The sequence below is a fragment of the Oharaeibacter diazotrophicus genome (assembly GCF_004362745.1).
GTDB lineage: Bacteria > Pseudomonadota > Alphaproteobacteria > Rhizobiales > Pleomorphomonadaceae > Oharaeibacter > Oharaeibacter diazotrophicus.
Genome location: NZ_SNXY01000008.1, coordinates 226,918 through 282,414, shown reverse-complemented (window position 1 = coordinate 282,414; position 55,497 = coordinate 226,918). Strand labels below are relative to the sequence as shown.

Sequence of the window (55,497 nt, the reverse complement as noted above, 5' to 3'; positions counted from 1 at the left end):
GCGGCGGAGAAGTTGGTGATGGCGTAGAGCGGTACGCCGGCGGCGGAAAGCTCCTCCAGGATCGCGACGCTGCCCTCGATCGGCCCCGGCACCATCTCGCTCCAGCGTTCGTCGAACGCCCGGATCAGGTCGGCGTCGCCGGGATGGCGGGCGACGAGCTCGGCCACCGCCTCGGCCCAGTCGCGGCCGCGGTCCTGCTCGAGGTTCCAGGCGGGGGTGCAGACCTCCGCGAGGAAGCGCTCCATCCGCGCCTCGTCGTCGATCAGCTCGCGGTAGAGGAAGCGGGGATCCCAGCGGATCAGCACGTTGCCGATGTCGAACACGACGGTCGAGATGGAGGGCAAGGGGTCACCTGCGGCGCGAGGGGCTCTCGCAACCTTCTGCCGGTGATCGATGGCGATCTCGCGACGGTCGCCGATCAGGCTTTCTTGCGGGTGGCGGTCAGGCGTTCGGCGGCGCCGCGCAGCACGATGCGGACGATCACCTCGTCCTCCTCGACCACGACCTCGGACATCTGGCCCCCGACGCGGCGCACCGCGGCGCGCAGCGCCCCGAGCGGCAGCTGCCAGTCGACGCCGAGCGTCTCCTCGCCGACCCCTTCCGCCCCGGTGGCGCGGACGGTGAGGCCGACGGTCTCGAAGTTGATGCCCTTGACCTCGACCAGCATCTGCACCGGCGGGCGAGCCGAGCGGGCGTAGGCGAGCAACAGCGCGAGTCGCATCGTGGCGCGCAGGTCCTCGCGCGGGCCGGCCACCGGCGGGGCGTCCTCGTTGACGGCGGAGCGGGCGACGACGAGCCCGGCGGCGGTGGCGGTGTCGAGCCATTCCCGTGCGAACGGGGCGATGTCGAGATGGGCCTCGCGGCCGCGCGCGTCGCCGGACAGCAGCGTCAGGCTGGTCTCGAGCGAAAACTTGAGTTCGGCCTCGCGGCGCGCCATCAGGCGCGCCAGCGCCGCGAGGCGGTCGCGCTCGCCCTCGGCGCCCAGCCGCGCACCGTGGGTGGCGGTCACGTCGGCGAACATGGCGATGGTCGTCGGCGACCGGGTGTCCGCACCGACGACGAGGCTCGCGGCTTGGGCGTAGTGATCGCCGGTCGAGCCGGCGATCTCGACCAGCCGGGGAGCGCCGCCGTGGCGCTCGAAATGTTCGCGCAGGACGGTGCGCTCGGCGGTCTCGAGGTCGCGCACGATCACCGGCACGCCGGGGTCGGCACCGTGGGCGACGTCATGGCCGAACAGCGCCGTCGCCGCCGGGTTGCCGAAGATCGGCGAGCCGTCCGGGGCGAGCTGAACCACCGCGAAGGGCGCACTCTCCAGAATGGCGTCGGCCACCAGCACCTTGGTGCGCCAGATCTCGGCGAGCGACGACCGCAGCCGCTCGACACCGGCCGCCAGCGTCGCCAGTTCGCCGGCGGCGCCACGGATCGGCGGACCGACGTCGGCCATCCCGGGATGGGCGATCGCCTTCTCGGCCACTGCGACGATGCGCCGGATCGGCACGGCGACGCCGAACCACACGAACAGCAGCGTCGTCGCCCCCGCGGCGGCCGCGGCGGCGGCGGCCAGCGCCGTGATGCGTCGGCCCGCCAGCCCCTCGAGGCCGGCCATCTCGCCGACGTCGGTGCGCACCAGGAGGTGGAACGGCGTGCCGGTGACGGCGGGAGCGAGGTAGAACTCGGCGCGGGTCGGGTCCGCGGTGCCGAACACGTTGGAGGGCACGCGCAGGATCGATTCGAAGCCGGTCTCGGTGCGCTCGCCGAAGCTGTCCTGCAGATGGCCGCTGCCGTCGAACAGGGCGGCGCCCTTGATGGCGTCGATCACGACGAGGCGCGTCAGGACGCGGGCGATCTCGTCGGCCTTGGTCTGGAAGCGCGGGTCGACGGCGGCCTTCAGCGTGGCCTCGGTGTGGGAGAACGCCCGCGCCAGGAAGTTGGTACGGTCGGTCTGGCGCATCACCCAGCCGGTCGCCTCGACGCAGGCGAAGGCCGCGATCGCGATCACCACCGCGCCGAGCGGGGCGAGCGAGCGCTTGGATCCGGTCGTCTGGGTGTCGCGGGCGGACAAGTGCGGGCCTCGGCGCAGGGCGGACGAGCGGGCGGTCGGCCCCTTGCACGGCCACCGGATCAGCAGGATGCGCGCCGCGGCGTTGACGCCCCGTTAATCCTGCCGCCGTTCAGGACGAGAAGGTGATCGACGTCCCGAGGCGCGGGCGCATCATGAAGACGTGCTCGAGGTCGTAGGTGTCGTGCCCGGTGACCGACTTCATCAGGTCGCCGAACGGCGACTGGTAGCTGTAGCGCACGCGGGCGATCACGACCTGGGTGCCGACGACGGCGATCGCCGACGGAACGGTGATCGGCGACGTCACGCCCTTGGCGTAGACCGAATCGTTCTTGGCCTTGGACCAGTTCACGGTCTGCTTGGTCGAGCCGATGTCGACGACGAGGATCTGCATCTTCAGCGACGTGCCGGTGGAGTAGGGCTCCAGGATCGCGGCGGAGGCGTTGAAGATGTCGGTCATGTCGCTGCTCGACACGTTCGAGACCTGGGAGACCAGGTCGCAGATCGTGCTCGACACCCGGTTGACCTTGCGGTCGACCGACAGCGCCTCGCTGAGCTCGACACCGCCGGCGTAGAGCAGCAGCATCACCGGCAGGATCAGCGCGAACTCGACCGCCGAAACGCCGCGGTTCGACCGGGCGAGGGCCAGGAGACGGCGGGCGAGGGTGGTCAGGGGGGCCATGGGCCGGTCACCAGGGGAAGGGCTCGTTGCGGAACGCCACCACGGCGCCGAGCAGGCGCCGGCCGTCGGCCAGCTTGGTGGCGTTGGCGCTGAGCGGAGTGAAGTAGGTCGGCCAGGCGTAGAAGGCGCGCACGACCACGATCGAGCCGCTACCACCCGGCGAGTAGGTCGTCGGCTTCATCTGCTTGGTGGTCGGATCGACCGGCGACGTCGGCGCGTAGCTGCCGAAGCTGGCGTAGGTCTTGACGTCGACGTAGAGGTTGGCGCGGCAGTCGACGAGACCGAGCATCGAGTTGCAGACCTGGGTCTTGAAGGCGCCGGCGTCCATACCCGCCTGCTGCGCCTGCCCGGTCCGGATCTGCCGCGACGCCTTGGTCACCGCGGTGTCGAGGATCTGCGAGACGAAGAACATAAGCGCCGTCTCGATGATCGCGAACATCAACGCGAAGAACGGGATCGAGACGATCGCGAATTCGAGCGCCACCGCGCCGTCGCGTCCGCGTCCGAAACGCGCGAACAGGCCGCGGCGGGGGCGGTCGCGATCGACGGTCGGGGCTCTCGTGTTCTCTGCCATTCCCGGTCGCCGGTGCTCTTGACGCTCCACGGGGAGCATTCGTCCAGCGATCTCGCCACGCCCGGGTTGAGGAAGGGTATAAGTCGCACCGATACCCGTCCGGCCGCCCAGACATGGTGAACGCCGGGTTGACGGCGTCCGCCGTTGCCGCGGCCGGTCAGCGGTTCTCGCTCGCCGGCGGGGTGTTGCCGGTCTGCCCGGTGGCGTTGCCGGCGCGGGCGGTCGCCTGCAGTTGCGTCGCGGTGAAGAAGTCGGGGGCGTCGCCCGGCACCAGCGTCGGCTGGCAGACCGGCGAGCAGGACAGCGACGCCCGGGCGGCGCCGCGGTAGACGGTCACGGTCTCGGTCGGCGCCTGGACGACGAGCTGGTCGTCGGCGATCGGCTCGCCGGACGCGTCGAGCACGAGCAGGTTGGTGGTGCCGTAGGCGCGGCCGGTGATCACCAGCGTCTGCGCGTCCTGCAGGGTCGCGTCGGCGATCGCGGGGTTGCCGATGATGACGGTGCCCGCCGGCGCGGCCATGCGCACGATCTTCGCCTGGTCGAGCGTGACCGAGACCTGATCCGCGGACGCGGTTCCGCTCACGGCCGTCGCGAGCGCGGCAGCGATCCAGAAACGACCGTCCATCGAAACCTCCAGGTCCTCGTGCGGTCCCGACACTGGGGCAAGATGGTAAACAAACCACGAATACGGCCGTCGAACCGCGACGGCGGTGCGCGTTTCCGCGCTGCTTCAGAGTTAACGAAGTCCTCCCGAATGTTCCGGTGAGTTTACTTTAACCAACAGAAGAACCGACGATGTTCCCGGGCCGAAAGCCGTCGATTTTAACTTCATGGCAAGGCCCACCCTCTAGTGTCGGCTTCGGTTCAGAGCGGTCAGGCAAAAACAATCGACCAGAGAACCCGTGCTGTCAGAGAGTGAGCAAGGAGATCGTCATGAAGAAGCTCGTCAAGCGTTTCGTTGCCAACGAGTCGGGTGCGACCGCCATCGAATACGGCCTCATCGCCTCGCTGATCGCCGTCGCGATCATCGGCGCCGCCACCACGCTCGGCACCAAGGTCTCGGACACCTTCACCAGCGTCAGCGACCACCTCAACACCGCCCAGTGATCCGGTCCGGACCGTTCGCACGGTCCGGCACCAGGATGGCGCAATGTGGCGACCCGTGCGAGCGGGTCGCCCGTTTTTTTCCGGCGGTTGCGCGGCGAGGGATCGCGTCGGAGCCGCCGACCCGACGGGAGGGCCGCCGCGCAGCGGCCGCGAGATCCGACAGGAGGCGTCGTTGTCCGAAGCCGTTTCGTTCGCCGCCGTGCTCGTCTTCCCGGTCGCGATGGCCTTCGCCGCCGCGTCCGACCTCCTGACGATGACGATTCCGAATCGGCTGAGCCTCGCCCTCGTCGCCGCCTTCTTCGTCGCGGCGGCCGCCACCGGCCTCGGCTTCGGCGCGACCGGCGTCCATGTCGCGGTCGGCCTCGGCGTGCTCTCGGCGACCTTCGCCATGTTCGCCTTCGGCTGGATCGGCGGCGGCGACGCCAAGCTCGCCGCGGCGATCGCGCTCTGGGTCGGACCCGACCAGGCCGTGCCCTTCCTGATCTACACTGCGATCCTCGGCGGCGTGCTCGCCTCCGCTTTCCTGGGCTTCCGCGCCCTGCCGATCCCGGCCTTCGCGCTCCGCGAGGAATGGATCCAGCGCCTGCACGCCCCCGGCAACGGCGTGCCCTACGGCATCGCGCTCGCCGGCGGCGCGCTGATGGTGTTCCCCGAGGGACGCTGGTTCCAGGCCGTCGCCGCCGTCCTGTCCTGACGGCGGCATCGGCGCGGCGGCGGCGAAGTCGTTGCTTCGAAAACGATTGTTAACCATAAATTCAGGGCTTCCGGCTTCACTCCCGATGAGGGTGCGAGTTCACGTGCTCGTGCCACCCGGGAACAGGCCATGCGTCCGATACAGTTCGTCATTCTCCTGGTCGCCCTCGGCGCGGCCGCCGCGGCCGGAATGCTCGCCCTGCGCCTCGCCGCGCCGCGGCCCTCGGTCCAGCAGGCATCGGCCCCCGCCGCCCCGGTGATGAAGACCGAGGACGTGCTCGTCGCCGCCAAGGACATCGGCCTCGGCTCGGCGATCGACGGCGGTGCGGTGACCTGGAAGACCTGGCCGGCCTCCGGCCTGTCCGACGGCTACATCACCCGCACCCAGCGCCCCGACGCGGTCACCGAGCTCGCCGGCTATCTGGTGCGCATCCCGATGTCGACCGGCGAACCGGTCAAGGAGAGCAAGCTGGTCCGCTCGGACCGCGGCTTCCTCTCCGCCGTGCTGCCGGCCGGCATGCGCGCCGTCGCCGTCCGCGTCAACGCCGCCTCGACCGCCGGCGGCTTCGTCCTGCCGGAGGACCGCGTCGACGTCATCCTGATCCGTCAGGCCGGGGCCGGCGAGGCCACCTCCGAGACCATCCTGCAGAACATCCGGGTGCTCGCCATCGACCAGACCGTCGAACAGGCGGGCGGCGAGAAGTCCGCCTCGGTGGTCGCCCAGGACACTGCCACGCTCGAGCTGACGCCGGAGCAGTCGGAACTGGTCGTTCAGGCCCAGCAGATCGGCACCATCGCCCTCGCGCTGCGCTCGATCCGCGACCAGGACGCCGACCCGGTCGAGCACCGCAAGCCGAGCGGCGTCAACATGGTCAAGTTCGGGGTCACCTCCCGCGTCACGACGAGGGCCGCGGAATGACGCGCGCCGCCGCCGAGAACCGCCACCCGTCGAGGACGGATACGATGAAGCGCTCCTTCGCCCACCTCCTGGCGGCCGTCGCGATCGCGGCCGGTTTCGCCGCGGCGCCGCCGCCGGCCAGCGCCGCCGACGAGGCCACCTACGCCTCCGCTGCCGAGATGTCCGGCCGCGTCGTCCGCCTCGCGCTCAACAAGTCGCTGGTGGTCAACCTGCCCGAGGACGTCAAGGACGTCATGGTGGCCAATCCCGCGGTCGCCGACGCGGTGGTTCGCACCAATCGCAAGATCTACCTGATCGGCGTCTCGGCCGGCGAGACCAACGTCTTCCTGTTCGGCGAAGGCGGCCGCCAGCTCGCCCAGTTCGAGCTGGTCGTCGCCCGCGACACCGTCGGCCTCGAGGCGACGATCCAGGGCGTCGTGCCCGGCGCGAAGATCCGCGCCCAGTCGCTCGGCGATTCGATCGTGCTGTCGGGCACCGCCCCCTCCGCCGAGGCGGCGCTCAAGGCGGCCGAGATCGCCGCCAAGTTCGTCGGCGACCCCGCCAAGGTGGTCAATTCCATCGCGATCGCCGGCTCCGATCAGGTCAACCTGCGCGTCGTCATCGCCGAGGTGCAGCGCAACGCGGCCCGCCAGCTCGGCGTCGACTTCTCCTTCAGCGCCACCGGTGGTGGCGTCTCGTTCAACCCGATCGTCAGCAACCCGTTCGGCGTCGCCGGTGCGGCGCTGTCCGACACGGCGCTGAAGATCACCGCGAGCGACTTCTCGGCCACCGTCCGCGCCCTCGAGCAGGACGGCATCCTGAAGACGCTGGCCGAGCCGAACCTGACCGCCGTCTCCGGCGAGAGCGCCAGCTTCCTCGTCGGCGGCGAGTTCCCGGCGATCTCCGGCATCACCGACAGCGGCCGGATCGAGTATCAGTTCAAGCCCTACGGCGTCGGCCTCAACTTCACGCCGATCGTGCTCTCGCCGGGCCGGATCAGCCTGAAGATCAAGACCGAGATCTCCGAGCTCGACAACTCCAACAAGCTGAAGATCACCACGAACGCCGACAGCGACATCTCGATCCTCGGCTTCAAGACCCGCCGCGCCGAGACCGTCGTCGAACTGCCCTCGGGCGGCTCGCTGGCGATCGGCGGCCTCGTCAAGGACGACGTCCGCCAGTCGCTGTCCGGCGTGCCCGGGCTGATGGATCTGCCGATCCTCGGATCGCTGTTCAAGAGCCGCGACTTCCAGCGCCAGCAGACCGAGCTCGTGATCTTCGTCACGCCCTACGTGGTCGACCCGGTGGCGACGTCGGCGATCTCCCGTCCCGACCAGAACCTCGGCTTCTCGTCGGACGCGCAGACCTATTTCCTCAACCAGGTCAACAAGGTCTACGCCAACCGCGGGACCTCTCCGACCGGCGCCTACACCGGCCGCTTCGGCTTCGCCTACGAGTGAGCCCATGCCCTCCAGGAGAGATGTGATGCCCACGGCTCCCTCCCGCCGCCTCCGCCGTCCCGTCGCCGGGCTCGGCCTCGTCCTCGCGGCGGCGACCCTCCTCGGCGCGTGCCAGAACGACGTCGTCACCGGTTCGCTGCCGGAGGACGGCTACCGCACCCGCTATCCGATCGTGCTGGCCGAGGCGCCCGAATATCTCGACATCCCCGTCGGCATGGGCGCCGGCCGGATGTCGCCGGAGACGCGCGCCAGCGTCCGCGCCTTCGCCGCCGACGCCGCGGCGCGCGGCACCGGCAGCCTCGTCGTGCTGACGCCGAGCGGCTCGGCCAACGAGGCCGCCGCCTCCTACGTCGCCCGCGACATCCGCGGCACCGTCGAGGGTGCCGGCCTGTCGTCGGCGCTCGTCGAGCTGCGCGCCTACCGCGTGCCCGACCCGCGTGCCGTCGCGCCGATCCGCCTCAGCTACAGCCGCGTCAAGGCGGTGTCGCCGCCCTGCGGCCGCTGGACCGGCGGCATCATGCCGGGCGGCAGCGGCGGCGAGGACGGCGCCGAGTTCGGCTGCGCCAACCAGGCCAATCTGGCGGCGATGGTGTCGAACCCGAACGACCTGATCACGCCGCGCGCGGGCACGCCGGTGCCGGCGTGGCGCCGCTGGGTGGTGTTCGACAAGTACGGCAAGGGCGAGATCCCGTCCGGTCAGTACGACACCGGCGATACGGACACCCAGACCGGCGGCGGTTCGGGGGGTTGATCATGACCGACGGCGGCGACAGGAGAACGGGCACACCGATGAGCGACAACGGCATCGACCTGCGTCCGATCCCGCGGATCGCGATCCAGGCCTTCTGCGAGAGCCCCGACGTGGCGGCGGTGCTCGAGCAGGCCTCCGGCGACCGCCGGATGGCCAAGACCCACGTCAAGATCCACATGGGCGGCATCGCGGCGGCGACCGACTTCTATTCGAGTGCGCCGACGCCCAATCTCCTCCTGGTCGAGTCCCGGGAGAAGCGCGAGCAGGTGCTCGAACAGATCAACCGGCTCGCCGGCGTCTGCGACCCCGGCACCAAGGTGATCCTGATCGGCCACACCAACGACGTCGTGCTCTACCGCGAGCTGCTCCGGCGCGGCGTCAGCGACTACATGGTCGTGCCCTTCGATCTCTACGACGTCATCCGCGAGATCGGCGAGCTCTACCTCGGCAACGAGTCGACCCCGGTCGGCCGCACCATCGCCTTCATCGGCGCCAAGGGCGGCGCCGGTTCGTCGACGGTCGCCCACAACGTCGCCTTCGCGCTGTCGCGGTCCTACGAGGCCGACGTGGTCGTCGCCGATCTCGACCTCGCCTGGGGCACCGCCGGCCTCGACTTCAACCAGGACCCGCCGCAGACGGTGGCCGACGCCATCCAGGCGCCGGACCGGATCGACGACGTCTTCCTCGACCGCATTCTCGCCAAGTGCGCGGACAACCTCAGCCTGCTCGCCGCGCCGGCGGCGCTGGAGCGCGCCTACGACCACGACGAGCACACCTTCGACCTCCTGGTCGACGTGATCCGCGGCAGCGTGCCGTCGGTGGTGATCGACCTGCCGCACCAGTGGACCGCGTGGGTGCGCCGGGTGCTGTCGCTGGTCGACGACGTGGTGATCACCGCGACGCCCGACCTCGCCTCGCTGCGCAACACCAAGAATCTGGTCGACCAGCTCAAGATCATGCGCCCGAACGACCGCGAGGCGAAGATCGTCGTCAACCAGATCGGCGTGCCGAAGCGGCCCGAGATCAAGCCGGACGACTTCCGCAAGGCGCTCGGCATCGACCTGCTCGCCACGGTGCCGTTCGATCCCGCCCTGTTCGGCGCGGCCGCCAACAACGGCCAGATGATCGCCGAGATCAACGCCAAGAGCCCCGTCGCCGAAACCTTCGCCGACATCGCGCGGCGGGTGATGGGCCGGGCCGAGGTGCGCAAGGCCAAGAAGAGCGCGCTCGCGCCGCTCCTGGCCAAGCTCACCAAGGGACGTTCCAAGGCCGGCTGACACGTTCGGGCGCCGGACGACCGGCGCTGTTCAACCCGAGGCCCGAGAGGGTGATCCATGTTCGGTAAACGCGGCAGTTTCGGAACGGGTGACGGCAAGGCGGCGGCGGCGCCGGCCCCGGCTCCGCGTCCCGCGTCCGCTCCGGCCGCGCCCGCGGCACCGGCCGCTCCGCGCGCCGAGGCGCGCGCGCCGGCGGCGCCGGCGGCCCCGGTGGAGCGGCGCCGGTCCGACGGCTACTACGACACCAAGTCGTCGATCTTCTCCGCGCTGATCGAGACCATCGACCTCTCCCAGCTCGCCAAGCTCGACACCGAGACGGCGCGCGAGGAGATCCGCGACATCGTCAACGACATCATCGCGCTGAAGGCGGTGGTGATGTCGATCGCCGAGCAGGAGGAACTGCTCGACGACATCTGCAACGACGTCCTCGGCTACGGTCCGCTGGAGCCGCTGCTCGCCCGCGACGACATCGCCGACATCATGGTCAACGGCGCCGGCAGCACCTTCATCGAAGTCGGCGGCAAGGTCCAGAAGACCGGCATCCGCTTCCGCGACAACACCCAGCTGATGAACATCTGCCAGCGGATCGTCAGCCAGGTCGGCCGCCGCGTCGACGAGGCCAGCCCGATCTGCGACGCCCGCCTGCCCGACGGTTCGCGCGTCAACGTCATCGCCCCGCCGCTGTCGATCGACGGTCCCGCGCTCACGATCCGCAAGTTCAAGAAGGACAAGCTGACGCTGCCGCAGCTGGTCAACTTCGGCTCGATCTCGCCCGAGGGCGCGACGCTGCTGGAGATCATCGGCCGCGTCCGCTGCAACGTCCTGGTGTCCGGCGGCACCGGTTCGGGCAAGACCACGCTGCTGAACTGCCTGACCGGCTACATCGAGCAGACCGAGCGCATCATCACCTGCGAGGACGCCGCCGAGCTGCAACTGCAGCAGCCGCACGTGGTGCGTCTGGAAACGCGCCCGCCCAATCTCGAGGGCGAGGGCCAGATCACCATGCGCGACCTCGTGAAGAACTGCCTGCGCATGCGTCCCGAGCGGATCATCGTCGGCGAGGTGCGCGGACCGGAGGCCTTCGACCTCCTGCAGGCGATGAACACCGGCCACGACGGCTCGATGGGCACGCTGCACGCCAACTCCCCGCGCGAGGCGCTGTCGCGTCTGGAATCGATGATCACCATGGGCGGCTTCACGCTGCCGTCCCGCACCATCCGCGAGATGATCGTCACCTCGGTCGACGTGGTGGTCCAGGCCGCGCGCCTGCGCGACGGTTCGCGCCGCATCACCCACATCACCGAGGTGATGGGCATGGAAGGCGACGTGATCGTGACGCAGGACCTCCTGCTCTACGACATCACCGGCGAGGACGAGCACGGCCGCCTTATCGGCCGCCACAAGTCGACCGGCATCGGCCGGCCGCGCCTGTGGGAGCGCGCGCGCTACTACGGCGAGGAGAGCCGTCTCGCCGAGGCGCTGGACACCGCCGAGGCGGCCTCGCGCGGCTTCTGACCGCGGCATCGTTCGGCCGGGATGCCACGGCCGGGACCTCGGGCGCGCCGATCGGCGGGTGCGCCCCGCAAGACTTGGGCGAAGGGAAGGCGAGGGCGGATCCATGGTGCTCTACGGACTGGACATTACGGTCCTCGCCATCGCGGCGCTGGTGTTCTTCGCCTGCGCCGGCATCGCCTACGCGATGCTGATGCCGCGCTTCACCGCCGTGCGCAACGCCGAGAAGCGCCGCGAGCGGGTCGCCGGTGCGGGCGCCGCCGCGCGCACCCAGGGCAAGAAGGTCGACCCGGCCGAGAAGCGCCGGCGCTCGATCCAGGACTCGCTGAAGGACATCGAGACCAAGCAGAAGTTCATGGCTTCCCGCTCGACCTCGCCGCCGCTGCGGCTGCGTCTGATGCAGGCGGGCCTGAAGATCTCGCCGGCCCGCTTCTTCGTGGTCAGCGGCATCGCCGGCTTCGTCTTCGCGCTGCTCGGCATCGCCGGCGGAATGCCGCCGTTCCTGGTCGGCGGCCTCGCGCTGGTCGGCGGCCTCGGCGCGCCGCGCTTCGTCGTCGACCGCATGCGCCGGCGCCGTCAGGCCGCCTTCATCGAGGAACTGCCCAACGCCGTCGAGGTGGTGGTGCGCGGCGTCAAGGCCGGTCTGCCGCTGCTCGACTGCCTGCGCATGATCGCCACCGAGGCCAAGGAGCCGCTGCGCAGCGAGTTCCGCAACGTCATGGACGCGCTCGCCCTCGGCGTGCCGCTCGACGAGGCGATCGGCCGGCTCTACGAGCGCATGCCGCTGCCCGAGGCCAATTTCCTCGCCATCGTCATCTCGATCCAGTCGAAGGCCGGCGGCAATCTCTCGGAAGCTCTGGGCAACCTCGCGAAGGTGCTGCGCGAGCGCAAGAAGATGCGTGCCAAGATCAAGGCGATGAGCACCGAGGCCAAGGCGTCGGCCAGCATCATCGGCTCGCTTCCGATCGTCGTCATGGGGCTCGTCTACGTTACGAGCCCGGATTACATCTCCATTCTCTGGACGGACAAGGTCGGTCAGATCGTCCTCGGCGTCTCCGCACTCGTGATGCTGTCCGGCGTCATGGTGATGCGCCAGATGATCAACTTCGACTTCTAGGAGGCGCGCCGTGGATCTCATCGACACCGTCCGCGATCCCGTCGTCCTGCTGTCGGTCGCGGTCGCCATCGCCGCCTTCGCCACCGTGATCACGCTGACCATGCCGCTGCTCGCCGGCGACAAGCTGGGGCAGCGGATGAAGGCCGTCGGCAGCGAGCGCGAGAAACTGCGCGCCCGCGAGCGCGCCCGCCTCCAGGACGGTCAGCGCGGCTCGCTGCGCAGCCGCGAATCCAAGCGTTACATGAAGGACGTCGTCGAGCGCTTCAGCCTGCGCAAGGCGCTCGTCGACGACAAGGCCGAAGCCAAGTTGCGTCAGGCCGGCTTCCGCGGCGAGGCCGCGATGACGACCTTCCTGTTCGCACGCTTCGTGCTGCCCTTCGTGATGTTCGCGCTGTCGGCCTTCTACATCTTCGTGGTGCTCCATCTCGAGCGCCCGTTCATGTTCAAGTTCGCGCTGTCGCTGATCGGTGCCTACGTCGGCTTCTACCTGCCGCTGCTCTACGTCAACAACGCCGCGCAGAAGCGCCAGCAGTCGATCAAGCGCGCCTTCCCGGACTCGCTCGACCTGATGCTGATCTGCGTGGAGTCCGGCATGTCGGTCGAACTCGCCTTCCGCAAGGTCGCCGAGGAGATCGGCGCGCAGTCGGTGCCGCTCGCCGAGGAACTCAGCCTCACGGTCGCCGAACTGTCCTTCCTGCAGGACCGTCGCTCGGCCTACGAGAATCTCGCGGCCCGCACCGGCCTCGACGGCGTCAAGGCGGTCTGTCTGGCGCTGATTCAGGCCGAGCGCTACGGCACCCCGCTCGGCACCACCCTGCGCGTGCTCGCCCAGGAAAACCGCGACATGCGCATGAACGAGGCCGAGAAGAAGGCCGCGGCGCTGCCGCCGAAGCTGACGGTGCCGATGATCGTGTTCTTCCTGCCGGTGCTGTTCGCCATCATCATGGCCCCGGCGATCATCAAGATCATGGCCGCGACCTGATCGGCGCCGCGCCGCGTCTGGGCACGGGCCGGGACGCGACGGGCACCTCTCATACCGAGCCCGCAAAGTTCCGACCTGTGGTCGGAGCATTGCGGGCGAGAAGCGCCCGACCGGGCGCCGGCCGATAGGCCGAAACCTCGTAAAGTCTCGACGAGTCGGGACTTTACGAGACAGGTGTCAGCCCCCCCGCGCCAGCGCCGCCTCGGCCAGCGTCACCCACCAGCTGGTGCCGTAGGCGATCGCCGTGTCGTCGAAGTCGTAGGCGGGATGGTGCAGGCCCGCCGACGGGCCGTTGCCCATGAAGATGAACGCGCCGGGCTTGCGCTCCAGGTAGTAGGAGAAGTCCTCGGCCCCCATCATCGGGTCGGCGTCCTCGGCGACCGCGCCGTCGCCGACGATCCGGCGGGCGACGTCGGCGGCGAAGGCGGCGGCGGCGGGGTCGTTGACCGTCACCGGATAGCCGCGCCGGTAGGTCACGGTCGCCTCGGCGCCGAACACCTCCGCGGTCGTGCGCACCACGTGGTGCAGCTTCGCCTCCACCGTCTGGCGCACGGTCGGGTCGAGCGCGCGCACAGTGCCGGAGAGGTTCGCCGTGTGCGGGATGACGTTGTCGGTGGTGCCGGCGTTGAAGCAGGTCACCGAGACGACCGCGGCGCGCAGGGGATCCACCGTGCGCGAGACGATCGACTGCAGCGCCGTCACCACGTGCGCGCCGACCAGCACCGGGTCGATCGTCTCCTGCGGCTTGGCGGCGTGGCCGCCGCGGCCGGAGATGGCGATGCCGAACCGGTCGGCCGCGGCCATGATCGGACCGGGCCGGATCGCGAAGCGGCCGACGTCGAGGCCGGGCATGTTGTGCAGGCCGTAGATCTCGTCGATGCGGAAACGGTCGAACAGGCCGTCGTCGATCATCGCCTTGGCGCCGCCGCCGCCTTCCTCGGCCGGCTGGAACACGAAGATCACCGTGCCCTCGAAGGCGCGGGTCTCGGCGAGGTGACGGGCAGCGCCGAGCAGCATGGCGGTGTGGCCGTCGTGGCCGCAGGCGTGCATCTTGCCGGCCGTGGTCGAGGCCCAGGGCGCGCCGGTGATCTCCTGGATCGGCAGGGCGTCCATGTCGGCCCTGAGCGCGACGGCGCGCCCGCCCGGTCCGGAGCGGCCGTGCAGGACGCCGACGACGCCGGTCCGGCCGAGCCCGGTCACCACCGCGTCGAAGCCGAAGCCGCGCAGCCGGTCGGCCACCACGGCCGACGTGCGGTCGAGGTCGAACAGCAATTCGGGGTGGCGGTGCAGGTCGCGGCGCCATTCGGCGATCTCGGGGGCGACTTCGGCGATGCGGTTCAGGACGGGCAAGGCGACCTCGGCTGGCGTCTGGGACGGGCGGCGGCCGGCGCCGCGTCTGGGCTCGTCGTCGACGCTAGCACGCCCGGTACGGCCGCGGGGAGGGGAATGTCGCACCGCGGCACGGCGCCCGCCGCCGCAGATTCGCCGGCTCCGCCGTGCTATCTCGCCCGACGTCCGACCGTCCGGAGACCGATTCGTGGCCCTTTCCCGCCGTGCCGCCGTGCTCGCCCTCGCCGCCCTCGTCGCCGCCTGCCAGTCGGCCCCGCCTGCCCGCACCGTCCGGCCGACGCTCTACGACGACCTCGCCGCCCCCGGGGCGCAGGTCGACGCCGGCCGCGCGCTGTCGATGATCAACCAGTACCGGGTCGCCAACGGCGTTGCGCCGCTGCGCCTCGACCCGGAACTGACCCGGATCGCCCGCGACTACGCGGCCGTGATGGCCCGCACCGACAAGATGTCCCACTACACCATCCCGATCGGCCAGCGCCTCGTCTCCGCCGGCTATCCGGCCGCGACCGCGGGCGAGAACATCGCCGCCGGCTACCACACCCTCGCCGAGGCCTTCTCCGGCTGGCGCGAATCGCCCGCCCACGACCGCGGCATGAAGGACCCGGACATGACGGTGATGGGCATCGGCACCGCCTACGCCCCGAACTCCAAGTACAAGGTGTTCTGGAGCCTGGTGTTCGCCCGCCCGAAGACCGACACCCCCGGCGTCGGCGCCAGCCCCACCCTGGTCTCGATCGCCGGCGCGCCCGCGCCGCGGTGACCTCCGCCGACCGGGCCGCCCCGCCGGCACCGAGGTCGAATTGCATTGTGCGGCGCACCCGTCCAAACTCCGGCTCCCCGCAACGCCTGGGTCCGGGAATGACGCAGCGCAGCACCGCGTTCGACACCCTTGTCCGTGACTTCCGCTGGTCCGTCCCGTCCCGGCTCAACATCGCCGTCGACGTGGTCGACCGTTGGGCCGGCATCGATCCGCGCCGACCGGCGGTGCTGACCCGCCGCGACGGCGGCGGCCGCGACGTCGCCACCTACGGCGATCTCGCGGAAGCCTCCGCCCGCCTCGCCAACGCGCTCGCCGGCCTCGGAGTCGCCCGCGGCGACCGGGTCGCGATCCTCCTGCCGCAGTCGGTCGAGGCGGTCGTCGCCCATCTCGCGGTCTACCGCATGGCCGCGGTGGCGCTGCCGCTCGCGATCCTGTTCGGCGCCGACGCGCTCGAATACCGGCTGCGCCGCGCCGGCGCGCGGGCGGTGGTCACCACCGTCGCCGGCGCCGAGCGGATCGCGGCGCTGCGCGACCGCCTGCCGGAGCTCTCGGTGGTCGTCGCCACCGACGGCCCCGCGCCCGGCGCTGCCGACTGGACCCGCCTGCTCGAGGCCGCGGCGCCGCGCTTTTCCGGCGTCGACACCGGCCCGCGCGATCCGGCGCTGATGATCTTCACCTCCGGCACCACCGGCCTGCCCAAGCCGGCTCTGCACGGCCACTCGGTGCTCGCCGGCCACATGCCGGGCATCGACCTGTCGCAGGACGGCCTCGGCCGGCCCGGCGACGTGATGTGGACACCGGCCGACTGGGCCTGGGCCGGCGGCCTCCTCAACGCGCTCCTGCCGGCGCTGCGCCGCGGCGTGCCCGTGGTCGCGCACCGTTTCGAGAAGTTCGATCCCGAGCGCGCGCTCGCCCTGATGGCCGAGTTCGCGGTCACCAACGCCTTCCTGCCGCCGACCGCGCTGAAGATCATGCGCGGCGTCGGGCCGGTGCGCGGGCGTTTCGCGCTCGCGCTGCGCGCCGTCGGCTCGGCCGGCGAGGCGCTCGGCCGGGAGGCCTACCACTGGGCCGAGGAGGCCTTCGGCTTCCCCGTCAACGAGTTCTACGGCCAGACCGAGTGCAACGCCGTCATCGGCTCGGCCCACGCCCTCGGCGTCGGCAAGCCGGGCGCGATCGGCCGGCCGATCCCCGGCCACCGCGTCGCGGTGATCGGCCCCGACGGCCGGGTGCTGCCGCCGGGCGAGCCCGGCCAGATCGCGATCCGCCGGCCCGATCCGGTGATGTTCCTCGGCTACGCCGGCGACCCCGAGGCGACCGCGGCCAAGTTCCTCGGCGACTGGATGACCACCGGCGACGCCGGCGTCGTCGACGAGGACGGCTACGTCGCCTTCGTCGGTCGCGACGACGACGTCATCACCTCCGCCGGCTACCGCATCGGTCCGGGCGAGATCGAGGACTGCCTGCTGTCGCATCCGGCGGTCGACCTCGCCGTCGCCGTCGGCAAGCCCGACCCGGTGCGCACCGAGATCGTCAAGGCCTTCGTCCGGCTGAAGGCCGGTGTCCCGCGCGACGAGGCCACGGCGGCCTCGATCCGCGCCCACGTCCGCGAGCGGCTGTCGGCGCACGAGTATCCGCGCGAGGTCGCCTTCGTCGACGACATCCCGATGACCACCAGCGGCAAGCTGATCCGCCGCGGCTTCAGGGACCTGGCGCGAGCCGAAGCCGCTGGCGAACCAGTCCCCTGATCGTTCGTGCGCGGGTGCGCAGCGCGATCACCGCCGTCTCCGCCGCCGCCGCCCGCCGCGCCGCCGTCAGCGCCGCGGGACCGAGGGCGAGGAACAGGGTGCCGATCCGCATCCGCCCCGCCCACGAGCGGTCCATCAGCGAATGGTCGGCGACCGCGAGGCTGTCGACGCCGGCAAGGCCCGGCCGGGCGACGAGCGCCTCGCTCGCCCGCCGCACCAGCTGCACGCCGGGCGAGCCGTGCGCGAAGCGCTCGTCGTAGGCGATCTTCCAGAGAAAGCCGGTGTCGCCGGAGAACAGCGTGATCAGCACCGCGATCGGTTCGCCGGCGCGGTCGAGCCGATCGACGCGGACCCGGTCCGCCGCCGCGAGCGGCTCCAGGAAAGCCCGCGCGAAGTCGACGCGGCGCGGGTCGGAGGCGAGGCTCGTGCGCACCCGGCCCTTCCAGCCCTTGTGCTCGAGCGCGACGAAGGCGTCGAGCCCGGCGAGGGCGGCATGGCCGGTCGACGTCCAGGTCGAGAGCGGACCGCCCTCGGCGAGCTTGCGCCACTGCCGGTCGAGCTCTCGCCGGCGCCGGCCGACGAGGCCGGGGCCGAGGGCGGCGGCTCCGGCGGCGACGTCGAGCCGGGCGCGCTCGTGCTCGTCGACGACGATCGCCGCGCCGCCGCGCCGCTCGGCCGCGCCGACCAGGGCGTGGACCGCGCCGGTGCAGAGCGCCGCATAGGGCAGGCGGAGCACGGGCCCCCGCGCGGCGAGCGCGTCGAGCAGACGGTCGGCGGCGTCGGGAACGCCGGCCCGAATCAGCGGGCAGCCGCGCGGGCCGTAGTGGCTCCAGTAGAGGTCGACCACCCGCGGGCCGACCAGCGGCGCCGTCCGGGTCCGCCGCACCGCGGCGATGGCGTCGAGCCGGCCGCCGGGCCCCTCCACCGGCACCGGCACCCAGTCTTCCGGCGCGATGCGGCCGCGCGCGGCCAGGAACATCTCCGGGCCGGCGAACACGTTGGCGGTCTCGGCGGCCTCGGCGAGGTCGCGCCAGCCGGCGAGCAGGCGTCCGTCGGGTTCCCCGTCCATCGCCGTCACGACGCCGCCGGGGTCTCGCCGCCGCGGGCGAGCGTGAAGACGAAGGGATTGAAGCCGAAGCGGGCGCGCACGGTCGCGATCACCAGCACGGCCTCGAGCACGAGGGCGAGGGCGGTGCCGGCGGCGGCGCCGTAGAGGCCCCAGAGCGGCACCAGGGCGAGGTTCAGCGCGAGATTGGCGGCGAAGGCGGTGCCGAAGATGGCGGCGACGACGCGCTGGTGGCCGGCCATGGTCAGCAGGGTCTCCATCGGTCCGACCGACGCGCGGGCGAGCAGGCCGAACACCAGCACGGTGAGCACGCCGCTGCCGCCGCGGAAATCGCTGCCGAACATCGAGAGCAGGAACTCGCCGAGCGCCAGCACCACGATCGACACCGCCACCGACGGCCAGAACGCCCAGCGCACCGAGGTGCGCACCAGAGCCGCCAGCGCGGCGTGGTCGCCGGCGTGGAAGTGATGCGAGAAGCGCGGGCCGGTGGCCGCGCGCACCGCGTAGTAGACGAAGTGGACCAGCGCCAGCGTCTTGGTGGCGGCGTAGTAGACGGCGACCTCTTCCGGCGGCGCGAACCGGGCGACCACGATCACGTCGATCGAGGTCAGCATCATGTAGAAGCCGTCCGACAGCAGGATCGGCAGCGAGACGCGGAACCAGTTGCCGAGATCGAACGCCGGCCGGTGCGCCGCCACCATCGGCGCCGTGCGCCGGTGCAGCGCCGCGAACTGGATCGCGGCGGTCGCCCAGGTCGCCACGATGGTGGCGGCGCAGGCGGTCGGCGCCGTCATCGGGAAGGCGAGGGCGTGCGCGCACCCCATCGCCAGCATCACCCCGAGCGGGCGCCAGATGTAGGTCGGCCCGAACGCGAGGCTGCTCCAGGCGAAGGCGCGCGCGATGCCGTCCTGCACCTCGGTCAGGCAGAACAGCGGCAGGCAGGCCGCGCCGAGCACGACCGGGATCACGTAGGGCTCGGCGACGAGGTCCGGCACCGCCAGCACCGCGGCGGCCCCGGCCGCGGCGATCACGGTGGCGCCGCCGAAGGCGACCAGCCGGCCCGCCAGCATCACGCCGCGCATCCGTGCGAGGTCGCCGCGGGCGCGGAACTCCGGCACGAAGCGGATCATCGAGGAGGAGAAGCCGAAGTTGCCGATCTGGCCGAGCACCGTCAGCCAGACGTAGATCACCACGAACACGCCGTAGTCGAACGCGCCCATCCAGCGCGCCAGCAGGATCTGCTGGAGATAGGCGATGCCGGCGCCGGCGACCCGGAGCGCGAAGGCCGACAGGGCGGTGCCGCCGGTCGACAATTCGTCCGCCGACCGCGAGGCCAGGGCGGCGTCGACCCGCTCGGCCAGCGGCCGCGGCAGGAACGGCCGCACCATCCTCGACAGCCTCGCCAGCACCGGTCCGCTCCGTCCCGTGGATCCGCGTTCACCATAGGGCGGCCGAGTTAACGTTCGGTGCGGCGCCGTGCCTCGGAGGGCGGGTCGGCTTCCGCCGGCGATGCAGGCGACTTCTGCGTGTGCACATGACAGTTTTCTGGAGTAGTTCGTCAGAATTTGCGCGTTGTTGTTTTCGACTGGCCCGCGCTTCGGGTCGATTGCTGCTCGGATGTGCAACCAATGGTCTCGGGGTGCAGTGCAGCATTCAGTATTCGTAAGGAGATTGTCCGGCCTAATGCGGCCACCGAGTCATTACGGGACCGTAGCCGCCGATGCGCCTGTCCGTCCGTCGTCTTCTCCGCCCGCGCCTGCCGAGCCTCACGATCGGCGCGAAAATCTTCGTCCTGTCGGCCGGCTGGCTGTTCGCCCTCGCCGTGGTCTCGGGGGCGGCCTGGTACGGCGTCGATGCGATCTCGCGTGCGCAGGCCGTCGCCGACCGCGCCAATACGCTCGGCGCGCTGGTCGAACGCACCCGCCGGGTCGCGGCGACGCTGTCGGCGGCCGAGCGCAACTATCTCCGCCTGCCTTCGCCGCAGGCCGCCGACGGCATCCGCGCCCTGGTCGCCGAGACCACGGACGTGGTCGGCGCATTGAACGAGGCCGCCCGCGACCTCGGTCTCGACAGCGGCGCGCCGGTGCAGCTGCGTGCCGCGATCCAGACCCTACGCGCCGACGTCGGACGCCTCGAGACCGTGCAGAAGCGGATCGGCTACGGCGCCGACCAGGGCGTCGTCGGGGCCCTGACCGCGGCCGCCGATGCATTGCGCAGCGACCTCAACCGCATTTCCAAGAGCGGCCAGAATCCCGAGACGGTTCGCGTCGTGCAGGCCTTCGCCCAGATGGGCCAGGCCAAGGCGGAGTACATGCTCGCCGCCGACGACGTCAGCAAGGGTGCCTTCGACGCCGCCGTCGGCCGCTACCAGCGTCAGGTCGGCACCGCCAAGATCGACGACGCCGCCAAGGCGAAGCTCGGCGAACTGGTCGCGACCTACGCCGACGCCTTCAACGGCTATGTCGACGCCCGCGCCGCGCGCGAGCGCGCCGCCGACAAGGTCTCGCTCGGCCTCGACAACCTCGGCCCGATGGCCGCCTCGATCGAACAGGCGGCGGCGCAGCGCCACGACGACGCGGCCCGGGACCTCGAAACCGCGAAGACCACCGTCGTCGCGGCCGTCGCCGCCACGCTGGCGGTCATGCTGGCGATCGGCGTCGTCTGCAGCCTCGTGATCGGACGCGGCGTCACCCGGCCGCTCGGCCGCCTGCGGGCCGGGATGACCGCGCTGTCGCGCGGCGAGGACGTCGAGATCGAGGGCACCCTGCGCGGCGACGAGATCGGCGCCATGGCCCGGGCCGTCCAGGTGTTCCGCGAGAACGCCCTCGAGCGCGGCCGCCTCGAGGCCGAGGCCGAGGTTGCCCGCGGCGCCCGGGCCGAGCGCCAGGAGCGCGTCGAGGCCGCCGTCCGCGCCTTCCGCACCGAGGTCGAGACGCTGATGCGCTCGGTCGCAGACACCGCGGCGACCATGCGCTCGACCGCCGGCACGCTGACCGCGTCCGCCGAGACCAGCGCCGCCCAGGCCGACGAGGCCTCCCGCGCCTCGACGGCGGCCTCCTCCAAGGTGGCTGTCGTCGCCGCCGCCGCCGAGGAGCTCTCCGCCTCGATCCACGAGATCGCCGCCCGCGTCGCCGGCACCACCGCCGTGGTCGCCACCGCCGACGCCGACACGCGCCGCACCAACCAGCGCGTCGCCAGCCTCGCCGAGGCGGCGAGCCGTGTCGGCGAGATCGTCACGCTGATCGAGACCATCGCGTCGCAGACCAACCTCCTGGCGCTCAACGCCACCATCGAGGCGGCCCGCGCCGGCGAGGCCGGCCGCGGCTTCGCGGTGGTCGCCCACGAGGTCAAGAATCTCGCCGGCCAGACCGCGCGCGCCACCGAGCAGATCGCCGCCCAGGTCGCCGCCATCCAGGCCTCGACCCGCGAGGCGGTCGGCGCCATCGGCGGCATCGCCGAGGTGATGGCCGACGTCAACCGCACCACCGTCGCGATCGCCGCCGCGGTGGAGGAGCAGGGCGCCGCCACCGCCGAGATTTCGCGCACCGTCGTCGACGCCTCGGCCGACACCCGGGTCGTCTCCGACGGCGTTGCCGTGGTCACCGCGGCGATCGACGGCACCCGCGCCGCCGCCGCCCACGTCGAGGGCGCCGCCGCGGTGGTGGTCGACCGCGCCGCCGCTCTCGAGCGCGCCATCGACGGCTTCCTGGAAGCCGTCGCCGCCTGACCGCCGGTCGCCGGAAGAAACGACGACCCGCGCGCCGGCCGGCGCGCGGGTCGTTTCGTCCGCGGAACGGTGTGCGACCCCGTCGTCCGGGCCCCCTGCCGTTCAGCCCGCCATGTCCTCGGCGACCGCGCCGGTCAGCGCCGCCTCGAGACAGCGGTGCAGTTCGCGCGGGGTGAAGGGCTTGACCACGTGGCCGGCGGTTCGGCCGGCCGTGACCGCCGCGCCGGCGGCGCTGACGGTGACGACCGGCGGGACCGGGTCCGTCAGCGCGGCCTCGAGCCGGTCGATCACGTCGGCGCCGGTCTCCTGGCGCAGCGCCCAGTCGAGCAGCACCACGTCGGGCCGACGCTTGCGCGCCGCGGCGACCGCCTCCTCGCCGTTGGCGGCGAGGTCGACCGTCATGTCGAACGAGCGGAGGATCGTTTCCAGCAGCATGCGCGACACCGCGCTGTCGTCGACCACCAGGGCGATCCGGTCGGCGAGCGGCGAGCGGATCCGGCGCGGGCCGCCGGCCTCGTCTTCGGGCGTGGTCATGGCGGCTCCGGTCGCGTCGGTGGGAGGGAGGGTATCGGCGCCCGCGCGCGGCCGGCGTGCCGCCGGGCGGCGCCGGGCCGTCGGCGCGCCGCGCGGGCGCGTGGCGGCGATCGCCGTCGGCAGCGTCAGCGTCGCCACCGTGCCGCCGCCGTCGCGGTCGGAGAGGTCGAGGCGGCCGTCGAGCGCGCCGGCGATCCGCGAGGAGATCCAGAGGCCGAGGCCGGCACCGGACGCCGGCGCCCGGTCGGGGCCGCCGTCGGCGAAGGGGGTCGGCGCGAAGCCGGCCGGCAGGCCCGGGCCGCGGTCGGCCACCGTGAAGACGACGCCGTCGGCGCCGGCGGCGAGCGACAGCGTCACCGTGCCGGTCTCGCTGGCCTTGGTGGCGTTGGAGACGAGGTTGATCAGGATCTGGCGCAGCCGGCCCTCGTCGGTGATCACGAGGTCGGCGACGTCGGGCGCCACCACGATTCCGAGCCGGTGCCGGCCGCCCGCCGTCATCGGCGCCCACAGGTCCGCGACCTGGCGCAGCACCGCCGCCGGGTCGACCGGGCGCGGCACCACGCGGAAGCGCCCGGCGCCGAGGCTCGCCTCGGCGACGAGGTCCTCGGCGACGCCGAGCGCCTGGGCGTTGGCGAGGCGGACGAGTTCGACGAGCCGGCGCGCCTCGGCGTCGAGGCCGCCGCCGAGCAGCAGGTCGCACACCGCGGCGACGACGCCGAGCGGCCCGCGGATCTCGTGGCTGACCACGGCGGTCCGGTCGGGATCGTCCGCCCGTCCGCGCCCGCCGCCACCCGTCGCCGTCCGCCCCGCCGCCATGCCGTGTCCTTCGCGCCGATCCATCGGTCGCGGATGGTCGCATCCGCGAGCTTACCGACCGCTTAAGAGATCCTTGCGACGACGGCGCGGACGGTCGTCGCGCCGGTTGACGGGACTTCGGCGCGGTCTATAGTCCGCGACGACCCGGCGGCGACGCCGGCCACGGGCGGGCGTGGCGAAATGGTAGACGCAGCGGACTCAAAATCCGCCGTCGCAAGACGTGTCGGTTCGAGTCCGACCGCCCGCACCACCCTCCTCCGATTCGCCGACCCTTCCCCTGCCGGGCGTCGCGTCCGCGCGGTGTACCGGTACGCAATGCGCCCTGGGCGACGCCTCCCCCGCCGGTCCAATACACGCCCACAGGGGCGAGGCGCCCGGTGGCGCCGTCCGGCCCCCTGTCGGGAGGCAGCACCATGACCACGGCCACGACACCGCGCCACGCGAACGGGGAGCCGACGCCGCGTCCAGGACGGCCGTTGCGGCGCCGAAGCGTCGCGGCGCTCGCCGCCGCCGTGCTCCTCCTCGCCGGCTGCGCCTCGGTGGACGGCGTCGTCACCGCCCCGCTCGCGGGCCGGGCGGTCGAGCACGTCGTCGCCGGACGGGGGGCGCCGACGGTGGTGTTCGAGAACGGCCTTGGCGGCCGGCTGGAGTGGTGGGCCAAGGTGCTGCCGGCGGTCGCCGCGGAGACCACCGTGTTCGCCTACGACCGCCCGGGCATCGGCGCCAGCGCGCCGGCGGGCACGCCGCGCGACGGCTCGACCATCGTCGAGGAACTGCGCGCGACGCTGCGCGCCCGCGGGCTGGCGCCGCCCTACGTGCTGGTCGGCCATTCCCTCGGCGGGCTCTACGTCCAGCTCTACGCCCGCCGCCATCCGGACGAGGTGGCCGGCATGGTGCTGGTCGATTCGACCCATCCGGAGCAGCTGACCGGCGCCGGGGCCCGCGAGAACTGGCCGACCTGGGTGAAGCTCTTCGTCGACCTCAGCATTTCCGGCGACGCCGAGAAGGAGCTCGACGCCCTGCCGGCGACAGGGGCGGCCCTGCTCACCCTGCCGCCCTACACCGGCGGGCCGGTGGTGGTGCTGAGCGCGGCGGCGCCGATGCGCGAAACCTCCGCGCTCGGCCGCGACGGCGCCGCCAAGCGGGTCGACATCCTCCGCCTCAATCCGGGCGCGCGCCAGGTCTGGGTCGACGGCGGCCACGTCATCCCGCTGGAGCACCCGGAGGCGGTGGTCGCGGCGATCCGCGACGTGCTCGCCAGGATCCGCGCCGGCGCCCGTCCGGCCCCCTGAAACGCGGAGGGGGCGGCGTCCTCGCGGATGCCGCCCCCGGTCTCGTTCGATCAGAGTGCCCCGCCGGTCAGCCGTTGGCGATGTACTGGCCGCCGTTGATCGTCAGCACCGCGCCGGTCATGAAGCCGGCGGCGTCCGAGGCGAGATAGGCGACCAGCGCCGCGATCTCCTCGGCCTTGCCGAGACGACCGACCGGGATGGTCTTGATGATGCCCTCGAGAACGTCGACCGGCACCGCCGACACCATGTCGGTGTCGATGTAGCCCGGGCAGATGCAGTTCACGGTGATGCCCTTGAACGCGTTCTCCTGGGCGAGCGCCTTGGTGAAGCCGATCACGCCGGCCTTGGCGGCCGAGTAGTTGGTCTGGCCCATCTGGCCCTTCTGGCCGTTGATGGACGAGATGTTGACGATCCGCCCGAAGCCGCGGGCGCGCATGCGCTCGATCACCGGCTTGGTCATCGTGAACATCGAATCGAGGTTGGTGGCGAGCACCGCGCGCCACTGCTCGAAGCTCATGCGGTGGAACATGCCGTCGCGCGTGATGCCGGCGTTGTTGACCAGCACGTCGACCGGGCCGAGCTCGTCGGCGACCTTGGCGAGGCCGGCGGCGCAGGCCGCCTCGTCGGCGACGTCCCACTGGTAGACGTGGATGCCGGTCTCGGCCTTGAAGGCCTCGGCCTTCTCCACGTTGCCGGCGAAGGTGGCGGCGACCGTGAAGCCGGCGTCCTTCAGACCCTTCGAGATGGCGGCACCGATGCCGCGCGTACCGCCCGTGACGACTGCGACCTTGGACATGCGTTCCTCTCCCCGATTGTCCTTGCGGCGGGCCCCGGTCCCTGCCGGAACCCGCCGATCATACCCCTTTGACGTCGTGCCGGCTCAGCGCTCGACGGTGAGCGCCACGCCCATGCCGCCGCCGATGCACAGCGTGGCGAGGCCCTTCTTGGCGTCGCGGCGCTTCATCTCGTGCAGCAGCGTCACCAGCACGCGATTGCCCGAGGCGCCGATCGGATGGCCGATGGCGATGGCGCCGCCGTTGACGTTGACGATCTCCGGGTTCCAGCCGAGGCCCTTGTTGACCGCGCAGGCCTGGGCCGCGAAGGCCTCGTTGGCCTCGACGAGGTCGAGGTCGCCGACCGACCAGCCGGCCTTGGCGAGCGCCTTCTTCGAGGCCGGGATCGGACCGGTGCCCATCACCGACGGGTCGACGCCGGCGGTCGCCCACGAGGCGATGCGGGCGAGCGGGGTCAGGCCGCGCTTCTCGGCGTCGGCGGCGCTCATCAGCAGCACCACCGAGGCGCCGTCGTTGAGGCCCGACGCGTTGCCGGCGGTGACGGTGCCGTCCTTGGAGAAGGCCGGCTTCAGCTTGGCGACGGCGTCGAGCGTGGTGCCGGCGCGGATGTACTCGTCGGCGTCGACGACCACGTCGCCCTTGCGGCTCTTCAGCACGACCGGGGCGATCTCGTCCTTGAACTTGCCGGCCTTCTGGGCGGCCTCGGCCTTGTTCTGCGAGGCGACGGCGAAGGCGTCCTGCTCGTCGCGGGAGATCTGGAACTCGCGGGCGACGTTCTCGGCGGTGGTGCCCATGTGGTAGCCGTTGAAGGCGTCCCACAGGCCGTCCTTGATCATCGAATCGACCATGGCCCAGTCGCCCATCTTCACGCCCGAGCGCAGGTGCGCCACGTGCGGCGACAGCGACATGCTCTCCTGGCCGCCGGCGACGACGATCTTCGCGTCGCCGTTGGCGATCTGCTGCAGGCCGAGCGCGACGGCGCGCAGGCCCGAGCCGCAGACCTGGTTGAGGCCCCAGGCGGTGGTCTCGATCGGCAGACCGGCCTTGATCGAGGCCTGACGGGCCGGGTTCTGCCCCTGGCCGGCGGTCAGCACCTGGCCGAGGATCACCTCGTCGACCTCGCCGGCCTCGACGCCGGCACGCGCCAGCGCCTCCTTGATCACCACGGCGCCGAGCTCGTGGGCGGGCGTGGACGCGAAGCTGCCGTTGAAGGAACCGACCGCGGTGCGCGCGGCCGAGACGATCACGATGTCGGTCATGGCGTGTTCAGAGCCTCCCTCGAGCGCGGCGTTCGGACCCCGCGGCGACGGCCGCGGTCCGCAACTCGTTTGCGTTGCACTACAGTCGGCGGGTCCGATGGTGTCAACTCAGACCGTTGGATACATGGATTTATCGTCGCGGTCGCGGCCCACGGCGCGCCCGCGACGGCGATTTCCCGGCGCCGGAGCGGCCATTGGCCGCCGTGCCGACGGCAAGCCATTGACGGAGCGGGCGGATCGCGCCGATCCGGCGGGCGCCGGCGTGGCGGGCCGGGCCGCGGTCGGCCGCGGCCCGGCTCCGGGGAGCACGGTCGTCCCGTCCGCGCGCCGGTCGTGGCGCCCTGCGAAAGTCTATGGCCGCGCCGCACAAAAGCCCCTAACATCCAGGTCGGGAGCGACCCTATCGTGCCGCGGCAGCGTCGGGAGGGACGCGGGAGGAACGGAGCAGGGGCGACGACAGCGATGGCGAAGACCGACGAGCCCACGATCATCAAGAAATACGCGAACCGGCGCCTCTACAACACCGGAACCAGCACCTACGTGACGCTGGAAGACCTCGCCGGCATGGTCAAGTCCAGCGAGGACTTCGTCGTCTACGACGCCAAGAGCGGCGAGGACATCACCCACTCGGTGCTGACGCAGATCATCTTCGAGCAGGAGAACAAGGGCCAGAACCTCTTGCCGATCACCTTCCTCAGGCAGGTGATCCGCTTCTACGGCGACAGCATGCAGGCCCTGCTGCCGAGCTACCTCGAGCATTCGATGGGCCAGTTCTCGCGCGAGCAGGAGAAGCTGCGTCAGCAGATCGGTCAGGCCTTCGGCACGCCCGTCGCCTTCGACGCGATGGACGAGACGATCCGGCGCAACACCGAGATCTTCGAGAAGGCGTTCCGGATGTTCATGCCCTTCGGTGCCGGCGGGGACGGCGGCGAGGTGGCGCGCACCGAGCCGGGCAAGACCGAGAAGGCCCGCAGTGACGACCTCGACGCCCTGAAGAAGCAGCTCGAGGCCATGCAGCGCCGTCTGGACCAGCTCGCCCCGGAGAAGTGATACCGAGCCCGCGAAGCCCCGACTTTGTCGGGGCTTCGCCGCACCATGTTCAGATCGCCGGCGCGCCGACCGCGAGCGCGCCGGCGAGCACGTCCCGGAAGGCGGGATAGCCGTCGCCGGCGACGTCGGCGCGGTAGCGCTCCGCGATCGCCGCCGCGGCGCCGTTCCCGGGAATGCGCAGGCGAGGCTCGCCGACGTGGCGGCCCTGCAGCGCCTCGACGCCGAGATCGGCCAGCAGTACCGCCGCCTTCTCGTCCTGCACCCATTCCGCCACGGTGCGGATGCCGAAGTGGCCGGCGAGGGTGGCGAGCGTGCGCACGAACACCACAGAATCCTCGTTCTCGGTGATGTCGGCGACGTAGGACCCGTCGATCTTGACCCAGTCGACCTCCATCCGGCGCAGCGCCTTGAACGAGGTGTGGCCGGAGCCGAAGTCGTCGATGGCGATGCGGCAGCCGATGTCGCGCAGCACGGCGGCGATCCGGGTCATCTCCTCGACGTTGCGCATCGCCGCCGTCTCGGTGATCTCGATCGTCAGCCGCCCGGCGATCGAGCGCGTCGCGCTGATCGCCTCGACGAGCCGGGCCAGCCACTGCGGGTCGGTGACGGTCTCCACCGAGGCGTTGACCGAGAGCCGGAGCCCCGGGTTGGCGGCGAGGTCGGCGAGCGCGAGCTCGAGGATCCGGAGGTCGAGGCGGCGGATCAGGCCGAGCCGCTCGGCGGTCGCGATCAGCGGCCCGGCCGAGAGCACGAAGCCGTCCGGGCGCACCAGCCGGGCGAGCGCCTCGTAGGACAGGATCTCCCGTCCGTTCGCGGCCACCACCGGCTGGTAGGCCAGCACGAAGCGGTTCTCGGCGAGGCCGTGGACGATGTCCTCGGCCGCCTGGATGTTGCGCCGGCGGGCACGGTCGCGCTCGGGCGAGGGGTGGTAGACCGCGAAGCCGCGCTCGACGTCGTCGCGCGCCTCGGCGAGCGCCTCCTCGGCCCGGATCGCCGCGGTGTCGGCGTCGGCGGCGTGGCGCGGCGCGACGACGGCGCCGATCGAGATCCGCGCGGCGATCTCGGCGCCCTCGGTCACCACCAGCTCGCCGCCGACGGCCTCGCGGAAGCGTTCGGCGGCGATCGTCACCGCGCTCTCGCTGCAATCGTGCAGCAGGGCGCCGAACTTGTGGCCGGACATGTGGCCGAGCACGTCGCCCTGGCGCATCCGCCGGCCGATGCGCTGGGCCACCGCGGTGATGATGCGGTCGCCGACGTCGTAGCCGAAGCTGGCGTTGATGGTGGCGAGGCCGTCGATCGCGATCACCAGGAAGGCGCAGCTGCCGCGGCCGTCGCCGGCGGCGGCGCGGATCGCCTCGTCGAGCCGGTGCAGCAGGCTGTCGCGCAACAGGAGCCCGGTCCCGGCGTCGACGGCGGTCGTTCCGCCCGGCGCAGGGGTCTGTGTCGCCGTCGACGGCACCAGGATGCCCTCGGAGCCGACGGCGTGACCCTCGGCGTCGCACAGCCAGCGCCCGATCTCGTCGACCCGGCGGCCGGGTCGCACGCCGGGTTCGGCGCCGATCTCGTAGGTGACGCGGTAGCCGGTCGCGGCGCCGGCGGGACCCGGCACGCCTACCGACGGCACGGCGGCGGCGCGCGCGGTGGCGCCGTCGCGGGCGAGCAGGCGCTGCAGCGCCCGCCCGGTCGGCGGCGTCTGGACGAGACCGAGCACCGCGGCGGCGTTGTCGGACCAGCTCATGCGGTCGGTGCGGGCGTCCCAGCGGAAGCTGGCGACCTGGAGGCCGCCGAGCACGGCGGCGACGTCGTCGGCGGCCATGGCCGGGCAGGGTCGCGGCACCGGCCACGCCGTCTCCCCGTCACCGACGTGTTCGATCGCGCCCATAGCTCTCCCGGGTCCCGTAAACCCCCGTCGGATCCTGACGGGCGCCGGTTAAGGACCACTTATCGGGATCGGAGCGGCTGGCCCGGCGTTTGCCGGGGAGAAGCCGTCTCGAGCGCGGTGGTGCCGCTTCGGCACGCAGGAGATCAAGGTGGGCGTCACGATCGGCGTCGGAGCGGTGGTCGCGGGTGCGGTCGGGTCCCGGAACGGGACGCCGGTCGCCGCGGCGCGCCGGTCCGCCGACGCCCGCGACGATCGCCGCGATCCGCCGGCCGCCCCGGCGCTGCCGGTGCCGCTCGAGCCCGAGGTCCGCCGCGAGCGCGGCTACGGCCGGCCCGTCATTTCCGCGCCCTTCGTCGCCCAGCTCGCCGGGAGCCATCCCGCCGTCGAGGCCGAGCGGCGCTATCGTCGCGACCCCACGGCCGTCGCGCCGCGGGCGAGCCGCGCCTACCGCGGCGCCGAGCGCCTCGCCACCGACCTCGAGCCGGGCTTCTTCGTGTCGCGGCTGGTGTGACCCCGGCTCCGCGCCGGCCCGCCGTCAGCCCTTGCGGCGGCCGAAGTCCGGCGCCGGCGTCTCCTGGCCGAGGCCGATGATGCCGCGGCGGATCGCCCGGGTGCGGGTGAACAGGTCGAACAGCTTGTCGCCCTCGCCCCAGCGGATCTGGCGCTGCAGCGCGAACAGGTCCTCGGTGAAGCGGCCGAGCACTTCGAGCACCGCCTCGCGGTTGTGCAGGAAGACGTCGCGCCACATCGTCGGATCGGAGGCGGCGATGCGGGTGAAGTCGCGGAAGCCGCCGGCGGAGAACTTCATCACCTCCGACTGGGTCACCTGCTCGACGTCGGCGGCGGTGCCGACGATGTTGTAGGCGATCAGGTGCGGCAGGTGGCTGGTGATGGCGAGCACGATGTCGTGGTGCTCGGCCGTCATGGTCTCGACGTTGGCGCCGAGCCCGCGCCAGAACGCCACCAGACGGGCGAGCGCCGCGGGATCGACGTCGTCCGGCGGCGTCAGGATCGACCAGCGGTTCTCGAACAGCTCGGCGAAGCCGGCGTCGGGGCCGGAGAACTCGGTGCCGGCGACCGGGTGGCCCGGGATCAGGTGGACGCCGGCCGGCAGGTGCGGCTTCATCTGCCGGACCACCGAGGCCTTGACCGAGCCGACGTCGGTGACGATCGCCCCCGGCTTCAGCCGCGGCGCGATTGCCTTCGCGACCGCCTCGCAGGCGCCGACCGGCACCGCGACCATGACGAGGTCGGCCCCCGCCGCGGCGTCGCCGGCGTCGGCGTGCCAGTCGTCGCCGAGCCCGAGCTCGCGGGCGCGGGCGAGATGCGGGCCGGCGTGGTCGGCGACGGCGATCGTGCCGGCGAGGCCCTTGGCGCGGGCGCCGCGGACGATCGACGATCCGATCAGGCCGATGCCGACGACCGCGATCCGCTCGAACACGAGGGTGGTCATCGACCCCGTCCCAGGAAGGCGGCGAGGGCGGCGACGGTGGCGCGGTTGGCCTCCTCGTCGCCGACGGTCATGCGCAGCGCGTTCGGCAGGCCGTAGCCGGCGACCCGGCGCAGCACGATGCCCTCGCCGGTCAGGAACTCGTCGGCCTCGGCGGCGGTGCGGCCGGCTTTGTCGGGGAAGTGGATCAGCAGGAAGTTGGCGACCGACGGCGTCACCGTCAGCCCGAGCGCCTCGATCTCCGCGGTCAGCCACGGCAGCCAGCGTGCGTTGTGGGCGACGGCGGTCTCGAGGAAGCCGCGGTCGCGGATCGCCGCGGCGCCGGCCGCGATCGCCGGGGCCGACAGGTTGAACGGCCCGCGGGTCCGGTTCAGCGCGTCGACCACGCCCTCCGGCCCGTAGAGCCAGCCGATGCGCAGGGCGGCGAGGCCGTGCACCTTCGAGAAGGTCCGGGTCATCACCACGTTCTCGGACGACGACACCAGCTCGATGCCGCTCTCGTAGTCGTTGCGGCGGACGTACTCGGCGTAGGCGGCGTCGAGCACCAGCACGACATTGCCGGGCAGGCCGGCGTGCAGGCGCCGGATCTCCGAGAACGGCAGGTAGGTGCCGGTCGGGTTGGCGGGATTGGCGAGGTAGACGATCCGCGTGCGCGGCGTCACCGCGGCGAGCAGGGCGTCGACGTCGACGGTAAGGTCGCGCTCGGGCGCCACCACCGGCGTGCCGCCGGCGGCGAGGATGGCGATCTTGTAGACCAGGAAGCCGTGCTCGCCGTAGAGCCCCTCGTCGCCGGGGGCGAGATAGGCGTGGGCGAGCAGCGTCAGGAGTTCGTCCGAGCCGTTGCCGCAGACGATGCGCGTCGGGTTGAGACCGTGGACGTCGGCGATCGCCTCGCGCAGCGCCGTCGCGGCGCCGTCGGGGTAGCGCTCGAGGTCGCCGGCGGCGCCACGGAAGGCCGCGACCGCCTCGGGCGAGGGGCCGAGCGGCGTCTCGTTGGACGACAGCTTGATCAGCCTGCGTCCCGGCGCCGCCTTGGAGCGGCCGGGCACGTAGGCGTCGATGGCGAGCACGCCGGCGCGGGGCACGGGGCGGAGGGTCGTGGAGCTGGTCATGGGTCTCGGCGAACTTCGGGGGAGGGGATCAGGGCCGCTGCGGACGGGCTTCGATCGGGGCGGCGTAGCCGCCGACGGGACGCAGGTCGGCGAGGATGATGCCGGCGTCGCGCGCCCGCTCCGCGGTCGCCTCCGCGGCGGTGGATTCGTCCTGGTCGTCGAGCGGCACCGCGATCACCAGTTCGGCGCCGACCGCGCCGGTGTGGTGGCCCCAGGGCGCGTGCCAGGCGATCACCTCGACGCCGCGCTTGCGCAGCCAGGCGTGGGCGGAGGCGTCGGCCGGGCCGCGGCAGGCGAACACCGCCACCTCGGGCTTCACCGGGTCCTTCAGCGGCGGCGACACCACCACCGCCGGGATCGCGACCGGGCGGTCGGCGACGGCGATGAAGGGCAGGCGGCCGATCACGCGCGGCGCCGCGCCATCGGCCGAGAGCGCCGCCCACCACGCCGTGTCGGCCTCGCCGAGCCTGACCACCGCGAGGTCGGAGGTCGAGCGCGCCACGGCGGCGACGGCGTCGGCCGGCTCGGCCACGGTCTCGAACGGCACGGTGAAGCCGAAGTAGAAGCGCGCCATGTCGCGCGTTTCGGCGGCGTCGCCGGTGGCGACGTGGACCGTGTAGGGCGCCTGCAGCCACGTGAAGGTCGAGATCACCTCGCGCCAGACGTGCTCGACGGTGACGAGCGGCAGGTGGCCGCGGTGGCGCTCCACGAGCGCGTGCATCATCGAGGCCTCGCGCGCCGGCCGGAACGCCGCGCCGGGCTCGCCGGTGCGCTTCACCGAGATCAGCTGGTCGATGATCTCGGAGCGCGCGATCAGCAGGCGGTGCACCTCGGCGTCGATGTCGTCGATGCGCTGGCGGAGGGCGGAAAGGCCGGTCGGGGCGGGCTGGTCGGGGGCGGACATGGGGCTGGCGCGCGGGGTGTTCCGGGGCGTCGGCCGGGGCGGCCGGGCGGTGCCATTCATAGGAGCCGTGTCCGCCGAAGGCAAAGGAAAACCGGGTGCCGCGCTTGACAGGGCGCCGCGGCGGTACCTACCTAGCGGCCTTCCTTCCGGGTTCTCCGAAAGCTCAGACACCCATGTCCGCGACCGACGCCGCAGAGACCGACGCGCAGGAGCGCCTGCGCCGGGGACAGGCCGACCACCCCGCCTCGCCGGTCATGCGCTTCGGACCCGATCGCCCGCTCCCGCTCGACAGCGGCGCCGCGATCGCCCCCTGGCAGATCGCCTACCAGACCTACGGCCGCCTGAACGCCGACCGCTCCAACGCCATCCTGGTCTGTCACGCACTGACCGGCGACCAGCACGTCGCCAGCGACAACCCGGTCACCGGCAAGCCCGGCTGGTGGACGATGATGATCGGCCCCGGCCGGCCGATCGACACCGACCGCTGGTTCGTGATCTGCGCCAACGTGCTCGGCGGCTGCATGGGCACCACCGGCCCGGCCTCGACCGGCCCGGACGGGCGGATCTACGGCCTCGACCTGCCGGTGCTCACCATCGGCGACATGGTCCGCGCCCAGGCGATGCTGGTCGACGCCCTCGGCATCGGTCGGCTGTTCGCGGTCGTCGGCGGTTCGATGGGCGGCATGCAGGTGCTGCAATGGGCCGCCGCCTATCCGGACCGGGTGTTCGCCGCGGTCTGCATGGCGTCCGGCGCCCGTCACTCGTCGCAGAACATCGCCTTCCACGAGGTCGGCCGGCAGGCGGTGATGGCCGATCCCGACTGGTGCGGCGGCCGCTACCTCGACGCCGGCACCAGCCCGAAGAAGGGCCTCGCGGTGGCCCGCATGGCCGCGCACATCACCTACATGTCCGGTCAGTCGTTGCACGCCAAGTTCGGTCGCAACCTGCAGGACCGCGAGCGGTTGACGTTCGGCTTCGACGCCGACTTCCAGATCGAGAGCTACCTGCGCCACCAGGGCATGACCTTCGTCGACCGCTTCGACGCCAATTCCTATCTCTACGTCACGCGGGCCATGGACTATTTCGACCTCGCCGCCGCCCGGGACGGCGCGCTCTCGAAGGTGTTCCAGGGCTCGCGGACGCGCTTCTGCATCGTCTCCTTCACCTCCGACTGGCTGTTCCCGACCTCGGAGAGCCGGGCGGTGGTGCACGCGCTGAACGCGGCCGGCGCGTCGGTCTCCTTCGTCGAGATCGAGAGCGACCGCGGCCACGACAGCTTCCTGCTCGACATTCCCGAGCAGTTCCGCATCGTCCGCGGCTTCCTGACCGGCGCCGCCCGCGCCGCCGGCCTCGCCTTCGCCGGGAGGGACTGACCATGGCCGATCTCACCGGCGGACATGCCGACGTCCGCGTCGATCTGCGCGTCGTCGCCGATCTCGTCGAGCCCGGCTCGCGCGTGCTCGACGTCGGTTGTGGCGACGGCGAACTGTTGGCGCTGCTCGAGCGCACCCGCGGCGTCGACGCCCGCGGCCTCGAACTCGGCCAGGACGGCGTGCGCGACGCCGTCGCCCGCGGCCTGTCGGTGATCCAGGGCGACGCCGACAGCGACCTCGCCTTCTACCCCGACGGCGCCTTCGACTACGCCATCCTCAGCCAGACCATCCAGGCGACGCGCAACCCGAAGCGCGTGCTCGAGGACCTGCTCCGGATCGGCCGCCGCGCCATCGTCTCGTTCCCGAACTTCGGCCACGTCGACGTCAGGCTGCGCCTGCTGTTCACCGGCCGGATGCCGGTGTCCTCGCGCCTGCCCTACAGCTGGTACGACACCCCCAACATCCACTTCTGCACCATGCGCGACTTCGTCGCCCTCTGCGAGGAGGTCGGCGCCACCGTCGAACGCGCGATCGCCCTCGACGGCAACGGCAAGAAGCTGCCCTTCAACGCGCCCTGGTGGGTCTGGAACCTGATCGGCGCCCAGGGCGTGTTCCTGCTCAGCAAGCGCTGAAGAAGACTAGGAGGGGCGGACGCCTCGGCTTCCGAGGCGTCTCCGCGGACATCGGTCCCCGCCCGCCGCGACCGCCCCTCAGAGCCGCCGCGCGGCGTAGGCCGCTTCCACCATCGCGCGGGCGACGGCTTCCGACGACATCGGGTTCTGGCCCGTCACCAGCCGGTCGTCGCGGACCACGTGCTCCGTGAAGGGGGCGCCGTGGGTCACCTCGGCGCCGGCGGCGGCGAGGGCGTCGGCGAGCAGGAAGGGCACCGCGTCCGTCAGCCCGGCCTTCTCCTCTTCGGCGTTGGAGAAGCCGGTCACCCTCATGTCCGCGATCATCGCCCGGCCGTCGCGGCCCTTGACGTTCACGAGCCCGGCCGGGCCGTGGCAGACGGCACCGACCACGCCGCCGGTGTACCAGACCGTCTGGATCACCCGCGACAGCGGCTCGCACACGGGAAAGTCCCACATGGTGCCGTGGCCGCCGGGCAGGAAGACGAGGTCGTAGGCGTGCTCGTCGACGTCGGCGATCGGGATGGTCGCCTCGATCTTGGCGCGCGCCTCGGGGTCGGCCAGGAAGCGCGCGACGAAGCCGTGGCCCTCGCCGTCCTCGAGCAGGCTCGACGGGTCGATCGGCGCGGCGCCGCCGGCGATCGAGGCGATGTCGACGGTGAAGCCGGCATCGGTCAGGATCACGTAGGGCGTCGCCGCCTCCTCGAGGAACCAGCCGGTCGGCCGGCCGGTGGCGCCGAGCGTGGCATGGGACGTCAGGACGAACAGGGCCTTGGCCATCAAGTCTCTCCATGGGGGACGTGTCGCGCCATGTCGGCGCGCTCAGGGTCTGGAACCCTGTCCGCCGGCCACGGTTCCGCTCGGGCCGCGCGTGGTGACGCCGGCCGGCGCCGGCAGCAGCACCGGACGCAGCCGCGTCGTCGCCTTCGCGCGCCGCGCCACCGGGATGCCCTGGTAGAGCTGCTTGGTCGCCTCGACGACGATCACGCCGGCGAAGGCCGGCCACAGCCGCGCGCCGAGCCGCTCCCAGGCCGCCCACGACCGCCGACGCCGTCGGCGCGTCAGCGGCATCATGTGCAGTGCCTCGCTCCAACCGACCGGCGAGAACAGGCTGTCGCGCAGGAGCTGCGTGAGCTGCCCGCGCGAGAACGGCCGGCCGTAGCCGAAGGGCGAACTGTCGACCCGCGCCCACAGGCCGCGCCGGTTCGGCACCACCGCCAGCATCCGCCCGCCGGGCGCCAGCACGCGCCAGACCTCGCGCAGCACCTCGCGCGGGTCGCTGGCCATCTCGAGCGCGTGGACGAGCAGTACCCGGTCGACCGCGGCGTCGGCGAGCGGCAGCATGTCCTCGACCACCAGCGCCGACGACGACGGCCCGGCGCCGGGCCAGTTCACGGCGCCCTGCGCCGCCGGGTTGAAGGCGAGCGTGCGCTCGGCCTCGCCGGCGAAGAGGGCGAGATAGGGCGTGGTGAAGCCGAGCCCGAGGATGCGGTCGCCGGCGACCGACGGCCAGCGCGCGCGCACCACGCCGCCGATCACGCTGCGCACCATGGCGCCGTGGTCGCCGGCGTAGAAGTCGCGGAGGTCGACGACGTCGAGGTACATCGGCGGGCGGATCCGAGGTTGGCGGGCCGGTCGTCGCGGCCTAGATTCGCCGCGAGCGCCCGCCCACTGTGGTCGGGTCCGTCCGCGACCACAACGGAAGAAACGCCGATGCCCGCCGTCGAGATCGAACTGGTGCCCTGCCGCGCCGACAACTACGCGGTCCTCTTGCGCCGGCCCGGCGGGGACGCGCTGCTGGTCGACGCCCCGGCGGCGGCCCCGATCGAGGCCGCGCTGGCGCGCCTCGGCTGGCGGCTCGGCGCCGTCCTGGTCACCCACCACCACGGCGACCACGTCGAGGGCATCCCCGCGCTCGCGCCCGCCGGCGTGCCGGTGATCGGCCCGGCCGCCGAGGCGGCGAAGATCGGCCTGCTCACGGCCACGCTGGCCGACGGCGAGGAGACCGAGGTCTGCGGATTCCGTGTCGTCGCCATCGCGACGCCCGGCCACACCCTCGGCCACCTCGCCTACCACCTGCCCGACGACGGCCTGCTGTTCTCCGGCGACACCCTGTTCGCCATGGGCTGCGGCCGCCTGTTCGAGGGCACGGCCGCGGACATGTGGGGCTCGCTCGGCCGCCTCGCGGCGCTGCCCGCGGAGACCGCCGTCTACTGCGGCCACGAGTACACGCTCTCGAACGCCCGCTTCGCCGCCGCGCTGCTGCCGGACGACGCCGCCGTCGCCGACCGGCTCGCCGACGTCGAAGCCGCCCGCGCCGCCGGCCGTCCGACGGTGCCGACCACGATCGGGCTGGAACGGGCCACCAACCCGTTCCTGCGCGCGGGCGAGCCGGCGGTCGCCGCCGCGGTCGGGCTCGCCGGCGCCGATTCCGCCGCGGTCTTCGCCGAGATCCGCCGCCGCAAGGACCGCGCCTGAACCTTCAGGCCGCGGTCGCTGCGCGCCGGAACAGGTCCTTGGCGGCGATCAGCGCACCGCCGGTGACGAGCAGGCAGGCGAGCGCCGACGCGAGGCCGAGCGTGCCCCAGCCGGTCGCCACCAGCATCAGCGTCGACAGCACCGGCGCGGCATAGGCCGCCGCGCCGAGCACCTGGATGTCGCCGCGCTTGACGCCGTGGTCCCAGACGAAGAAGGCGAGGCCGACCGGGAACACCGCGAGCAGGGCCACCATGGTCCACTGCCCGGCGCCCGACGGCAGCACCGTCTCCTCGAAGGCGGCGTGGGCGGCGAGGCTGAGCAGGCCGGTGGCGAGGCAGAAGCCGGCCACCGCCTCGGTCGGCACCGCCGCCATCCGGCGCGACAGCACGGAATAGCCGGCCCAGGTCAGGGCCGAGGCCATCGCCGCGGCGTAGCCGAGGGCGTGACCGCCGGAGAGCGACAGGTTGCCGCCGCCGCCGATCAGCAGCGCCGCGCCGACGAAGCCGAGCCCGACGCCGACGACGTGGTGCGCCTTCAGCCGCTCGCCCGGCAAGAGGCCGGAGAACAGCACGATCAGCAGCGGCCAGAGATAATTGACGAGGTTCGCCTCGACCGGCGGCGCGTGGCGCAGCGCGGTGAAGTAGAGTGCGTGGAAGCCGAACAGGCCGCCGACGCCGGTCGCCCAGACCCGGACCGGCTGGCGGAAGGCGTCGAGGCCGTGGCCGGAGGCGACGAGCCAAGCCGTCGCCGCCGCGCCGGAGGCGGTGAAGCACAGCCCGTTCAGCAGGAACGGCGGCACGGCACCGGAACCGGCGGTGAAGACGCCGAGCATCGCCCACATCGCCACCGCAGTGAGTCCGACCAGGGTCGCGCGGGTCCTGCCGGTCATCGTCCATCTCCTGTCCGCGCCGCCCGGGGTCGCCGCCCCGTCCTAGCAGCGCACCGGATCCTTGTCATCGGCCCACCGTACATGCCAAAAATACCTAGGATTATGATATTCATGTGTTTTGGCGCGCCCGGAACGGCAAGTTCACGCCGCTGTTTTGCGAGTGGTTAAGAACCGGCCACTAGCATCGGGGCGCGTTCACGGGTGACGGGTGCGGTCAATTGGCTTCCTGGCGACGGGTCTGGCTCGAGTTCGGATTGGGGATCGCCCTCCCGGCGTTCCTGACCGTGCTCGCGACCGTGGCGGTCGTCTTCCTGGCGATGACCCGCATGGCCGGCGAGGTCGACGACATCGACGCCGGCACCCTGCGCCGTACCGTCGCCGGCGCCTACAACGAACTGGCGCGTACCCTTGTCGAGGAGCACGCCCACGTCGCCGCCTCGCCGGGAGACCTCGCCGCCTTCGGCGTGGCCGACGGCCGGTTCGACGCCGCCGTGGCCGCCGCGGCCACCGCGGGGCCGCACGCGATCTTCGACACCCTGTTCCTGCTGTCGGCCGACGGGACGACGCTCGGCGGCGTCCACGACGGCACCCGCCTCGACCGGCCGGCGACGGACTGGCTCCAGGGCGGCTTCTCCCTGGTGCTCGACGGCGTCCGTGCCGACCCCGGGGGCGTGCCGAAGTCCGGGTTGTTCTCGACGGCCGACGGCATCGTGCTCGCGGCCGTCTCTCCGCTTCCAGGCGGCGAGCGATTGCTCGTCACCGGCCGACGGCTCACGGCCGATTCGGTCGAGGCGCTCGGCCGCAGCTTTTCGGTCGACGGCCTCACCCTGTCGGGCGATCCCGGTGGCGGCGTCGACGTCGACCTGCTCGCGCCCGACGGCGGCCGGATCGCCAGCCTCGTCGCCGATCCGCGCGCCCCCGGCGATCTCGCCTACGCGCGCGTGCGCATGCCCATGCTGATCGTGCTCGGGCTGCTGCTGCTGGTCATGGTCATGCTGGTGGCGACGATCTGGAAGTCGCTGTCGGCGATGCACCGGGGCGAGGAACTCGCCCGCCGCGAGGCCGGCCTCGACGGCCTCAGCGGCCTGCCGAACCGTGCCTCGTTCCACCAGGCCGTCGAGGCCGCGGTGGCTCGGTCGGGCGGCCGGCCGGTCACGATCGTCTTCCTCGACCTCGACGGCTTCAAGGACGTTAACGACACCTACGGCCACGAGACCGGCGACCGCCTGATCCGCGCCGTCGCGGCCGGCTTCTCGACGCTGGTCGACCGCCGCGGTTTCCTAGCCCGTCTCGGCGGCGACGAGTTCGCCGTCGTCGCCACCGGCGAGACCTCCTTCGAGGTCGCCACCGAGATCGGCGCCTCGATGATCGAGTTCCTGTCCGAGGCCTTCGACCTCGACGGCCGCATCGTCCAGGTCGGCACGTCGGTCGGCATCGCCGGCACGGCGGGCGAGCCCATGACCGCTTCCGAACTGGTGCGCCGCGCCGACGTCGCGATGTACCAGGCCAAGGGCCGCGGCAAGAACCGGATCGAGATCTACGAGCACGACATGGACGCCGAGCGCGCCGAGCGCGCCGCGCTCGCCGTCGCCCTGCGCAAGGCCTTCTCCAACGAGGAGCTCCAGCTCCACTACCAGCCGGTGATCGAGGCGCGCACCGGTCGAATCGTCTCGGTCGAGGCGCTCTTGCGCTGGATCCGCCCGGTCGAGGGGCCGGTGTCGCCGGCCCGGTTCATCCCGATCGCCGAGGAGATCGGCCTGATCGAGGACCTCGGCGCCTGGGTGCTGAGGCGGGCCTGCCGCGACGCCGCCGCCTTCGGCGACCTCAGGGTCGCCGTCAACGTCTCGGCGGCCCAGTTCAAGAACCCGGGCTTCCACACCGTCGTCGCCGGCGTGCTCGCCGAGGAGGGCTTCCCGGCCGCCCGGCTCGAGCTCGACATCACCGAGAGCTACCTCGTCGCCTATCCCGAGCGCGCCCGCCGCATGATCGACGCGCTGCGTCAGATCGGCGTCCGCATCGCCCTCGACGACTTCGGCACCGGCTTCTCCTCGATCGGCTACCTGCGCCGCTTCGCTTTCGACAAGGTCAAGATCGACCGCTCGGTGATCATCGACGTTGTCCGCGACCCCGCCTCGCAGAAGCTGGTCGAGGCGACCGTGGCGCTCGCCGACGCCCTCGGCGTCGGCGTCACCGCCGAGGGCATCGAGCGCGAGGACGAGGCGGTGATCCTGAAGAGCGCCGGCTGCCACGAGCTGCAGGGCTACCATTTCGGCAGCCCGACCACCGCCGCCGAGATCACAAGGCGCATGGCCGCCTCGCGGCAGGCGCTCCGCCGCACCGCGTGAGTCGCGCCGTCACGGATCGAGTTCGGTGTCCCAGTAGAGGAAGTCGAGCCAGCTCTCGTGCAGGAAGTTCGGCGGGAACAGCCGGCCGTTGTTGTGCAGGTCCTGCACCGAGGGCGCGAAGGGATGGCAGTGCAGCAGCATGCCCGCCTCGGCCACAGTCTTGTTGGCCTTGTGCAGGTTGCAGGGCGAACAGGCGGTGACGACGTTCTCCCAGGTGGTCTGCCCGCCCTTGGAGCGCGGCACCAGGTGGTCGAAGGTCAGGTCCTCGCGCGAACCGCAGTACTGGCACTGGAAGCGGTCGCGCAAGAACACGTTGAAGCGGGTGAAGGCCGGGTGGCGCGACGGTTTGACGAAGGTCTTGAGCGACACCACGGACGGCAGCTTGAACTCGAAGCTCGGGCTGCGCACGACGACGTCGTATTCGGACACGATGTTGACGCGGTCCAGGAAGACGGCCTTCAGCGCGTCCTGCCACGACCACAGCGACAGGGGATAATAGCTGAGCGGACGATAGTCCGCGTTGAGCACGAGCGCCGGATGTGCGTCCGGCGAGACATGAATCGTCACCCCACGCTCTCCTCGACCGGCCCTCGGACGAGGTTCCGCAGGGCCGCCCGCGGATAGTGTATAGCGTTCGTGTCGCTGGTGTGAAGCGGGCAGAACGCTTAAAAGCTCCGCCCCCGCGTCCCGATTCGCCTCACTGTTCGCCGTCGGAGATCGCCAGCGCCAGCCGGTGGTAGAGCCGCGTCGGCAGCAGACGCTCGACGATCGCGATCACCTTGGTCGGGGTCGTCACCCGGTAGACCGGCCGCGGACGCGGTGATTCGCAGGCGTGGACGAGCGCCGCCACCACCGCTTCCGGCGGCAGCTTGAACCGGTTGGCGCCGCCGCGCCGCATCCGTTCCAGCCGGCGTTCGTAGACCGCCCGGTGCGGCGATCCCTCGATGTCGACGTTGGCGTGGAACTTCTCCATCGACGCCCGCACGAAGTTGGTGGCGATCGGCCCCGGCTGGATCGACGACACCGAGATGCCGGTGCCGGCGAGTTCGAGCCGCAGCGTGTCGGTCAGGCCCTCGAGCGCGTGCTTGGAGGCGATGTAGGCGCCGCGGTACTTCAGCGCCAGGAAGCCGAGGATCGAGGAGCACTGCACGATCCGCCCGGATCCCCGCGCGCGCATCGCCGGGATCAGCCGGCAGGTCAGGTCGTGCCAGCCGAACAGGTTGACCTCGAACTGGGCGCGCAGCACGGCGGTCGAGAGGTCCTCGACCGCGCCGGGCTGGCCGTAGGCGCCGTTGTTGAAGAGGGCGTCGATCCGCCCGCCGGTGGCGGCGAGGAGGGCGTCGGCGCAGGCGTCGACCGAGGCGGGGTCGGCATAGTCGAGTCGGAGCACCGCGACGCCCGGCAGCGCGCCGACCCGTGCGGCGTCGGCGTCGGAGCGCACGGTCGCGAACACCCGCCAGCCGCGCGCCGCCATGTCGCGCGCGGCGGCGAAGCCGATGCCGCTGGAGGCGCCCGTGACCAGGATCACCCGCCGATCGTCCGTCATGCCGCCATCCCTCGCCGTGCCGTCCCGAGACGGGGCGGACCCTAGCAGGCGGTGTCCGCGCCCGCGACTTTCTATCGTCGCCCCGCGCGTCTATATGAGGGGCGACCCGGAGGGACGCGCCGTGCTCGGCCACGACGACCACGACCACCACCACTGCCGCGCCGACGCGCTCGCCCGCGTCGAGGACCGCTGCGCCACCATGGGCCTGCGCCTCACCGCCCAGCGCCGCCGCGTGCTCGACGTGCTGCTCGACAGCCACGTGCCGGTGACCGCCTACGAGATCATGGACCGCATCGGGGCCACCGAGCGGCGGCCGTCGCCGATCTCGGTCTACCGCGCCCTCGACTTCCTGGTCGCCAACCGCTTCGCCCACCGCATCGAGAGCCGCAACGCCTTCCTGGCCTGCTCGCACGGTCACGGCGAGGCCGAGGCCGGTCGCGACCCGATGCTGGTGTTCCTGCTCTGCGAGGCCTGCGGCGCCGCCGCCGAGGCCGAGCCGCCGGCGCTCGCCGCCGCGCTCGCCGACATCGCCGGCGCCGCCGGCTTCCAGCTCTCGGCCGCCGTGCTCGAGCTGCGCGGCGTCTGCGCCGCCTGCCGCGCCGCCGGCCGCCTGCCGCAACCCCGCGCCGCCGACGGAGACGACGCATGAGCTTCCTGACCGCCCCGCTGCCCCGCCGCCGCTCCGTGGCCGTGGACGTCGGCGGCGTCACCGTCGGCGGGAACGCCCCGGTGGTGGTGCAGTCGATGACCAACACCGACACCGCCGACGTCGACGCCACCGTGGCCCAGGTCGCCGCGCTCGCCCGTGCCGGCTCCGAACTCGTCCGCATCACCGTCGACCGCGACGAGGCCGCCGCCGCCGTGCCGCGAATCCGCGAGCGGCTCGACCGGCTGGGACTGTCGGTGCCGCTGGTCGGCGACTTCCACTACATCGGCCACAAGCTGCTGGCCGACCATCCCGCCTGCGCCGAGGCGCTGGCGAAATACCGCATCAACCCCGGCAACGTCGGCTTCAAGGACAAGAAGGACAAGCAGTTCGCCGACATCGTCGAGATGGCGATCCGCTGGGACAAGCCGGTGCGCATCGGCGTCAACTGGGGCTCGCTCGACCAGGACCTCCTCACCCGGCTGATGGACCGCAACCAGGCCGAGGGCTCGCCGCTGTCGGCCCGCGAGGTGACGCGCGAGGCGATCGTGCAGTCGGCGCTCCTGTCGGCGGCGCAGGCCGAGGACATCGGTCTCGCCCGCTCCAAGATCATCCTGTCGGCCAAGGTCAGCCAGGTCCAGGACCTGATCGCCGTCTACGTCGAACTCGCCCGCCGCTCCGACCACGCCCTCCACCTCGGCCTCACCGAGGCCGGCATGGGCACCAAGGGCGTCGTCGCCTCGTCGGCCTCGATGGGCCTTCTGCTGCAGCAGGGCATCGGCGACACCATCCGCGTCTCGCTGACGCCCGAGCCCGGCGGCGACCGCACCCGCGAGGTCCAGGTCGCGCAGGAACTGCTCCAGGTTATGGGCTTCCGCGCCTTCGTGCCGGTGGTCGCCGCCTGCCCCGGCTGCGGGCGCACCACCTCGACCGTGTTCCAGGAACTCGCCCGCGCCATCGAGGACCAGATCCGCGAGGCCATGCCCGAGTGGCGCGAGAAGTATCCCGGCGTCGAGGCGCTCCAGGTCGCGGTGATGGGCTGCATCGTCAACGGCCCCGGCGAGTCCAAGCACGCCGACGTCGGCATCTCGCTGCCCGGCACCGGTGAGAGCCCGGCCGCGCCGGTCTTCATCGACGGCCGCAAGGCGATGACGCTGCGCGGGCCCCGGATCGCCGAGGACTTCCGCGCCATCGTGCTCGACTATATCGAGAAGCGCTTCGGTCGCCCGGCCGCCGCCGAGCCCGCCCGGGAGACCGCCTGACTATGGCGCGCCGCCCGTCCGACCTCGACCATCCGTTCTATCGGCCGCTGTGGCGGCGGATCGCCATCGTCGTGCTGGTGGCGCTCTGGCTCGGCTACGAACTCGCCCTCGGCGGCGACCCGATGTGGCAGGTGCTGGCGGGCGGTCTGCTCGCCTATTCGGTCTGGACCTTCCTGATCCGCTACCCGCGCCGCGACGGCGCCGGCTGACGGCGGGCCGCGTTTCCTTTTAACGTTCGCGGTCGGCGACGAAGCGGGCGGCGGCGATCAGCGTCTCCGCGCGCGCGCCATAGGGCGCCAGCACCGTACCGGCCTCCGCGACCAGTGCGTCGAGTTCGGCGCGCACGGCCGCGATCCCGTTCAGCGACACCAGCGTGCCCTTGCCGGCGGCGGCGTCCTTGGCGGTCGCCTTGCCGACGGTGGCGGCGTCGCCGGTGACGTCGAGCAGGTCGTCGGCGAGTTGGAAGGCGAGGCCGACGATGTCTCCGTAGCGCGCCATCCGCGCCACTTCGGCCGGTCCCGCACCCGCGACCCGGGCGCCCATGGTGCAGGCGGCGCGGATCAGCGCGCCGGTCTTCATCGCCTGGAGCCGGCGGATCTCCCCGTCGCCGAGCGCCGCCGGCCGGCCGTCGCCGAAGCGGCCCTCGGCGGAAAGGTCGAGCATCTGGCCGCCGACCATGCCGCCCGGCCCGGACGCCTTGGCGAGGTCGGCCACCAGCGCGATTCGGACGGCCGCGTCGGGGTGCGTCGCGGGGTCGGCGAGGAGGTCGAAGGCGAGCGTCTGCAGGCCGTCGCCGGCGAGGATCGCGGTCGCCTCGTCGAAGGCACGGTGCACGGTCGGCCGGCCGCGGCGCAGGTCGTCGTCGTCCATCGACGGCAGGTCGTCGTGGACGAGCGAGTAGCAGTGCAGGCACTCGACCGCCGCCGCCACCGCGAGCGGGTCGCCGTCGCCGCCGCCGTGGAGTTCGGCCGTGGCCGCGACCAGGAACGGCCGCAGCCGCTTGCCGCCGCCGAGCACCGCGTGGCGCATCGCCGCCGTCAGCCGATCCGGCCGGCGCGACTCGCCCGGCCCGGCGGCGTCGGCCAGCACCACGGCGAGCCGGGCCTCGACGGCGTCGGCGAGAGCGGAGAGATGGTCCTCGAAGCGGCTGGTCATGGTCGGCGTCCGGCATGAGACGCCGCTCCGGTGCCCCACCGCACCGGCGCGGTCAAGCCTCTTCGGGGAGGAAGCGGCGGGCGACGTGGCGTGGGCGCCGCGATTCCCGATCGACCGGCCACGGAAACGCCGCCCGGGAGGCATGCTCCACGCCCATCGGTTTTGCGCAACGGCCGGAGCGGCGTGTGTAGCCGCCGCCCCTTCCAATCGAGCCGCGCCATCGCCACCGCGTCCCCTCCCCCCTGGAGGGGGAGGGACAGGGAGAGGGGGCCACCGCCGCACCGTCCGCCCGGGGCCCGGACGTCGAGGAGAATGTCGATGGATGCCGCGACCCGTCTGCCCCCTCTCCCCAACCCTCCCCCTCCAGGGGGGAGGGGGCCTGTCGAGGATGGGGAGACGGGGGGCGGCCGTTCGGCGCCCGTAGGATCGCCGCCGAGGCTCGGTGTTCGGCGGTCCAGGCCCGACGGTCGAAGACCCGCCTCCGCAGCCCGACCGGCGAAGCCCGAAGCCCGGCTGCCGAAGCCCGAAGCCCGAATGCCTACTCCCTACTGCCCCCTTACAACGGCAGCGCCGACGTGTGCTTCACCTCCTCCATCACCGGGTACGTATGCGTCTCGCGCACGCCCGGCAGGGCCATCAGCACGTCGGAGAGGAAGGAACGGTAGGCTTCCATGTCCTTGACGCGGGCCTTGACGAGATAGTCGAAGCCGCCGGCGATCAGGTGGCACTCCAGCACCTCGGGCGCGCGGGTCACCGCGGCGGCGAAGGTGGAGAACACCTCGGGGTTCATCCGGTCGAGCTTGATCTCGACGAACACCAGGAGGCCGCGCTGCAGCCGTGCCGGGTCGAGCCGCGCGGAATAGCCGAGGATGAAGCCGTCGCGGGTCAGGCGCTTGACGCGCTCGGCTGTCGCGGTCGGCGACAGCCCGACCTTGTCGGCGAGCTCGAGGTTGGTGATGCGCCCGTCGACCTGGAGGGCCGACAGGATCTTGCGGTCGATTCGGTCGAGACCCGGTATCTCGACCTCCGGGCGCCGGTTCGCCCGCTCCTGTGCCAAAGAAGTCACCTGACGCCTCCCTTCGGACGTTCGGTCCGGCCGATCCGCGGATTTTGCGGCGAAGATCCCCCATCGCCGGGACATTCCCCGTTTCCATGCCCCAGAAACGTCGGATCGTCCCCATCCACCTTGATATGGTGTGGAAATGAGATGCGCTCCGGGCCCCGGGGCCTTCGCCCTGGAGCGCCGTTCCCGCCCATGACACTCCACGCCCTGCCGAACCGCCCCGTCTTCTCCTCCCCGTACGCCCCGCGCGAGGAGGACGTCGTACGCCGTCTCATCGCCGAGGTCGCGGTCTCCAGCGAAGCACGAACGCGCGTCGACCGCCATGCGACACGACTGATCGAGGGCATCCGGAACCGCCAGTCGAGTCTCGGCGGGGTCGAGGACTTCCTCAAGGCCTATTCGCTGACGACCAAGGAGGGCCTCGCCATCATGGTGCTGGCCGAGGCGCTTCTGCGCGTTCCAGACGGCGCCACCGCCGACCGCCTGATCGAGGACAAGCTCGCCGCCGCCTCCTTCGACCAGCCGCGCAAGGGCGGCGATCCCTGGCTGGTCACCGCCTCGGCCTGGGCGCTCGGCGTCACCACCCGCATCGTCCAGCCCGGCGAGACGCCGGAGGGCGTGGTCGCCGGCCTCGTCAAGCGGCTCGGCATGCCGCCGGTGCGGGCGGCGACGCGGCAGGCGATGCGCGTGATGGGCCATCAGTTCGTACTCGGCGAGACGATCGAGGCGGCGCTGCAGCGCGCCCGCTCCGCCGAGGGCAAGGGCTTCCGCCATTCCTACGACATGCTCGGCGAGGGCGCCCGCACCGCCGCCGACGCCGAGCGCTATTTCGCCAGCTACTTCCGGGCGATCGACGCGATCGGCCGCAGCGCGGGCAACGAGGCGCTGCCGGCCCGGCCCGGCATTTCGGTCAAGCTGTCGGCGCTGCACCCGCGCTACGAGGCGGTCAAGGCCGACCGCGTCGACGCCGAACTGGTGCCGCGGCTGCTCGAACTCGCCCGCGCCGCCCGCGCCCACGACCTCAACCTCACCGTCGACGCCGAGGAGGCCGATCGCCTGACCCTGTCGCTCGACGTGATCGCCCGCGTCGCCGCCGACCCGAGCCTGAAGGGCTGGGACGGCTTCGGCCTCGCGATCCAGGCCTACCAGAAGCGCTCGGCGGCCGTGGTCGACTGGGTCGCCGATCTGGCGAGCGCGCTCGACCGCCGCTTCATGGTCCGCCTCGTCAAGGGCGCCTACTGGGACACCGAGGTCAAGCGCGCCCAGGAGCGTGGCCTCGACGACTACCCGGTCTTCACCCGCAAGGCCGGCACCGACCTCTCCTATCTCGCCTGCGCCCGCCGCATGCTGGCGGCGCGGCCGCGGATCTACCCGCAGTTCGCCACCCACAACGCCCTCACGGTGGCCGAGATCCTCGACCTCGCCGGTGCCGACCGCAGCTTCGAGTTCCAGCGTCTGCACGGCATGGGCGAGGCGCTCTACGCCCAGGTCACGGTCGAGGAGGGCCAGCCCTGCCGGATTTACGCCCCGGTCGGCGGCCACCGCGACCTGCTCGCCTATCTGGTCCGCCGCCTGCTCGAGAACGGCGCCAACTCCTCCTTCGTCTCCGGCGTCGGCGATCCCAACGTGCCGGTGTCGCAGCTCCTGACCCGGCCCGAGGACGTGCTCGGCGGCGGCAGCCGCGCCCGCCATTCCCGCATCCCGATGCCGGCGGCGATCTTCGCGCCGCGGCTCAACTCGCGCGGCGTCGAACTCGGCGACGACCACGCCCGCTCCGCGCTCATCGCCGCGATCGAGCGCGCCGCAGCGCCGGCGCCGGCCGCCGCGATCGTCGACGGCGCCGACGCCGGCGGCCCGGCCCGCCCGGTGGTCTCGCCGATCGACGGCGCCACCGTGGTCGGCACCGTCCGCGAGGGCGACGCCGCCCTGGTCGAGCGCGCGGTCGCCGTCGCCGCCGGCGGTTTCCGCGCCTGGAGCGCGACGCCGGTCGAGACCCGCGCCGCCGTGCTCGAGAAGGCCGCCGACCTCCTCGAGGCCGACCGCGCCGCGTTCCTCGCCGTCCTCGCCGCCGAGGCCGGCAAGACCCTGCCCGACGCGGTCGCCGAGGTCCGCGAAGCCGTCGACTTCTGCCGCTACTACGCCGCCGAGGCGCGCCGCTGCTTCGGGGCCGACGTGGTGCTGCCGGGGCCGACCGGCGAGGAGAATCGCCTCGTCCAGCGCGGCCGCGGCGTCTTCGCCTGCATCAGTCCGTGGAACTTCCCGCTGGCGATCTTCCTCGGCCAGGTCGCGGCCGCGCTCGCCGCCGGCAACGCCGTGGTCGCCAAGCCGGCCGAGCAGACGCCGCTGGTCGCCGCCGCCGCGGTGCGCCTCCTGCACGAGGCCGGCGTGCCCTTGTCGGCGCTGCAGCTCGTCACCGGCGACGGCGCGGTCGGCGCCGCGCTCACCGGCCACCCGGCGATCGCCGGCGTCGCCTTCACCGGCTCGACCGAGACCGCCTGGGCGATCAACCGCGGTCTCGCCGCCAAGCGCGGGCCGATCGTGCCGCTGATCGCCGAGACCGGCGGCCTCAACGCCATGGTCGTCGACGCCACCGCCCTCGGCGAACAGGTCTGCGACGACGTCGTCACCTCGGCCTTCCGCTCGGCCGGCCAGCGCTGCTCGGCGCTGCGGCTCCTGTTCGTGCAGGAGGACGTCGCCGACCACATGCTGGCGCTGATCGCCGGCGCCGCCGCCGAACTGGTCGTCGGCGATCCCCGCGATCCCGCCACCGACGTCGGCCCGGTGATCGACCGCGAGGCCAAGGCGCGGATCGACGCCCACGTCGCCGCCTGGGCCGCCCGCGGCGCGGTCCGCTTCGCCGGCCGCCTGCCGACCGGCGCGCTCGCCGCCGGCACCTACGTCGCCCCGACGGTGATCGAACTGCCCTCCGCCGCCGATCTCGCCGAGGAGGTGTTCGGCCCGGTGCTGCACGTGGTGCGCTGGAAGGCGAGCCAGCTCGAACGCACCATCGACGCCATCGGCGCCAGCGGCTACGGGCTCACCCTCGGCGTCCACTCCCGTATCGACGCCACGGTGAAGCGGATCGTGGAGCGGCTGCCGGTCGGCAACGTCTACGTCAATCGCAACGTCATCGGCGCGGTGGTGGGATCGCAGCCCTTCGGCGGCTCCGGCCTGTCCGGCACCGGCCCGAAGGCGGGCGGGCCGCACTACCTCGCCCGCTTCGCGCTCGAACAGGTCGTCTCGGTCAACACCGCGGCCGCCGGCGGCAACGCCAGTCTGGTCGCGATGGGAGACGAGTGACGTCCGTCCCGTAGCGGTCCCGGCCCCACGGGCCGCCTCCTCCCCGTCCCGGACGCCCGCGGCGCCTTTGGGCTCGCGGGCGCCTTTGCGCTTGCGGGCCCTGGGCGATCGTATATGTTCGTACACTAACGATATCGCGGCGCGACCGGATCCTCCGGCGACGGCGCGGAGGGGACCGGGGCGGGGCGTGCGGCCGGGGTCGCGCGCGCCGGATCGACGGGAGTGGGCCGATGACGCGCGAGGGACGGCGCCTCAGGGCGATCGCGGGGCTGACCGGGGGCACCTATCTGGTGCTGGCGGCGACGGTGCTGTTGCCGCTGTCTGCGATGCTCTACTTCAGCTTCCTCAACGTCGCCCCGATCAACGGGCGGACGGCGACCTTCACGCTGAAGCACTACGTCGACTTCTTCACCAAGCCGGTCTACCGCATCAACGCGTGGCGCTCGTTCGAACTCGGGCTCTACGTCACCGGCTTCTGCTTCGCGATCGGCTACCCGGCCGCGCTGCTGCTCGCCCGCCACATTCGCAACCGCTGGCGCGAGGCGATCCTGCTCCTGATCGTGCTGCCGTTCTGGAGCAACGGGCTGGTGCGCACCTTCTCGTGGACGATGGTGCTGAACCCCGGCGGCCTGCCCGACCGCTTCCTGCACTGGCTGTGGCCGGCGGTGCCGACGATCGACCTGATCTACACCTATCCGGCGATCGTGATCGGCCTCGTCCACGCCTACCTGCCCTACATGATCCTGACCTCCTACGTCTCGCTGCAGGCGATCGACGACACCCTCGGCGAGGCCGCGCTCAGCCTCGGCGCGTCGAAGCTCGCGGTGTTCCTCAGGATCACCCTGCCGCTCAGCCTGCCCGGCATCGTCGCCGGCGTGGTGCTGATCTTCGTGCCGGTGATCGGCTCCTTCATGGAGCCGCGCATCCTCGGCGGTCAGCAGGCGATCATGCTCGGCACGCTGATCGAGACCCAGTTCACCGCTTCGTTCAACTGGCCGCTCGGTGCGGCGCTCGGCTTCGTGATGCTGGCGATCGTGCTGGTGGTCATGGCGGCCTGCGCGCCGTTCCTGAAGCGCCAGATGTCGTTCTGACCCGGGGAGACCGACCGATGCCCTCGCCCCGCGGCCTCTTCGCCTCCGGCTATCTCGCGCTGGTGCTCGCCTTCCTCTACGTGCCGATCGCCGTGATGATGGTGATGGCCTTCAACCGGTCCGAGCTCTACGAGCTGCCGTTCGAGTTCGACACCCGCTGGTTCGTCGCCCTCGCCGGCAACGAGGCGCTGCTGGTCGCCGCCCGCAACAGCGTGCTGCTCGCCCTCGCCAACATGGCGATCGCGACCACGCTCGGCACCATGACGGCGCTCGCCTTCGCCCGATACAGCTTCTTCGGCAAGACCGTGCTGCAGGCCCTGCTGCTGCCGGTGCTGACGATCCCCTGGCTGATCACCGGCACGGCCATGCTGATCTTCTTCTTCTGGACCGGCGTCGGCCGCGGCCTGCACGCCATCCTCGCCGGTCACGTCGCGCTGTCGCTGCCCTACGTGGTGATCATCGTTGGCAGTCGGCTGAAGAGCTTCGGCGTCGAGCTCGAGGAGGCCGCGGCGACGCTGGGCGCGACCGGTTGGCAGACCTTCCGGCGCGTGACCGTGCCGCTGATGGCGCCCGGCATCGTTGCGGCGGCGCTGTTCGCCTTCGCCATCTCCTTCGACCAGTTCGTGATCTCCTATTTCCTCGCCCCGGTCGGCACCTCGACCCTGCCGGTCGAGATCTACACGGCGATCCGCAAGGGCTTCACGCCGGAGATCAACGCGATCTCCACCATCATCATCCTCGCCTCGATGGCGCTGATGGTCCTGTTCGCACGCTTCAGCAAGTTCGGTGGGGAGCGCTAGAGATGAGCGTCGTCGCAATCGACCGGGTCGCCAAGCGCTACGGCCGCGTCACCGCCTTGTCCGACGTCTCGATGACGATCGCCGACGGCGAGTTCTTCGGCCTGCTCGGGCCGTCGGGCGGCGGCAAGACCACGCTGCTGCGCTCGATCGCCGGCTTCGTCGATCCCGACGAGGGCGCCATCGCCATCGACGGCAAGCCGATCCAGGACGTGCCGATCAACCGGCGCGACATCGGCATGATGTTCCAGAACTACGCCCTGTTCCCCCATCTCACCGTCGCCGACAACGTCGGCTTCGGTCTGTCGGTGCGCCACCGCCCGCGCGCCGAGATCGCCGCCCGCGTCGCCGAACTGCTCCGCCTCGTCCGCCTCGAGAGCCACGGCGAACGCAAGCCGCGCCAGCTCTCCGGCGGCCAGCAGCAGCGCATCGCGCTCGCCCGCGCACTCGCCACCAACCCGAAGGTGCTGCTGCTCGACGAACCGCTCGGCGCGCTCGACAAGAAGCTGCGCGAGGAGATGCAGATCGAGCTGAAGCAGATCCAGCGCGACGTCGGCATCACCACTGTCTTCGTCACCCACGACCAGGAGGAGGCGCTGACGCTGTCCGACCGCATCGCCATCATGAGCGAGGGCCGGGTCGAGCAGATCGGCCCGCCGCGCGCGCTCTACGAGCGCCCGCGCACGCGCTTCGTGGCGAACTTCCTCGGCAACGCCAACTTCTTCGAGGGCCGCGTCGTCGGCCGCGACGGTGCCCTGACCCGGATCCTGCTCGACGACGGCAGCGCCATCCTGACCACCGATGCCGCCGCCGAGGGCACCCGTGTCACCGCCGCCGTGCGTCCGGAGAAGTTCGCCGTCGGCCCGGACGCCGCCGCGGACGCGGACGGGCTGCCGCGGAACCGCCTCGCCGGCCGCGTCACGGCGGAGGTCTTCACCGGCAACGCCGTCACCTATCGCCTCGACGTCGCCGGCCGCACCGTCGGCGTGTTCGTCCAGAACCGCGCCGGTGCCGGCCCCGCCGAGGGCGACACGCTCCAGCTTTCCTGGAGCCCGGCCCACACGGTGCTGGTGGAGGGATAGGCGGGCAGGAGCCGCTCCGGCGGTGCTTTGCGCGCCGCGTGCGATCGTCGGTGCCCGAAAAGAAAAAGGCCGGGACGAGCCCGGCCTGAAGTCAGGGAGGAAAGATCGAAGGCGGCGGTGAGGGAGGTAGAGGTCGGAGATCCGAAGCCACCGCCGCTTTCGAGTTCAGAATCCCACTCTGCCCGAAATTGCGCCACGTCAATTCCTGTGCATCGCCGCTCAAATCGGCGGCTTCTGCCGAAACAATGTGCAGAATCGGGGCGATCGGCTCCTGCCGCTCGGATTTCCCGCCGCGCCGACGTGACGACCACCGGCAAACCCGGTACATCCCTCTTGGAACGGAACTTCGAGGCGGGACCCGCCGGACGCGGCGGTGACGACGGTGCATGACCGTGGAGGCCGATGACAGCTACGGGGCGGTCGCTGGGGAGGAGGTCCCCGCGGCGCCGGCGCCACGGCGCCGCCGCTGGCCGCGCCGCCTCTTCCGCCTCGCCGTCGCGCTCGCGCTCGCGCCGCTGGTCCTGACGGTCGTCTATTGGCTGGTGCCGCCGGTCTCGACGCTGATGCTCGCCGATCTCGTCACCGGCCGCGGCTATACTCGCGACTGGGTGTCCTTCGACGAGATCTCGCCGCAGCTGCCGATGGCGGTGGTGATGGGCGAGGACGGCAAGTTCTGCAGCCACGGCGGCGTCGACTGGGACAGCCTGGGGGCCGTGCTGTCGCGCAGCGGCGGCCCCAATCGCGGCGCCAGTACGGTGACGATGCAGACCGTCAAGAACCTCTACCTCTGGAACGGCCGCAGCTACCTGCGCAAGGCGATGGAGATCCCGCTCGCGCTCTACGTCGACCTCGTCTGGTCGAAGCGGCGCACCATGGAGATCTATCTCAACATCGCCGAATGGGGCCCCAACCTCTACGGCGCCGAGGCGGCGGCCCAGAAATACTTCAAGAAGCCCGCCGCCAAGCTGACCCGCCACGAGGCGGCGCTGCTGGTTTCGGCCCTGCCCAACCCGATCGAGCGCAACCCGGCCAAGCCGGGCAAGTACCAGGCGCGCTACGCCCGCACCGTCGAGCGCCGCACCGCCCAGGCCGGCGCCTACGTCGACTGCCTGTTCGACCGCTGACGCCAACCGCGGCGCCGCGGCACTTTTTTCGCCGCGCCACTGGCCAAAGCCGGGTCGCCCCTGTATAAGGCCCCATCTTTTTGGAGCGAGCGCCGAGGCGCCCGTCGCACCGGCATTGCCGTGCGGCACGGGACGCCGGCCGGCGATGGAGTTGGAAATGGCTGTTCCCAAGCGAAAGACTTCGCCGTCGAAGCGCGGCATGCGCCGTTCGGCCGACGCCCTGAAGGCCCCGACCTACGTCGAGGACAAGACCTCGGGCGAGCTGCGCCGTCCGCATCACGTCGACCTCAAGACCGGCATGTACCGCGGTCGCCAGATCCTGGAGCCGAAGGAGACCGTCTGACGGTTTCCGGCGGATCCACACGCGGATCGACGTTTCAGGAAGGCCGGCGTTCCCAGACGGGATCGCCGGCCTTCCGCGTTTCCGGGGTGCCCGCGACCGGCGTCGTCCCCGTGTATTCGCACCGTCCGTCGTCGCGCCGCCGTGGAACCGTCACCTTCGCCTGCTTCGTCGGCGGTGGAGAGACCCCGAGGAGAGGACCCGCCGCGCGATGCTGTTCACGATCCCGCTCACGATCGTCCCGCTGATCGCCTACAACCTGTTCGCCTGGGGCCTGTTCGGCGCCGGCGGCGGCGACCCCTGGCTGGCGCCGCTGTTCACCGTCGAGATGCTGTCCGGCGCCCGCTTCACCATGACCTCGGGCGACCTGATGCTGGTGATCGGCATCGTCCTCCTGTTCGTCGAGATCCTGAAGGCGACCCGCACCGGCAACGCCTCGCTCGCCGACCACGTGCTGTCGATGCTGGTCTTCGTCGCCTATCTCGTCGAGTTCCTGATCGCGGCGCCGGCGGCCCATTCGGTCTTCGTCATCCTGACCGTGATCGCCTTCGTCGACGTCGTCGCCGGCTTCACCATCACCATCCGCGGCGCCCGCCGCGACATCGGCTGGGGCTGATCGCCCGAGCGCGCGGCCCGCGTCTTCGGCCGGAGCGGGTCTCGTCCCGAGCCCGCAAAGTCCGACCCGTGGGCGGAGCATCGCGGGCGAGGAGCGCCCGACCGGGCGCCGGCCGTACGGCCGAAACCTCGTAGAGTCCCGACGAGTCGGGACTCTACGAGACGGGTATCAGAACAGCTTCGGCAGTTTGCCGAGCGGCAGGCCGTTGGCGCTGACGGCGCCGGCGTCGGCCTTGACGGTCATGGTCCGGCGTTCGCCGTCGGGTCGGCCGAGCAGCAGCATCGCCGAGGCGAGCGTGGTGAGGAGCGGCGGCACCGGCTTGCCGGCCTTGACCTGGTCGCCGAGCCAGCCGATCCCGGTCGCCGATAGCGCGATCTCCGCCTTCGGCCGGCCGTCCTCGGCGAGCGCCGCCGTGCCGGACGCCTCGAGCTTCGTGTCGCCCACCGCCAGCACCGCCTGTGACAGCCCGATCTCGCCGCCGGCGGCGGTCCAGGCCCTGAGCCGTTCGGGGTCGCCGCCGAACAGGGCGGCGCGCCGGACGACGCCGGCGAGGCCGACGTCGGCCGGCGCCGGCAGCACCGCGGCGCCTCCGGCCTCGCCGACCGCCCGGGTCGCCGACAGCGCGAGGTCGAGATCCTCCGGCGAGGCCTCGACCGGGCGCACGTGCACTTCGGCCTCGTCGGCGCTGAGGCGGCCGGTGGTGCCGTCGGCGCCGGTGACGCGGGCGTCGAGCGTGGTCGCGACCACCGAGACCCGGCCGAAATGGCCGGAGAAGTCGTGACGGACGCTGGCGACGAGGCTGGCGAAGCCGGCGTCGATCGTGGTGCCGTCCGCCGCCGTCGCCTTCAGCGGCGCCTCGGCGGCGAGGCGGACGAGTTCGAGGTCCGAGACCACGCCGGTGGCGGCGA

General features: G+C 72.1%; 52 protein-coding genes and 1 tRNA gene (2 of these 53 cut by a window edge). 30 read left to right on the top strand and 23 right to left on the bottom strand.

All coding sequences use genetic code 11. The features are described 5' to 3' along the window. From EDD54_RS23480 to EDD54_RS13645, 5 genes are all read right to left on the bottom strand, one after another. Window positions 1-344: the 5' portion of an HAD family hydrolase gene (locus EDD54_RS23480; RefSeq protein ID WP_245515768.1), read on the bottom strand. Its footprint begins 274 nt before the window's first position; 344 of the gene's 618 nt are visible here — the first part of the coding sequence; it begins with the start codon at window positions 342-344; its stop codon lies off the left edge, out of view. Between the two features lie 74 nt (window positions 345-418). Then, entirely contained in the window at window positions 419-2,062 is a 1,644-nt protein-coding gene (locus tag EDD54_RS23475) for a sensor histidine kinase (protein ID WP_126540060.1), read from the bottom strand. A gap of 109 nt (window positions 2,063-2,171) precedes the next feature. Further along, the gene (locus EDD54_RS13655) at window positions 2,172-2,741 is read right to left on the bottom strand and encodes a TadE/TadG family type IV pilus assembly protein (protein ID WP_126540058.1); all 570 of its coding nucleotides are present in this window, start codon (window positions 2,739-2,741) and stop codon (window positions 2,172-2,174) included. Between the two features lie 7 nt (window positions 2,742-2,748). Next, window positions 2,749-3,225 carry a TadE/TadG family type IV pilus assembly protein gene (locus EDD54_RS13650; protein WP_245515767.1) on the bottom strand — a complete coding sequence of 159 codons (477 nt, stop codon included), beginning with the start codon at window positions 3,223-3,225 and terminating at the stop codon, window positions 2,749-2,751. 247 nt (window positions 3,226-3,472) lie between these two features. Beyond that, on the bottom strand, window positions 3,473-3,940 hold the full coding sequence (locus tag EDD54_RS13645; RefSeq protein WP_126540054.1) for a pilus assembly protein N-terminal domain-containing protein: 468 nt from the start codon (window positions 3,938-3,940) through the stop codon (window positions 3,473-3,475). Between the two features lie 308 nt (window positions 3,941-4,248). Here EDD54_RS13645 and EDD54_RS13640 point away from each other — a divergent pair, with 308 nt between their 5' ends. From EDD54_RS13640 to EDD54_RS13600, 9 genes are all read left to right on the top strand, one after another. Further along, complete coding sequence (locus tag EDD54_RS13640) at window positions 4,249-4,422, top strand: Flp family type IVb pilin (RefSeq protein WP_126540052.1); 174 nt, start codon at window positions 4,249-4,251, stop codon at window positions 4,420-4,422. Window positions 4,423-4,594: 172 nt separating this feature from the next. Then, window positions 4,595-5,116 carry an A24 family peptidase gene (locus EDD54_RS13635; protein WP_281010175.1) on the top strand — a complete coding sequence of 174 codons (522 nt, stop codon included), beginning with the start codon at window positions 4,595-4,597 and terminating at the stop codon, window positions 5,114-5,116. A 129-nt stretch (window positions 5,117-5,245) separates the two neighbouring features. Then, window positions 5,246-6,034, top strand: coding sequence for a Flp pilus assembly protein CpaB (gene cpaB, locus EDD54_RS13630; RefSeq protein ID WP_126540048.1), 789 nt, complete (start codon window positions 5,246-5,248; stop codon window positions 6,032-6,034). Between the two features lie 44 nt (window positions 6,035-6,078). Next, complete coding sequence (locus EDD54_RS13625) at window positions 6,079-7,473, top strand: type II and III secretion system protein family protein (RefSeq protein ID WP_166653453.1); 1,395 nt, start codon at window positions 6,079-6,081, stop codon at window positions 7,471-7,473. 25 nt (window positions 7,474-7,498) lie between these two features. Next, window positions 7,499-8,224: a CpaD family pilus assembly protein gene (locus tag EDD54_RS13620; RefSeq protein WP_165644553.1), complete on the top strand. Its 726-nt coding sequence runs from the start codon at window positions 7,499-7,501 to the stop codon at window positions 8,222-8,224. A 38-nt stretch (window positions 8,225-8,262) separates the two neighbouring features. Then, window positions 8,263-9,501 (top strand): CpaE/TadZ family protein, encoded by a 1,239-nt coding sequence (locus tag EDD54_RS13615; RefSeq protein ID WP_207620406.1) that lies wholly within the window; start codon window positions 8,263-8,265, stop codon window positions 9,499-9,501. 57 nt (window positions 9,502-9,558) lie between these two features. Beyond that, complete coding sequence (locus EDD54_RS13610; protein ID WP_126540040.1) at window positions 9,559-11,016, top strand: TadA family conjugal transfer-associated ATPase; 1,458 nt, start codon at window positions 9,559-9,561, stop codon at window positions 11,014-11,016. A 103-nt stretch (window positions 11,017-11,119) separates the two neighbouring features. Beyond that, window positions 11,120-12,130: a type II secretion system F family protein gene (locus EDD54_RS13605; RefSeq protein ID WP_126540038.1), complete on the top strand. Its 1,011-nt coding sequence runs from the start codon at window positions 11,120-11,122 to the stop codon at window positions 12,128-12,130. Window positions 12,131-12,140: 10 nt separating this feature from the next. Continuing rightward, window positions 12,141-13,112, top strand: a complete 972-nt coding sequence (locus tag EDD54_RS13600; protein WP_245515766.1) for a type II secretion system F family protein — start codon at window positions 12,141-12,143, stop codon at window positions 13,110-13,112. A 177-nt stretch (window positions 13,113-13,289) separates the two neighbouring features. Here the strand turns inward: EDD54_RS13600 and EDD54_RS13595 are convergent, their stop codons facing one another. Continuing rightward, window positions 13,290-14,462, bottom strand: a complete 1,173-nt coding sequence (locus tag EDD54_RS13595) for a M20 aminoacylase family protein (protein ID WP_126540036.1) — start codon at window positions 14,460-14,462, stop codon at window positions 13,290-13,292. A gap of 187 nt (window positions 14,463-14,649) precedes the next feature. On the opposite strand from EDD54_RS13595, the gene EDD54_RS13590 reads away from it, so the two are divergent. Continuing rightward, complete coding sequence (locus EDD54_RS13590; protein WP_245515765.1) at window positions 14,650-15,222, top strand: CAP domain-containing protein; 573 nt, start codon at window positions 14,650-14,652, stop codon at window positions 15,220-15,222. A gap of 98 nt (window positions 15,223-15,320) precedes the next feature. Beyond that, window positions 15,321-16,967, top strand: a complete 1,647-nt coding sequence (locus EDD54_RS13585) for an AMP-binding protein (protein WP_126540031.1) — start codon at window positions 15,321-15,323, stop codon at window positions 16,965-16,967. Here EDD54_RS13585 and EDD54_RS13580 read toward each other — a convergent pair. Continuing rightward, entirely contained in the window at window positions 16,921-18,036 is a 1,116-nt protein-coding gene (locus EDD54_RS13580; RefSeq protein WP_126540029.1) for a GNAT family N-acetyltransferase, read from the bottom strand. The two genes, EDD54_RS13585 and EDD54_RS13580, sit on opposite strands and share 47 nt — an antisense overlap. A gap of 5 nt (window positions 18,037-18,041) precedes the next feature. Continuing rightward, window positions 18,042-19,442 carry a lipopolysaccharide biosynthesis protein gene (locus tag EDD54_RS13575; protein WP_165644840.1) on the bottom strand — a complete coding sequence of 467 codons (1,401 nt, stop codon included), beginning with the start codon at window positions 19,440-19,442 and terminating at the stop codon, window positions 18,042-18,044. A gap of 311 nt (window positions 19,443-19,753) precedes the next feature. On the opposite strand from EDD54_RS13575, the gene EDD54_RS13570 reads away from it, so the two are divergent. After that, on the top strand, window positions 19,754-21,760 hold the full coding sequence (locus tag EDD54_RS13570; protein ID WP_126540025.1) for a methyl-accepting chemotaxis protein: 2,007 nt from the start codon (window positions 19,754-19,756) through the stop codon (window positions 21,758-21,760). Between the two features lie 102 nt (window positions 21,761-21,862). Here EDD54_RS13570 and EDD54_RS13565 read toward each other — a convergent pair whose 3' ends face one another. Next, window positions 21,863-23,110, bottom strand: coding sequence for a hybrid sensor histidine kinase/response regulator (locus EDD54_RS13565; protein ID WP_166653452.1), 1,248 nt, complete (start codon window positions 23,108-23,110; stop codon window positions 21,863-21,865). Window positions 23,111-23,276: 166 nt separating this feature from the next. Between EDD54_RS13565 and EDD54_RS13560 the strand changes: the two genes are divergently transcribed. Beyond that, window positions 23,277-23,360: transfer RNA gene (locus EDD54_RS13560), tRNA-Leu, on the top strand. A gap of 226 nt (window positions 23,361-23,586) precedes the next feature. Next, complete coding sequence (locus EDD54_RS13555; protein ID WP_207620574.1) at window positions 23,587-24,402, top strand: alpha/beta fold hydrolase; 816 nt, start codon at window positions 23,587-23,589, stop codon at window positions 24,400-24,402. Between the two features lie 67 nt (window positions 24,403-24,469). Here EDD54_RS13555 and phbB read toward each other — a convergent pair whose 3' ends face one another. Further along, window positions 24,470-25,198, bottom strand: coding sequence for an acetoacetyl-CoA reductase (phbB, locus tag EDD54_RS13550; RefSeq protein WP_126540019.1), 729 nt, complete (start codon window positions 25,196-25,198; stop codon window positions 24,470-24,472). A gap of 84 nt (window positions 25,199-25,282) precedes the next feature. After that, window positions 25,283-26,455: an acetyl-CoA C-acetyltransferase gene (locus EDD54_RS13545; RefSeq protein WP_126540017.1), complete on the bottom strand. Its 1,173-nt coding sequence runs from the start codon at window positions 26,453-26,455 to the stop codon at window positions 25,283-25,285. A gap of 462 nt (window positions 26,456-26,917) precedes the next feature. Between EDD54_RS13545 and phaR the strand changes: the two genes are divergently transcribed. After that, window positions 26,918-27,505, top strand: a complete 588-nt coding sequence (phaR, locus tag EDD54_RS13540; protein ID WP_126540015.1) for a polyhydroxyalkanoate synthesis repressor PhaR — start codon at window positions 26,918-26,920, stop codon at window positions 27,503-27,505. Between the two features lie 49 nt (window positions 27,506-27,554). On the opposite strand, the gene EDD54_RS13535 is transcribed toward phaR, so the two are convergent. Continuing rightward, a complete protein-coding gene (locus EDD54_RS13535; RefSeq protein WP_208112196.1) occupies window positions 27,555-29,321 on the bottom strand; it encodes a bifunctional diguanylate cyclase/phosphodiesterase in 1,767 nt (588 codons plus the stop codon). A 214-nt stretch (window positions 29,322-29,535) separates the two neighbouring features. Here EDD54_RS13535 and EDD54_RS13530 point away from each other — a divergent pair, with 214 nt between their 5' ends. Then, window positions 29,536-29,898, top strand: a complete 363-nt coding sequence (locus EDD54_RS13530; protein ID WP_126540011.1) for a hypothetical protein — start codon at window positions 29,536-29,538, stop codon at window positions 29,896-29,898. A gap of 24 nt (window positions 29,899-29,922) precedes the next feature. Here EDD54_RS13530 and EDD54_RS13525 read toward each other — a convergent pair whose 3' ends face one another. Genes EDD54_RS13525 through EDD54_RS13515 form a run of 3 tightly spaced genes read right to left on the bottom strand, consistent with a single transcriptional unit; the run spans window position 29,923 to window position 32,853 of the window. Next, window positions 29,923-30,840, bottom strand: a complete 918-nt coding sequence (locus EDD54_RS13525) for a prephenate/arogenate dehydrogenase family protein (protein WP_126540009.1) — start codon at window positions 30,838-30,840, stop codon at window positions 29,923-29,925. Then, entirely contained in the window at window positions 30,837-31,949 is a 1,113-nt protein-coding gene (locus EDD54_RS13520) for a pyridoxal phosphate-dependent aminotransferase (RefSeq protein WP_126540007.1), read from the bottom strand. Before EDD54_RS13520 ends, EDD54_RS13525 begins: the two co-directional genes overlap by 4 nt. A gap of 28 nt (window positions 31,950-31,977) precedes the next feature. After that, window positions 31,978-32,853, bottom strand: a complete 876-nt coding sequence (locus EDD54_RS13515; protein ID WP_165644492.1) for a chorismate mutase — start codon at window positions 32,851-32,853, stop codon at window positions 31,978-31,980. A gap of 173 nt (window positions 32,854-33,026) precedes the next feature. On the opposite strand from EDD54_RS13515, the gene metX reads away from it, so the two are divergent. Together metX and metW are read left to right on the top strand one after the other, a co-directional pair. Beyond that, on the top strand, window positions 33,027-34,226 hold the full coding sequence (gene metX / locus EDD54_RS13510; protein WP_126540003.1) for a homoserine O-acetyltransferase MetX: 1,200 nt from the start codon (window positions 33,027-33,029) through the stop codon (window positions 34,224-34,226). A gap of 2 nt (window positions 34,227-34,228) precedes the next feature. Next, window positions 34,229-34,858 (top strand): methionine biosynthesis protein MetW, encoded by a 630-nt coding sequence (gene metW, locus EDD54_RS13505; RefSeq protein WP_126540001.1) that lies wholly within the window; start codon window positions 34,229-34,231, stop codon window positions 34,856-34,858. A gap of 78 nt (window positions 34,859-34,936) precedes the next feature. Here metW and EDD54_RS13500 read toward each other — a convergent pair whose 3' ends face one another. Together EDD54_RS13500 and EDD54_RS13495 are read right to left on the bottom strand one after the other, a co-directional pair. After that, the gene (locus tag EDD54_RS13500; RefSeq protein WP_126539999.1) at window positions 34,937-35,635 is read right to left on the bottom strand and encodes a type 1 glutamine amidotransferase domain-containing protein; all 699 of its coding nucleotides are present in this window, start codon (window positions 35,633-35,635) and stop codon (window positions 34,937-34,939) included. Between the two features lie 42 nt (window positions 35,636-35,677). Beyond that, complete coding sequence (locus EDD54_RS13495) at window positions 35,678-36,460, bottom strand: class I SAM-dependent methyltransferase (protein WP_126539997.1); 783 nt, start codon at window positions 36,458-36,460, stop codon at window positions 35,678-35,680. Window positions 36,461-36,568: 108 nt separating this feature from the next. Between EDD54_RS13495 and gloB the strand changes: the two genes are divergently transcribed. Further along, on the top strand, window positions 36,569-37,333 hold the full coding sequence (gene gloB / locus EDD54_RS13490) for a hydroxyacylglutathione hydrolase (RefSeq protein ID WP_126539995.1): 765 nt from the start codon (window positions 36,569-36,571) through the stop codon (window positions 37,331-37,333). Window positions 37,334-37,337: 4 nt separating this feature from the next. Here gloB and yddG read toward each other — a convergent pair whose 3' ends face one another. Further along, the gene (yddG, locus tag EDD54_RS13485; protein ID WP_126539993.1) at window positions 37,338-38,222 is read right to left on the bottom strand and encodes an aromatic amino acid exporter YddG; all 885 of its coding nucleotides are present in this window, start codon (window positions 38,220-38,222) and stop codon (window positions 37,338-37,340) included. Window positions 38,223-38,476: 254 nt separating this feature from the next. Here yddG and EDD54_RS13480 point away from each other — a divergent pair, with 254 nt between their 5' ends. Beyond that, a complete protein-coding gene (locus EDD54_RS13480; protein ID WP_126539991.1) occupies window positions 38,477-40,567 on the top strand; it encodes a putative bifunctional diguanylate cyclase/phosphodiesterase in 2,091 nt (696 codons plus the stop codon). A gap of 9 nt (window positions 40,568-40,576) precedes the next feature. Here EDD54_RS13480 and EDD54_RS13475 read toward each other — a convergent pair whose 3' ends face one another. Beyond that, complete coding sequence (locus EDD54_RS13475) at window positions 40,577-41,134, bottom strand: HNH endonuclease (protein ID WP_126539989.1); 558 nt, start codon at window positions 41,132-41,134, stop codon at window positions 40,577-40,579. Window positions 41,135-41,264: 130 nt separating this feature from the next. Beyond that, the gene (locus EDD54_RS13470; RefSeq protein ID WP_126539987.1) at window positions 41,265-42,113 is read right to left on the bottom strand and encodes an SDR family NAD(P)-dependent oxidoreductase; all 849 of its coding nucleotides are present in this window, start codon (window positions 42,111-42,113) and stop codon (window positions 41,265-41,267) included. A gap of 121 nt (window positions 42,114-42,234) precedes the next feature. Between EDD54_RS13470 and EDD54_RS13465 the strand changes: the two genes are divergently transcribed. From EDD54_RS13465 to EDD54_RS13455, 3 genes are read left to right on the top strand one after another with little or no spacing between them, the layout of a single operon-like run. Continuing rightward, the gene (locus EDD54_RS13465) at window positions 42,235-42,762 is read left to right on the top strand and encodes a Fur family transcriptional regulator (protein ID WP_245515764.1); all 528 of its coding nucleotides are present in this window, start codon (window positions 42,235-42,237) and stop codon (window positions 42,760-42,762) included. Beyond that, on the top strand, window positions 42,759-44,021 hold the full coding sequence (ispG, locus tag EDD54_RS13460; RefSeq protein WP_126539983.1) for a flavodoxin-dependent (E)-4-hydroxy-3-methylbut-2-enyl-diphosphate synthase: 1,263 nt from the start codon (window positions 42,759-42,761) through the stop codon (window positions 44,019-44,021). Before EDD54_RS13465 ends, ispG begins: the two co-directional genes overlap by 4 nt. 2 nt (window positions 44,022-44,023) lie before the next feature. After that, on the top strand, window positions 44,024-44,230 hold the full coding sequence (locus tag EDD54_RS13455; RefSeq protein ID WP_126539981.1) for a DUF3329 domain-containing protein: 207 nt from the start codon (window positions 44,024-44,026) through the stop codon (window positions 44,228-44,230). 19 nt (window positions 44,231-44,249) lie between these two features. Here the strand turns inward: EDD54_RS13455 and EDD54_RS13450 are convergent, their stop codons facing one another. Together EDD54_RS13450 and EDD54_RS13445 are read right to left on the bottom strand one after the other, a co-directional pair. Next, a complete protein-coding gene (locus EDD54_RS13450; RefSeq protein WP_126539979.1) occupies window positions 44,250-45,176 on the bottom strand; it encodes a polyprenyl synthetase family protein in 927 nt (308 codons plus the stop codon). Window positions 45,177-45,732: 556 nt separating this feature from the next. After that, a complete protein-coding gene (locus EDD54_RS13445) occupies window positions 45,733-46,194 on the bottom strand; it encodes an Lrp/AsnC ligand binding domain-containing protein (protein WP_126541852.1) in 462 nt (153 codons plus the stop codon). 237 nt (window positions 46,195-46,431) lie between these two features. Here EDD54_RS13445 and putA point away from each other — a divergent pair, with 237 nt between their 5' ends. The 7 genes from putA to EDD54_RS13410 all read left to right on the top strand — a co-directional run bounded on the left by putA (window position 46,432) and on the right by EDD54_RS13410 (window position 54,589). Then, on the top strand, window positions 46,432-49,539 hold the full coding sequence (putA, locus tag EDD54_RS13440; RefSeq protein WP_126539977.1) for a bifunctional proline dehydrogenase/L-glutamate gamma-semialdehyde dehydrogenase PutA: 3,108 nt from the start codon (window positions 46,432-46,434) through the stop codon (window positions 49,537-49,539). Window positions 49,540-49,769: 230 nt separating this feature from the next. Further along, window positions 49,770-50,630, top strand: a complete 861-nt coding sequence (locus EDD54_RS13435; RefSeq protein WP_126539975.1) for an ABC transporter permease — start codon at window positions 49,770-49,772, stop codon at window positions 50,628-50,630. 17 nt (window positions 50,631-50,647) lie between these two features. Beyond that, a complete protein-coding gene (locus tag EDD54_RS13430) occupies window positions 50,648-51,430 on the top strand; it encodes an ABC transporter permease (RefSeq protein ID WP_126539973.1) in 783 nt (260 codons plus the stop codon). 2 nt (window positions 51,431-51,432) lie between these two features. Continuing rightward, the gene (locus tag EDD54_RS13425) at window positions 51,433-52,509 is read left to right on the top strand and encodes an ABC transporter ATP-binding protein (RefSeq protein WP_126539971.1); all 1,077 of its coding nucleotides are present in this window, start codon (window positions 51,433-51,435) and stop codon (window positions 52,507-52,509) included. A 386-nt stretch (window positions 52,510-52,895) separates the two neighbouring features. After that, the gene (gene mtgA / locus EDD54_RS13420; protein WP_126539969.1) at window positions 52,896-53,633 is read left to right on the top strand and encodes a monofunctional biosynthetic peptidoglycan transglycosylase; all 738 of its coding nucleotides are present in this window, start codon (window positions 52,896-52,898) and stop codon (window positions 53,631-53,633) included. Between the two features lie 157 nt (window positions 53,634-53,790). Next, window positions 53,791-53,976 carry a 50S ribosomal protein L32 gene (rpmF, locus tag EDD54_RS13415; protein ID WP_126539967.1) on the top strand — a complete coding sequence of 62 codons (186 nt, stop codon included), beginning with the start codon at window positions 53,791-53,793 and terminating at the stop codon, window positions 53,974-53,976. A 208-nt stretch (window positions 53,977-54,184) separates the two neighbouring features. Beyond that, window positions 54,185-54,589, top strand: a complete 405-nt coding sequence (locus EDD54_RS13410; protein WP_126539965.1) for a hypothetical protein — start codon at window positions 54,185-54,187, stop codon at window positions 54,587-54,589. A gap of 168 nt (window positions 54,590-54,757) precedes the next feature. On the opposite strand, the gene EDD54_RS13405 is transcribed toward EDD54_RS13410, so the two are convergent. Continuing rightward, a protein-coding gene (locus EDD54_RS13405; protein WP_126539963.1) for a DUF2125 domain-containing protein crosses the window boundary here: on the bottom strand, window positions 54,758-55,497 show its 3' portion. 250 nt of this gene lie beyond the right edge of the window; the window shows 740 of its 990 coding nt (coding positions 251-990); its start codon lies beyond the right edge, outside the window — the gene reads right to left on this strand; the stop codon is at window positions 54,758-54,760.

What these genes read in the sequence shown, in the direction of transcription:
- EDD54_RS13655 (WP_126540058.1), bottom strand. Translation starts at nt 2,741, where the DNA reads ATGGCCCCCCTGACCACCCTCGCCCGCCGTCTCCTGGCCCTCGCCCGG.
- EDD54_RS13645 (WP_126540054.1), bottom strand. Translation starts at nt 3,940, where the DNA reads ATGGACGGTCGTTTCTGGATCGCTGCCGCGCTCGCGACGGCCGTGAGC.
- EDD54_RS13640 (WP_126540052.1), top strand. Translation starts at nt 4,249, where the DNA reads ATGAAGAAGCTCGTCAAGCGTTTCGTTGCCAACGAGTCGGGTGCGACC.
- cpaB (WP_126540048.1), top strand. Translation starts at nt 5,246, where the DNA reads ATGCGTCCGATACAGTTCGTCATTCTCCTGGTCGCCCTCGGCGCGGCC.
- EDD54_RS13625 (WP_166653453.1), top strand. Translation starts at nt 6,079, where the DNA reads ATGAAGCGCTCCTTCGCCCACCTCCTGGCGGCCGTCGCGATCGCGGCC.
- EDD54_RS13620 (WP_165644553.1), top strand. Translation starts at nt 7,499, where the DNA reads ATGCCCACGGCTCCCTCCCGCCGCCTCCGCCGTCCCGTCGCCGGGCTC.
- EDD54_RS13615 (WP_207620406.1), top strand. Translation starts at nt 8,263, where the DNA reads ATGAGCGACAACGGCATCGACCTGCGTCCGATCCCGCGGATCGCGATC.
- EDD54_RS13610 (WP_126540040.1), top strand. Translation starts at nt 9,559, where the DNA reads ATGTTCGGTAAACGCGGCAGTTTCGGAACGGGTGACGGCAAGGCGGCG.
- EDD54_RS13605 (WP_126540038.1), top strand. Translation starts at nt 11,120, where the DNA reads ATGGTGCTCTACGGACTGGACATTACGGTCCTCGCCATCGCGGCGCTG.
- EDD54_RS13585 (WP_126540031.1), top strand. Translation starts at nt 15,321, where the DNA reads ATGACGCAGCGCAGCACCGCGTTCGACACCCTTGTCCGTGACTTCCGC.
- EDD54_RS13580 (WP_126540029.1), bottom strand. Translation starts at nt 18,036, where the DNA reads ATGGACGGGGAACCCGACGGACGCCTGCTCGCCGGCTGGCGCGACCTC.
- EDD54_RS13570 (WP_126540025.1), top strand. Translation starts at nt 19,754, where the DNA reads ATGCGCCTGTCCGTCCGTCGTCTTCTCCGCCCGCGCCTGCCGAGCCTC.
- EDD54_RS13565 (WP_166653452.1), bottom strand. Translation starts at nt 23,110, where the DNA reads ATGGCGGCGGGGCGGACGGCGACGGGTGGCGGCGGGCGCGGACGGGCG.
- phbB (WP_126540019.1), bottom strand. Translation starts at nt 25,198, where the DNA reads ATGTCCAAGGTCGCAGTCGTCACGGGCGGTACGCGCGGCATCGGTGCC.
- EDD54_RS13545 (WP_126540017.1), bottom strand. Translation starts at nt 26,455, where the DNA reads ATGACCGACATCGTGATCGTCTCGGCCGCGCGCACCGCGGTCGGTTCC.
- phaR (WP_126540015.1), top strand. Translation starts at nt 26,918, where the DNA reads ATGGCGAAGACCGACGAGCCCACGATCATCAAGAAATACGCGAACCGG.
- EDD54_RS13535 (WP_208112196.1), bottom strand. Translation starts at nt 29,321, where the DNA reads ATGGCCGCCGACGACGTCGCCGCCGTGCTCGGCGGCCTCCAGGTCGCC.
- EDD54_RS13525 (WP_126540009.1), bottom strand. Translation starts at nt 30,840, where the DNA reads ATGACCACCCTCGTGTTCGAGCGGATCGCGGTCGTCGGCATCGGCCTG.
- EDD54_RS13520 (WP_126540007.1), bottom strand. Translation starts at nt 31,949, where the DNA reads ATGACCAGCTCCACGACCCTCCGCCCCGTGCCCCGCGCCGGCGTGCTC.
- EDD54_RS13515 (WP_165644492.1), bottom strand. Translation starts at nt 32,853, where the DNA reads ATGTCCGCCCCCGACCAGCCCGCCCCGACCGGCCTTTCCGCCCTCCGC.
- metX (WP_126540003.1), top strand. Translation starts at nt 33,027, where the DNA reads ATGTCCGCGACCGACGCCGCAGAGACCGACGCGCAGGAGCGCCTGCGC.
- metW (WP_126540001.1), top strand. Translation starts at nt 34,229, where the DNA reads ATGGCCGATCTCACCGGCGGACATGCCGACGTCCGCGTCGATCTGCGC.
- EDD54_RS13500 (WP_126539999.1), bottom strand. Translation starts at nt 35,635, where the DNA reads ATGGCCAAGGCCCTGTTCGTCCTGACGTCCCATGCCACGCTCGGCGCC.
- EDD54_RS13495 (WP_126539997.1), bottom strand. Translation starts at nt 36,460, where the DNA reads ATGTACCTCGACGTCGTCGACCTCCGCGACTTCTACGCCGGCGACCAC.
- gloB (WP_126539995.1), top strand. Translation starts at nt 36,569, where the DNA reads ATGCCCGCCGTCGAGATCGAACTGGTGCCCTGCCGCGCCGACAACTAC.
- yddG (WP_126539993.1), bottom strand. Translation starts at nt 38,222, where the DNA reads ATGACCGGCAGGACCCGCGCGACCCTGGTCGGACTCACTGCGGTGGCG.
- EDD54_RS13470 (WP_126539987.1), bottom strand. Translation starts at nt 42,113, where the DNA reads ATGACGGACGATCGGCGGGTGATCCTGGTCACGGGCGCCTCCAGCGGC.
- ispG (WP_126539983.1), top strand. Translation starts at nt 42,759, where the DNA reads ATGAGCTTCCTGACCGCCCCGCTGCCCCGCCGCCGCTCCGTGGCCGTG.
- EDD54_RS13455 (WP_126539981.1), top strand. Translation starts at nt 44,024, where the DNA reads ATGGCGCGCCGCCCGTCCGACCTCGACCATCCGTTCTATCGGCCGCTG.
- EDD54_RS13450 (WP_126539979.1), bottom strand. Translation starts at nt 45,176, where the DNA reads ATGACCAGCCGCTTCGAGGACCATCTCTCCGCTCTCGCCGACGCCGTC.
- putA (WP_126539977.1), top strand. Translation starts at nt 46,432, where the DNA reads ATGACACTCCACGCCCTGCCGAACCGCCCCGTCTTCTCCTCCCCGTAC.
- EDD54_RS13435 (WP_126539975.1), top strand. Translation starts at nt 49,770, where the DNA reads ATGACGCGCGAGGGACGGCGCCTCAGGGCGATCGCGGGGCTGACCGGG.
- EDD54_RS13430 (WP_126539973.1), top strand. Translation starts at nt 50,648, where the DNA reads ATGCCCTCGCCCCGCGGCCTCTTCGCCTCCGGCTATCTCGCGCTGGTG.
- EDD54_RS13425 (WP_126539971.1), top strand. Translation starts at nt 51,433, where the DNA reads ATGAGCGTCGTCGCAATCGACCGGGTCGCCAAGCGCTACGGCCGCGTC.
- mtgA (WP_126539969.1), top strand. Translation starts at nt 52,896, where the DNA reads ATGACCGTGGAGGCCGATGACAGCTACGGGGCGGTCGCTGGGGAGGAG.
- rpmF (WP_126539967.1), top strand. Translation starts at nt 53,791, where the DNA reads ATGGCTGTTCCCAAGCGAAAGACTTCGCCGTCGAAGCGCGGCATGCGC.
- EDD54_RS13410 (WP_126539965.1), top strand. Translation starts at nt 54,185, where the DNA reads ATGCTGTTCACGATCCCGCTCACGATCGTCCCGCTGATCGCCTACAAC.